Source organism: Microbispora bryophytorum (assembly GCF_006874465.1).
GTDB lineage: Bacteria > Actinomycetota > Actinomycetes > Streptosporangiales > Streptosporangiaceae > Microbispora > Microbispora bryophytorum.
In genome coordinates this window covers 1-57,143 of record NZ_VIRL01000006.1, presented here as the reverse complement: position 1 = coordinate 57,143, position 57,143 = coordinate 1, and the positions used below count along the sequence as shown (strand labels likewise).

Genomic DNA, 57,143 nt, shown 5'->3' with positions numbered 1-57,143 from the left:
TTGGTCTTGGGCACCGGCACGAGCAGGGTGCTCGTCGCCTGCTTCCAGATGGAGCGGGGGTAGAGCCGCTGCAGCCGCACCTGCTGGGAGTCTCTCAGCTCCACGGGCGCGAACCTGATCTGCTGGCCCTGCAGCGTCACGTCGGTCAGCCCCGCCTTGCGGGCCCTGATCCGGAAACGCGCCACCTCCAGCAGGTTGTCCACCTCCTGCGGCGGCCTGCCGTACCGGTCGGTGAGCTCGTCGCGGACGGCCGTGATGTCGTCCTCCGAGCCGATCGCCGCGATCCGCTTGTACGCCTCCAGGCGCAGCCGCTCCGAGGTGACGTAGTCGTGCGGCACGTGGGCGTTGATCGGCAGCTCGACCCTGACATCGGGCCGCTCCTCCACCTTCGTCTCACCCGCGAGCTTGGACTTCTGCTCCTGGACGGCCTCGGCCATCATGCGGACGTACAGGTCGAAGCCGACACCGGCGATGTGGCCCGACTGCTCGGCCCCGAGGATGTTGCCGGCGCCGCGGATCTCCAGGTCCTTCATGGCGACGTACATGCCGGCGCCCATCTCGGTGTGCTGGGCGATCGTGGCGAGCCGCTCGTGCGCGGTCTCGGTCAGCGGCGACTCGGGCGGGTAGAGGAAGTAGGCGTAGCCGCGCTCGCGGCCCCGGCCGACCCGGCCGCGCAGCTGGTGGAGCTGCGACAGTCCGTAGTTGTCCGCGCGGTCCACGATGAGCGTGTTGGCGTTGGGCACGTCCAGGCCGGACTCGACGATCGTGGTGGAGACGAGCACGTCGAAGTTGCGCTCCCAGAAGTCCACCATGATCTTTTCGAGCTGGCTCTCGTTCATCTGCCCGTGGGCGACGGCGATCCGCGCCTCCGGCACCAGCTCGTGCAGCCGCGCGGCCACCTTGTCGATCGTGCGGACCCGGTTGTGGACGAAGAACACCTGCCCGTCGCGCATCAGCTCGCGCCGCACCGCCGCCGCGATCTGCTTCTCGTCGTACGGCCCGACGAACGTGAGGATCGGGTGCCGTTCCTCCGGCGGCGTGAGGATCGTCGACATCTCGCGGATGCCGGTGAGGCCCATCTCCAGCGTCCGCGGGATCGGCGTCGCCGACATGGCGAGCACGTCCACCTGCGTGCGCATGTGCTTCATGGCCTCTTTGTGCTCGACGCCGAACCGCTGCTCCTCGTCCACGATGATCAGACCGAGGTCCTTGAACTTCACCTCGGGCGACAGCAGCCGGTGCGTGCCGATGACCAGGTCGACCGCGCCCGTGCGCAGGCCCTCCAGGGTCTCCCGCACCTCGGAGTCGGTCTGGAACCGGGAGACCGGCTTCACGGCGACGGGGAAGCTGGCGAAGCGCTCGCCGAACGTCGACAGGTGCTGCTGCACGAGCAGCGTCGTCGGCACCAGCACGGCGACCTGCTTGCCGTCCTGCACCGCCTTGAACGCCGCCCGCACCGCGATCTCGGTCTTGCCGTAGCCGACGTCGCCGCAGATCAGGCGGTCCATCGGGACGGCCCGCTCCATGTCGCGCTTGACCTCGTCGATCGCTTCGAGCTGGTCGCCCGTCTCGGCGTACGGGAAGGCGTCCTCCATCTCCCGCTGCCAGGGGCTGTCGGACGCGAACGCGTGGCCGGGCGAGGCCATCCGGGCCGAGTAGAGCCGGATCAGCTCGCCCGCGATCTCCCTGACCGCCTTCTTCGCCCTGGTCTTGGCCTTGGCCCAGTCGGCCCCGCCCATGCGGTTGAGCGTGGGCGCCTCGCCGCCGACATAACGCGTGACCTCGTCGAGCTGGTCGGTCGGCACGTAGAGCCGGTCGCCCCTGGCGTACTCGATCACGAGGTATTCGCGGGTCGCGCCCTGGATCGTGCGCTGCACCATCTCGACGTAGCGGCCCACGCCGTGCTGCTCGTGCACCACGTGGTCGCCGACCTTGAGCTGAAGGGGGTCGACCATGTTGCGGCGGCGCGACGGCAGCCGCCGCATGTCCTTGGTGGACGCCTTCTGGCCGACGAGGTCGAGGTGGGTCACCACGGCGACGTCCGGCGTGACGAAGCCGTGGTCGACGCGGCCCGTCGTGACCTGCACGACGTCCTTCGGCGGCAAACCGTCGAGGGACGGCACCAGCCGCGCCGCCACGTCCACGCCCTTGAGCAGCTCGACCATGCGCTCGGCCGGGCCGTGCCCCTCGCTCAGCAGCACGACGGCCTTGCCCGTGCCCATCCAGCCCTTGATGTCGGCGAGCGCCCGCTGCGTGTCGCCCCGGTAGGCCTCGACGTCCTGCGCGTCCAGCTCCACGCCCTCGCCGAAGGGGGCGATGCTCCACCACTGCTGGCCCAGCTCGCCGGCGTGCTCGCGCACCTCCTCCAGCGTGCGGAAGGCGGCCGCCTCCAGGTCGATCGGGGCCTCGCCGCCCGCCGCCGCGGCGATCCAGGACGCCTCCATGAACTCCTGGCTGGTGTGGACCAGCTCGACGGCCCGGCCGCGGATCCGCTCGGGGTCGCAGACGAACACGGCCGACCGGATCGGCAGGTGGTCGAGCAGCAGGTCCATCGCCCCGGCGAGCACGGGCGCGAACGCCTCCATGCCCTCCACCGGCACACCCTCGGCGAGCTGGTCGAGCACTTCCTTCAGCGCCGGGTGCTCCTCCCCCAGCTCGCGGGCGCGCCGCCGTACGTCGTCGGTGAGCAGCAACTCGCGGCAGGGCGCGGCGAAAAGCCCGTCCTGGGCGACCTCCAGCGAGCGCTGGTCGGCCACCTTGAACCAGCGGATCTCCTCGATCGTGTCGCCCCAGAACTCCAGCCGCAGCGGGTGCTCCTCGGTGGGCGGGAACACGTCGAGCAGGCCGCCGCGCACGGCCACCTCGCCGCGCTTCTCCACCATGTCCACCCGGTGGTAGCCGTTCTCCACCAGCCGGGCCACCACGTCGTCCAGGTCGGCGTCGTCGCCCGCGCGCAGCCGCACGGGCGACAGGTCGCCGAGCCCGGCCACGATGGGCTGGAGCAGCGAGCGGATCGGGGCCACCACGATGCGCAGCGGGCCCGCCGCGGGGTCGCCCTCGATCGGGTGCGCGAGCCGCCGCAGCACGGCCAGGCGCTGGCCGACCGTGTCGCTGCGCGGCGACAGGCGCTCGTGCGGCAGCGTCTCCCAGGCGGGGAAGACGGCCACCAGGTTCTCGTCCACCAGGCTCGTGAGCGCGGCGGCGAGATCCTCCGCCTCGCGCCCGGTCGCCGTGACGGCCAGCACCGGCCGTACGCGGGACAGCGCGGCCACGGCGAACGGCCGCAGCGCGGGCGGCGCCACCAACTCGGCGCCGGGGTGGGCGGTCTGCCCGGCCGCGTCGAGCGCGGCGGCCAGCCTGGGTTCGGCGGATACGAGGTCGAGCAGTCCGGAAAGAGACATTGATGCCTTCAAAGAGCCCCGTGACAAAGACAGCCGGCGTGCGGAAGCGACCCCGTTCATCCGGCCGATCCCCCCTGGTGAAGGAGATCCGCGAGACGCTCCCAACCGGGCCGCGGGTACCAAGGCTACGCCCTGTCCCCTCGCCTCGCTCCGCTCGCTCCTCGGCCGGGACATGATGGGTGACGGCAAATGCGCAACTGTGGGTCGTCAAGTGATTACCCTCAGTGGCATGACAGAGGTTCGTTTGTCGTCCGCGGATCAGGACGACGTGTTCAGCCAGCGGATCCGCGAGCAGTGGACCGACCAGCTCGGACGGCGGCTCGACATCCTGATCGCCGGATGCGGCCGGGGCGGCGCCCTCGACGTGGGGCGCTACGAGCCGAGGGTGACGGGGGTGGACGAGGATCTGCCGCCCCTGCGCGCCCACACCGCCAATCGCGGCGATCTGGAGGCGTCCTACCTGGGCGACCTTCGGCTCGTGCCGATCCCGCCGCGCTCCTTCGACGTCGTCTACGTGTCGTTCCTCCTCGAACGCATCCGCCACGCCGAGCTCGTGCTCGACCGGCTCGTGGCGGGGCTGCGCCCCGGCGGGCTGCTGCTGCTGAAGATGCGCGACCGCAAGTCGGCGTACGGCTTCTGCGACCGGGTGACGCCCCGCCGGCTGCGCCGGGCGCTGTGGCGCACGCTCGCCCCGGCCGGGTCCGTGGGGCCGCTTCCGGCGATGTACGAGCCGCTGGCCTCCCGCGAGGGCATCCAGGCGTACTGCCTGATGCGCGGGCTCATGATCGCCGAGGACTACTCGGCGGTGAGCGGCCCGGCCCGGCGGGGTCCGCACGGCGGCCTGGTCTCCGTGGTCTGCCGGGCCGTGGCCGCGCTCTCGCGAGGCAGGCTCAACGGGACCGAGGACGAGATCACCATGGTGATCCGCCGCCCGCAGAACCACTTCGCCCGCCTCATCTGAGCCGCTACCTGAGCGTCAGGACCGGCTGCCACGCCTCGGGCTTCAGGCTGTTCTTCCGGTAGACCGAGAGCTGGACCATGTCCTTGCCGTCGACGCCCACCAGGACCAGGCCGTTGTGGAACTCGCTTCCGCACGTGCCCGCGCAGCCCAGCGCGACCAGGCGGCGGTCGTCGGCCCAGGCGCGCAGCTGGAGCACCTGCTGACGGCCCACGACCGTGCCCGTCGACAGCTCGGTGACCTTGGTGGGCATGCCGTCCCGGCCCGCGAGCAGCGTGCCGTCGGGCGACACGCCCGCCTGCGACTCGGTCAGGACGTAGCCGTCGGGCGCGTCGTGCGGTCTGCCGCCGAGGTCGTAGAAGGCGTCCGGCCGCTTCCAGATGTTGCTGGCCTCGCGGACCAGCGTGCCGTCGTCGCTCCAGCGGAAGTCGCGCCGCACGTTGCTGTTCTCGGTCAGGCAGGGATCGACGGCGTGGAAGCCCCCCGCCGTCGCGGTGGCCACGTCGACGACGTAGAAGCCGGTGCGACTGGTGGAGATCATCTGGGGGGGCTGCCGGAGATTGCCGGGCGTCGCCGCGACCCGGGCCGGGCACCGCCGCTCGCCGACGGACGTCATGTCCAGGTCGGGGGACTCGTCGTAGGTGGTGGCCAGCAGGCGCGTGCCGTCGGGCGACCAGGCGACGCCGCCCACGGGGTGGTCCACCGACACCCACGCCCGCACCTGCCGCGTCTCCATGTCGAAGACGCCGATCCTCCGCACGGGCAGGTCCTTCTCCAGGACCGCCGCCCAGCGCAGGCCGGGGGCGACCTCGGCCCAGCCCCACTCCGTCTTCTCGTAGCTCCCCGTCACCTGGTCGAGCAGATACCACGTACGGTCCAGCACCTTGCGCCCGGCGACCGTACGCGACCGCCACGTGTAGTAGGCGGAGACGGCCACTCTGCCCGCCGCGATCATCGTCTTCGGCGGGGAGTTCTCCGTGTCGGCGAGCACGTCCTGCGCGGGGGTCGTCTGCCGGTACGGCTGGACGGGTACCACCACCGGCGCGCCGCCGGTGCCCACCGGCGGCGCGAAGCGGGGAGCCACGACCAGCGGCACGAGCAGGGCCACGGCCGCCACGACGGCCGCGCACGAGACCGCCCCTGCGAATCTCGTCAGGCGCAGCCGCGACCGGCGGCGCAGTGCGCGGTCGGCGAGGTCGGCGGGCACGTGAACCTCCCGCGACCACTCCTCCAGCGTCTGCTTCAGCATCCGGGGCGTCATGAGATCACCTCACTCAGGCGCAGATCGGCGAGTTCCGGCGCGGTCGTCCGCAGCCGGGCGAGGGACCGGTGCGCGGTGCTGCGCACGGTCCCGACGGAGCAGCCGAGGACCCGGGCCACCTCGTCCTCGGGCAGGTCTTCGAGATAGCGCAGCACGAGCACGGCGCGCTGACGGGGCGTCAGCCGGGCGAGCGCCTTGCGCAGGATCATCCGCAGCTCGGCCTCGTGGGTGCCCGTGCGGCCGGCCGGGTGCTCCGGCACGTCGGCCACGCTGGTCTCCCGCTGCCGCCACGCCAGCCGCCACCAGCTGATCTGCTGCCGGTACATGACCTGCCGCACGTACGCCTCGGGCTCGTCGAGCCGCCCCCACCGCGTGACGACCTTGGCCAGGGCGGTCTGCACCAGATCCTCGGCCGAGTGCTGGTCCCCTCCGGTCAGCAGATAGGCCAGCCGCATCAGCGCCGGCGCGCGAGCCGACACGAATTCGCGGAATCGTCGCTCTTCTGCGGCGTCCACGAGCACCTCCTCGGATTAGTGTCTGCCTGTAGACGCCCTGAGCACCGGCACGCTATGCGTGCGGTAGCCAGTAGGGTGCGTATCCGACCCACCGAGCGGCGAAGAATCGAGCGGAAACGGAAGCCATGACCGAGTGGACGCCCGACGCGCGTGAGCTGGCCGACCTGGAGCTGCTGCTGTCCGGCGCGTACGCGCCGCTGGCCGGCTTTCTCACCTCGGCCGAGGTGGAGAGCGTGGTCGAGCGTGGGCGGCTGCCCGGAGGGGCGTCCTGGCCCGACCCGATCACGATCGCGCTCCCGGACGAGTTCGGGCCCGGCGACCGGGTGACGCTCAGGGATCCCGAGGGCGCGGCGGTCGCGGTGCTGACCGTCGTGGAGCGGGACGGCCACCATGCCGCCGGGCCGGTCGAGGCGCTCGACGCCCCCGTGTACGGCCCGTTCTCCCGGCTGCGCCGCACCCCGGAGGAGGTCCGCAAGGACCTGCCGGACGGAGAGGTCCTCGCGGTGACGATGCGCGGGCCGCTCGACGGCGCCGCGCTCGACGACGTGGCGGCGACCGCCGAGGAACTGGACGCCACCGTGCTCCTCATGCCCCTCGTCTTCGGCGAGAGCGGCCCTGCCCTGGTGCGCGCCGCGCTCAAGGCGGCCGAGCGGCTCCGGGGGGCGACGGTGGTCGCGGTGCCGCTCGCGCCGCGCGAGGACACCGAGATCGACCTCGAACTCCGCGAGCACGTGGCCCGCAACTACGGCGCCACCGAGCACTACGCCGGTCCCGCGCCGATCACCATCCCCGGGCCGCCGCACAAGCGGGGGCTCGTGGTGTTCTTCACCGGCCTGTCCGGCTCGGGCAAGTCGACGATCGCCCGGGGCCTGCGCGACGCCCTGCTCGAACGTGGCGGCCGCACGGTCACCTACCTGGACGGCGACGTCGTGCGGCGGATGCTGTCGGCGGGGCTCACGTTCTCGCGCGAGGACCGCGACCGCAACATCCGCAGGATCGGCTTCGTGGCCGCCGAGGTCGCCCGCCACGGCGGCCTGGCGATCTGCGCGCCCATCGCGCCGTACGCCGAGACGCGGGACGAGGTGCGGGCGATGGTCGAGGAGGTCGGCGGCGACCTCCTGCTCGTCCACGTGGCCACGCCGCTGGAGGAGTGCGAGCGCCGCGACCGCAAGGGCCTGTACGCCAAGGCGCGCGCCGGGCTGATCCCGGAGTTCACCGGGATCTCCGACCCGTACGAGGAGCCGGATGACGCCGACCTCGTCCTCGACACCACGGACATGACGATCGACCGCGCGGTCGGCGCCGTGCTGAACCTCGTCACCGCGGGCGGCTGGGTCCGCTGAGGCGTCAGCCGCAGGCTCAGGAGGGCGGCACCGGCGTCGACGTGAAGCGCGGCAGCCGCGCGAGCTCCGAGAACGCCCGGGTGGCGCCCGGCGTGGTGTCGAACCTGGTGTCGCCCCGGGGCGCCAGCGGCGAATCGAAGTAGACCAGCGCCTTGATCTGGGGATAGTCCCCGATCTGGCGCCGGACCGACTCGAAGAAGTCGCGCTTGAACGTGGGCGCCGCGCGCCGCTCGAAGGCGCCCCACTCGGCGACCATGATCGGCTTGGCCGGGAACCTGGCCTGCATCCACCGGTAGAACCCGGGCCAGCCCGGCGCGTCGGGCCGGGTCTTGTCGACCAGCCCGGCGAAGTCGCTCACCCGGTCGTCCGCGTACGGGTCGAAGGCCACCCAGTCGACCACGTCGTCGCCGGGGTAGAGCCTGCCGAACCACGGCTTGGCCGCCCAGTTGGGCGCGCCCATGTAGGTCATCACGGTCACCGCGTTGCGCACCCCCTGTTGCCGCAGGCGGGCCACCACATGGCGGTACATCGCGACGTAGTCGGCGGGCGAGTAGCCCCCGGCCTCGCGCACGTCGTTTTCCGGCTCGTGGTGGATCGTGAGGAAGAACCGGCCGGGGAAGGTGCGCCGGATGTGCTCGGCGAGCCTGTCGACACGCTTGTCCACCACGCCCCGCGCGACCTCGGCCCAGGTGTGGTCGAGTGCCGGCTTCCAGTTCACCAGCAGCAGGCGGGGCCCCTTGGCGATCTCCCGCTCCTCGGCGGTCGGGAAGAGCTCTCCGCCCCGGTGGTAGACGTGCACGATGTCGGCCCGGCGGCCCATGCGCCGTTCGGCCATGTCCACGGCGCGGATCGGGCCGCGTCCGGAGAAGACGTCGGGCGCGATCCCCCACCACGCCCCGCACGTCGGGATGAGCTTGTCCGTGACCGCGCAGGCGACCGGCCTCGTCCCGGCGCCGCCGCCCGGCACCCGCCCGCTCGTGGCGGTGCCCGTGCAGGCCGTCGTGCACGCCCCCGCCACCAGTACGGCCAAGCCGGCGATGAGTCTCATCGCGCCCCCTTCCTCGGCAGACCACGCAATGAACGGATGGGCAAACACCATCCCATCAATCCCCGTGGCTTCGGGGGCCGTTTCCCCATATCACGAGTACGGATATTTCCGTTTTCATCGGCTAATTGAGCGGCCATCGCCTGACGCGAATTCGGCAATAGCCGGGGGTGAAACTCCGTGGCGGCTTATAGTTCGAGACCGGATCCCGCCGGACCGCCGCCGGGACCGCGAACGCGTCCGGCCGCTCCTCCTCATCCGGGGGGCGCCGGTGGCCCCACCGCCGGCCGCCGCCGCGTGACGAACCGAGGGCACGGGGAGTTCGATGAGCCTGCCGCCGCACAGCCGCGACCTTTCTGAATACGGCTCTGTGCTCAGGCGCAGGCGCCTGGTCGCCGCCGTCTGCCTGCTCGCCGGAGTGGGCGGCGGGGCCGCGGCGCTCGCGCTGACCCCCGAGCGCTACACCGCGATCGCCCAGGTGCAGGTAGTGCCGACCGGCGCCCAGGAACAGTTCAACGCGCCGAACTCCCGGCAACGGGAAACGCTCAACCTCGACACCGAATCCCAGATCGCCCGATCGGCGGTCGTCGCCACCCTGGCCGCCGCGATTCTGAAATATCCGGATCCGGAGGAATTGCGGGAGCATGTGACGATCGACGTTCCTCCCAATTCCGCCATTCTCTCCATTTCTTACTCGGCGTCGGATCCCCGGGCCGCGGCCGCGGGGGCCCAGGCGTACGCGGAGGCGTATCTGCGCAACCGCGCCCGCGCCGCCGAGGACGCGATCGACGGCCAGCTGAAGCTGATCTCCGCGCGGCTGCGCGAGGTCGAGAACGATCTCGACAAGGCCGCCGCGACCGGGGCGGCGACCACAGACCCCGCCCAGACCGCCCAGACGACCACTCAGACCACCCAGGCCACCCAGACCGCGACCGCCCGGACCGCGGCGGGGCCGGGAACGACCAGGCGGAAGACCGTGCTCGCCCGGCAGGTGTCGGACCTCACGCTGCGCTACGACGCGCTCAAGACCGTCGCGGTGACGCCGGGCACGGTGATCAGCCCCGCCACGCCGCCCGCGCGGCCGGCCTACCCGAGCCCGCCGCTCTTCCTCGGCAGCGGCCTGTTCCTCGGCGTACTCGCCGCGGCGGGGGCCGCGTTCGGCCGCGACCGGCTGGACACCCGCATCCGCGCCTGCGCGGACGTCGAACGGCTGTGCGGCCTGCCGCTGCTCGCCGAGCTTCCGGCCAGGCCGGATTCGGGGTTCCTCGACGAGATGGCCGCCGCCGTCGCCACCTCGCTGGGCGGCGGGCCCCACCGGCTGCTCCTCGAAGGCGTGGGGACAGGAGGCCGGGACGGCGGCGGGCGGGCGAGAAACCGGGACGGCGGGCGGGCGGGGAGCCTCGACGGCATCCGGATACAGGGCACGGCTCGGCAGCTCGCCAAGGGCCTGGGCTCCGCGCTGGCGCATCTGGTGCCGGTGACGGTCGTGACCGGCCGGTCCGCCCATCCCGACGCCGCCCTGCTGCTGGTCGCCCTGCGCCGGACGACCTCCCCAGAGGTCAACCGGGCCGTACGGCAACTGGGCCGGCAGGGCGCCCGCGTGCTCGGCGCCGTCGCCGTGCCGCCGGGGTTCGTCGCGCCCGTCCCCGAGACGGCGGAGTGGGGCGCGTGACCGTCCCCGCCCCCCGCACCGTCCCCCTCACCGCCCTGCCTCCGGCGGCCCGGCCCCGGCACCGGCGCCGTCCCGCGCGGACGGCGTGGCCGATCGCGGCGTTCCTGCTCGGTTATCCGCTCTGGTGGGCGCTCGGCCTGGGCGGGCTGTCGGTGGTGGTGCTGGCCGTGCCGATGGTGGTGGCGCTGTGGCGCAGGCGGCCGCTCCGCGCACCGAAGGGCTTCGGCCTGTGGGCGCTGCTGCTGGCGGGCTACCTGGTCAGCGCGCTCACGCTCGCCGAGACGCCGGACGGCACGTACGGCGAGCTCGCCGCCGGCCGGGTCGTCGGCTACCTGATGCGGCTGGCCGTCTACGTCTCCCTCCTGATCATGGTGCTCTACCTGGGCAACCTCACCCATGACGAGCTGCCGCAGCGCACCTTGGTCAGGTGGCTCGGCGTGCTGTTCCTGACGGCCGTCGCGGGCGGGCTGCTCGGCGTGTTCGCGCCCGGCTTCGCGTTCACCTCGCCGCTGGAGATGGCGCTGCCGTCCTCGATCGGCGGCAACCCGTTCGTCGCCAACCTGATCCACCCGACGGCCGCCCAGATGCAGCACGTGCTCGGGCACGCCGCGCCGCGTCCGGAGGCGCCGTTCGAGTGGGCCAACGCCTGGGGCAGCGACGTCTCGGTGCTCGTGATCTGGTTCGTGGTCGGCTGGTGGACCTACGGCGGGCCGTACCGCCGCGCGGCGGCCGTGCTCGCGCTCGCCGTCGCCGCCGTCCCGATCGTCTACTCGCTCAACCGCGGCCTGTGGATCGGGCTGGGGGTCTCGGCGGCGTACCTGGTGATCCGGGGCGCCCGGCCCCTCCTCGCCGGAGCGGTCGCGGCCGTCGCCGCGGCGGCGTTCCTGCTGTCGCCGCTGAGCACGATCGTCGCGCAACGGCTGGACAACCCGCACAGCAACGGCATCCGCGCGTTCACGGTCGCGGCCACCGTCCGGGTCGCGGCCACCTCGCCGATCATCGGATACGGCAACACGCGCAACGCGTACGGCAGCCATCGCACGGTCACGACGGGCCGCAGCTCGTGGTGCGTGGAGTGCGGCCATCCCCCGCTCGGCAGCGACGGGCAGCTGTGGCTGCTGATGATCAGCCAGGGCTTCGCGGGGGCCCTGCTGTATGTCGCCTTCTTCGCCGGCGCGGTGCGGCGCTACTGGGCCGACCGGACGCCGATCGGCAGGGCGGGGACGCTCGTGATGATCCTCGTGCTGCTCTACATGGTCGTCTACGACGGGCTGATCAGCGCCCTGACCCTGTACCTGATCTCCTTCGCCCTGCTGTGGCGCAACGCCGGCGGAGCATCCGACCTCGGGGAGGCGCGATGAGGGACGCGAGCGATCGTCTCCACTACCTGGACGAGGTGATGGACCTGCTGTTCCCCCCTTCGCCGCCCGATGCCCGGCCCGGCGCCCAACCCGATGCGCGGCCCGGTGCCCGGCCCCGTGCACGCAGCGTGCTGCCGCACCGCCTGGTCCCCCGGCGGGTCGTCCCGCGCGCGTGGTGGCACACCCCGCTGGGGCGCGGCCTGCCCGTCTCCGGCGGGGCCGACACGATCGAGACGCACCTGAGCGACGTCCTCGGCCGCCGGATGCGGGTCGTCGTCCACGTCAGGCCCGCCCGCCGCGCCAACCGCAAACCGATCCTGGAGGCGTACGACGGGTCGGGGCTCGCGGGGTTCGTGAAGATCGGCGACTCGCCGCGGGCCAGGCGGCTGGTGCGATACGAGAGCGAGGTGCTGCGCATGCTCGCCGGACAGCCGCTGAAGGTCGTCGTGCCGCCCGACGTGCTGTATCACGGCAGGTGGCGGGGCCTTGAGGTGCTGATGCTGTCGCCGTTGCCCGTGACCTCCCTCCGCGTGGGTTCCCGCCGCGTGCCCGCCCGGCTGCTCACCTCGGCCGCGCGGGAGATCGCCGCCATCCGCCCGTACGACGAGGAGGCGGGCTCCGAGGAGCAGACCGGGGAGACCGCGGCCTGGCACGGCGACTTCACCCCCTGGAACGTCGCCGCCGGTGTGGACGGGCGGCTGCTCGTGTGGGACTGGGAGCGGTTCGCCGTGGGCGTGCCGCCCGGCTTCGACGCCCTGCACCACTTCTTCCACCGGGCGCTGCGCCGGATGCCGCCCCCGGTCGCCGCCCGCTCCTGTCTCGCCCAGGCGGGCGGGCTCCTCGAACCGTTCGGCGTCGACGTGGCCCAGGCACGCCGTACGGCGGCCCACTACCTGGTCGCCCTGGCCGAGCGGCACCGCCGCGACGGCCAGGAGCCGCTCGGGCCGCCCGCCGTCTGGCTGAACCCTCTGGTCGATCACCTGGAGTTCCTGCTTTGAGCTCAACGCTGAAACACCCCGCGCTGAAACTCCCCGCGCTGAAACAGTCGGCGCTGAAGCAGTCGGCGCACGCCGTCTCGCTCGCCGCCGGGAGGGCGACCAGCGCGGGCCGGGTGCTGCCGTCGTTCCTGATCATCGGGGCGCAGCGGTGCGGCACCACCTCGCTGTACCGCTCCCTGTCCCGGCACCCTCTGGTCATGAAGCCGGTGCTGCGCAAGGGCGTCCACTACTTCGACATGGCCTACGAGCGGGGCCTGCCCTGGTATCGCGCCCACTTCCCGCTGACGTCCAGGGCGCAGGCGCTCCGCTTCCGGTGGGGGCACGCCCCTCAGGCGTTCGAGTCGGCCCCCTACTACCTGTTCCATCCCCTGGCGGGGGCCCGCATCGCCGCGGACCTTCCCGGCGTCAAGCTGATCGTCCTGGTCCGGGACCCGGTCGAGCGGGCCTGCTCCGCCCACGCCCACGAGCTGGCGCGGGGATTCGAGACCGAGCCGGCCTTCGAGCGCGCCCTCGCGCTGGAGCCGGAGCGCCTCGCCGGCGAGGCCGAACGGCTGCGGACCGTCCCCGGATACGCGAGCCACGCGCACCGGCACCACGCCTATCTGGCCCGGGGGCGGTACGCCGAGCAACTGGCCCGGCTGGAACCGCTCGTGGGGCGCGACCGGATCCTGGTCCTCGACAGCGGACTGCTGTTCCGCGACCCCCGCGCCGCGTACGACCGGGTGCTGGAATTCCTGGGACTGCCCCGGCTCGGCGGCGTGGAGTTCGAGCGGCACAACGCCCGGCCGCGGGAGGCCATGCCCGCATCGGTGCACCGGCGGCTCCGCGACCACTTCGAGCCGTGGGACGCGCTGCTCGTCCCGTGGCTCGGAGCGGTGCCCTCGTGGCGGCGCTGACCGGACCCCCCGCTCTTTTCCGGCATGGGCTCGCCGGCCTGGCCACGGCGGGCGCCACGGCGGGCGGGCAGTTCGCGCTCGTGCTGGTGGTGACGCGGTCGCTCACCCCGGCCGCCGCCGGGGCGTTCTTCACGGCCACCGCGCTGTGCCTGATGCTCGCGGGCGTCGTCCGCCTCGACACCGGCAACGGCCTCGTCCACGCCCTGGCCCGCAACCGGTCCGTCGACGGCGCCGGCCGGGATGGGGGGCGGCGGCTCGTCCGCGGGATCCTGGCGCCGGTGGCCGCGCTCGCGTCCGTGACGGGCGCCGGTGTGGTCGTGGCCGCCGGGCCGCTGGCCGGACTCACCGGCGTGCCCGGCGGCGTCTGGGTCGTGCTCGCCGTCGCCCTGCCGTTCGTCGCCCTGTCGGACGTGCTGATCTGCGCCACCCGCGGCCTCGGCACCATGCGGCCGACGCTGCTGCTCGCCGGGGCCGTCCAGCCGCTCGGGCAGCTCGCCCTCGTCACCGCGGCCGTGCTCGCCGGGGCCCCGCCGCCGATGCTGGCCGCCGCCTGGGCGCTTCCCTCCGTGGCCGGCGCGGCGCTGGCCGCCGTGCGGCTGCGCGGGCTCGGGCCGTACGACGTGGGGGAGGTGGGCGCCTTCTGGCGGCACACCACCCCGCGGTCGGCCGCGGCGGCCGTGCAGTCGGTGTTCCAGCGGCTCGACGTGGTAATCGTCGCACTGCTCGCGGGTCCCGCCGCCGCAGCCGTCTACACGGCGGCGACCCGGTTCAAGGTGCTGGGGCAGCTCGCCGGTCAGGGGCTCGCCCAGGCCGCGCAGGCGCGGCTGGTCAGGGCCCTGGCCGAGGGTGACCTGGATGGCGCCCGCGCGCTGTATCGGACCACCACCAGGTGGCTGGTCGTGCTCACCTGGCCGCTCTGGCTGGGATACGCGGCGCTCGCGCCGTGGCTGCTTCCGCTGTTCGGGCCCGCCTACGCCGGCGGCGGCGCGATAGCGCTCGTCCTTTCCGCCACGATGATGGTCGCGACCGCCTGCGGCATGGTCGACGTCGTGCTCGTCGCGGGCGGGCGCACGGCGGCCAGCCTGGCCAACGTGGCGACGGCCGTCGCCGTGACGATCACCCTGGATGTGCTGCTCGTCCCCGCGCACGGCGCGCTGGGGGCGGTGCTGGGCTGGTCGGGCGGCGTGCTCGTGAAGAACCTGCTGCCCGCCGTGCAGGTCCACCGCCGCTACGGCCTCCTCCCCTTCGGCGGAGGCCGCTCGGTTGATGTCGCGAAGGCAGCTGGCGGTGCGGGTACGGCCGGGGCGGCGACTGGGGCTGGGGCGGCGGCCGACGGTGCGGGTACGGCGGGCGGTGCCGGGGCGTCCGGGGCGGCGAGGGCGACCTCATGACCGCGGAGCCGCCCGTGCTGGTCACCGGCCTGCCGCGCAGCGGCACGAGTTGGGTGGGCCGGATGCTCACGGCGAGCGGGCGGCTGGTCTACGTCAACGAACCGCTGAACCCGCAGCGCCCGCCGGGCCGCTCCCCCGGTGTGCTCGACGCGTCGGTGACCCACCGCTTCCAGTACATCTGCCCCGGCAACGAGACGCCGTGGCTGGCGGCGTTCTCCCGCACGGTCGCGCTGCGCTACAACTGGCTGGCCGAGATCCGCCGCAACCACGGGCCGGGCGACCTCGCGCGGATGGCCAAGTACGGCACGGCGTTCACCACGGGCCGCCTGCTGGCCAGGCGGGCGCTGCTCGACGATCCGTTCGCGCTCCTGTCCGCCGAGTGGTTCGCCGGCCGCCTCGGGTGCCGGGTGGTCGTCGTGGTCCGCGATCCCGTGTCGTTCGCCGGAAGCTGGCGGCGGCTCGGCTGGAGGGTGGACGTGCGCGAACTGCTCGGCCAGCCCCTCCTGCTGCGCGACCACCCGTACGTGGCCGAGCTCGGAGCGCTCGCCGGGAACCGCGACGTGGTCACCGGAGCGGCCATGGTGTGGAAGGTGGCGCGGCGGGTCACCGACACGGTGGCCCGGCGCGCCGCCGGCATCAAGGTCGTGCGGTATGAGGATCTGTGCGCCGCGCCCCTCGACGGCTTCCGCGACCTGTACGACTGGTGCGGCCTGCCCTGGACCGGTCGCGCCGCCCGCCGGATCACCGCCGCCTGCACGTCCTCACGCTCTGGATCTCGCCCCGCCTTCGCCTGGACCGGCCTGTCCCGTACGGCCTACCGCCCGATGGACTCCCGGCGGGCGCTCACCGTGGTCTCCCTCCCCTATGAGGACGCCGCCCGCGTACGGGCCCTGACCACCGATTCCACCGCATTCGGCGCACCGCCTCGTCTCGCCGCCGTTCCGCCCGGTTCCTGAAATTCCGGGACTCACGGCCCGGTGGCCAGGTCGGCCAGGTTCTCCTGCTCGACGATCACGCGGCAGAGCTCGCCCAGGTCGTCCCCGTCCACAGTCCGATGAGCACCGGCCTCCTCAGCGGCGAGACTGAACGGACGGTTGCGGCCGGCCCACCATCGCCCGACATCGGAACGCCACACATGCCAAGGGGTCACCGCCCGCACGATGTGGCGAAGGTGTCACCGCTGGGGCCGAGCCGGCACGACCCGCCGGGGTGCAGACTTACGCGTATCCCAACGTGTGCTCGCCAATCGGCGCTCTGTCAGCGTGAGCAGGTCGAAGACCTCACTCGCCAGATACCCACGGGTGTTTCTCTCGACCTGTTTGGGGTTCAGGATGCCAGCGCCGGCGAGCTCCTCCAACGCCTGCCGAGCGGCGGGGTGCGTGACCGAAAGCAGGCGCTGCACGGTACGAGCGGTGACGACGGGAGCCGCAGGCAGAAGGTCGAGCAGGCGCGCGACCGCCGAGTCGGATCGAGCGACCGGCCGCAGCCCTCGCGACTCACGGAACCGGCGATGGCGTTCCAGCCAGTCCTCGTGCACCTGCGTCAACTCGTCGGCGAACTTCTCCGCCTGCTCCACCGCCGTCCTCGTCGCCGTGACGAACAGACTCAGCCAGGTCTCGACCGCCTCCTGAGCTTCGGACGAACCGGGCTCTCCGGAGTAGCGGTATGCCATGAGACCGGCGACGTACTCGTCCGAGCGGGTGAGCAGAACCAGGCTGATCGGAAGGATGGCGCTGGGCGTCAGGCCTCGCCGGGTGAGAACCGTGTGGATGAGCGCGCGTCCCACTCTTCCGTTGCCATCGGTGAAGGGATGAATGGTCTCGAACTGAGCATGGATCAAGGCCGCCTGGATAAGCGCCGCGTGTTCCGCGCCGTTGAGGTACGTCGCGAGATCGTCCATCAGCGAGGGAACGTGCTCTGGCGGCGGCGGAACGAACTCCGCGTCCAGCGGATGCCAGTCACCGCCCCCGACCCAGTTCTGCACCTGTCGCAACCCGTGGTGTCGCTCCTCCGGAAGGAGCACCTGATGAAGGGCGACGATGTCTGAAGTGGACACGGACTCGGCTGTCACCAGATCGGTGACCGCCTGCCGCAAGGCCGTCACGTTGTTGGCCACGAGCCGTGCCGTCGCGGTGAACCCTTTGGACACTCCGTCGTCGTACCCCGCGAGTTCGGCGAGAGCGACCTGCTGGGGAGATGCCTGGAGACCCTCGATCCGCGAGGAAGCGATCGCCTCGGACCGGAGAAGAAACCGGGCGAGACCGTCGATGCCGAAACCTGCCGGATGGGCGACAAGCCGCCGCACCATGCCCTCGACGACGGAGACCTCCCGGGCTATGTCGGGCGACACGATAAGGAGGCGACCTACCAGGCGATCCGGCAGATACGGGCGGTAGACACCGCCGCGCCTGTCACGCCTACTCGGGGCATCCCATGCGGTCGGCCACGACGCCTCCTGAAAACCGGCCATGCCGGTTATCCTTTCACGCCGCATCCCTCGATGAAAGGATAATCACTATCCTTTCACGCCCGAGGTCGCGGTGAAAGGATACGGACCGGGGCGTACTCACTAGCCGAGGGTGGTGTCGCCGAGGGAGGCGAGGAGGGAGCGCAGGGCGGCGGCGAGGTGGTCGCGCTCCCGGGGGTCCAGCGACGCCAGCAGGCGCGCCTCGTTCGCGACGTGCGGCTCCAGCACCTCGTCCACCAGCGCGAGACCGCGCTCGGTGAGCCGCACCAGGACCGACCGCCGGTCGCCGGAGTCCGGGATCCGCTCGACCAGTCCCCTGGCCGCCATGCGGTCGATGCGGTTGGTGATCGCACCGGAGGTCACCATCGCCGCCTTGTTCAGCGCTCCCGCCGTCAGCTCGTACGGAGGACCGGACCGCCGCAACGTGGCCAGGACGTCGAACTCCCAGCGCTCCAGGCCGTGCGGGGCGAAGAACTCCTTCAGCTCCCGGTCGAGCAGCCGCGACAGCCGGCTGATCCGGCCCATGATCCCCATCGGCCAGACGTCCAGGTCGGGCCGTTCGCGCGCCCACTGCGTCATCAGCAGATCGACGGCATCGTTCATCGCGACCCCTGAACACTAAGTATCTCAACGTTGAGTAGTTTGACGTCTACGCGAATCTCATGCTGTTATTTCAACGTTGAGATTATCAACGAGGAGCAATCTTCATGAGCCTGTCCGCCGCATCCCGGCCCGGTTCTGCCGGAACGCTGGCCCTCACCGCGCTCACGCCGCTCGCCTGGGGCTCGACGTACGCCGTGACCACGGAGTTCCTGCCGCCCGACCGCCCGATGTTCACCGCCGTGATGAGAGCGCTGCCCGCCGGGCTTGTGCTGCTGGGCATCGGCCGGGTCCTGCCCCACGGCATGTGGATCTGGCGGGCCGCGGTGCTCGGCGTGTTGAACATCGGGGCGTTCTTCCCGCTGCTGTTCCTGGCGGCGTACCGGCTGCCCGGCGGCGTCGCGGCCGTGCTCGGCGCGATCGGGCCGCTGTTCGCGCTCGTCTTCGCCGCCCTGTTGCTCGCCGAGCGTCCGACCGCACGCAAGGTGCTCGCCGGGCTCCTCGGACTGCTCGGGGTCGGGCTGGTCGTCCTGCGTGCCGAGGCACGGCTCGACATGGTCGGCGTGCTCGCCGGGCTGGCCGGGGCCGCGTCGATGTCCGCCGGGACCGTGCTGACCAAGCGCTGGGGCCGTCCCGAGGGGGTCGGCGCCCTCGCCCTCACCGGATGGCAGCTCACCGCGGGCGGGCTGCTGCTCGTCCCGGTCGCTCTGCTGATCGAGGGCGCGCCGCCGGCGCTCAGCGGCGAGAACCTGCTCGGCTACGCCTATCTGGGCATCGTCGGCACCGCCCTCGGCTACTGGATCTGGTTCCGCGGCATCTCCCGGCTCCCCGCGACGTCCGTCGCCTTCCTCGCCCTGCTCAGTCCGGTCTCCGCGGCCGTTATCGGCTGGGCCGCGCTCGGGCAGGCCCTCAGCCCGATCCAACTGCTCGGCATGGTCCTCGCCCTCGGCGGCACCCTCCTCGGTCAGGCCCCGGCCGGGCCCTCCCGGCGCGACTCCGCCCCGCCCGCGCCCGTACGGCCCGCGGCTCCGACGGCCAGCCCGTCTCGCTGACACGAACGAGCCCATACGCGGAGCGACCAGCGGGCCGTGGGAGGATTTTCCCGGCCGTGCCACGCGCGAAGACGTGCCCGTGCCCATTCGCGAAGCGTGCCCGTGCGCGAACGGTGCCCGTGCGCGAACCGTGGCTTATTCGCGAACCGTGCCGATGCGCGAGGCGTGGCTTATTCGCGAAGCGTGCCGACGCGCGAGGCGTGCCACGCGTAAACAGGACGACCGGAGGACGAGCGCGATGCGCGACGAGAAGATCAGCGATTTCCTGTCCCGCCTCGCCGATCGGGTGCCCGCGCCGGGCGGAGGCGCCACCGCGGCCCTGCACGCCGCGCAGGCCGCGGCCCTGCTGGGCATGGTCGCGCGTTACACCACCGGCGAGAATTACGCCGAGCACGCGGCCGTGATCGAACGGATCACCGGCGAGACCGACGAACTGCGATCGAGCGCCCTACGCCTGGCCGAGGACGACGCGGCGGCGTTCACTGCGGTCACCGAGGCGTACAAGCTGCCCAAGGACACCGACGAGGCGAAGGCCGCCCGCTCGGCCGCCATCGCCGAGGCGCTGGTGGGGGCAGGCAAGGTCCCTGCCGAGGTGGTCGCCGTCGCGAGGAGAGCCATCGGCGTCGCCGAAGAACTACTGCCCATCGGCAACCGCAACGTCGTCTCCGACATCGCCGCCGCCACCGAGGCCGCACGGGCGGCGGCGACCACCGCCCGGGTGAACATCGAGATCAACCTCGGGGGAATCAAGGACGAGCGGGTCCGCGCCGAACTGGCCGCCGAGGCGGCCGGCGTGGACGAGGTCGCCGCACGGGCCGAACGCGTCACCGCCGCCGTCCGCGAGGAGATCGCGAAGTGAGCGCCCGCGTCCTGTCCGGCAAGGAGCTCGCGGCGTCGATCCGGGCCGGGGCCGCCGAGCGGGCCGCCGCGCTCGCCGCGGCCGGCGCGCCGCCGAAGCTCGCCGTCGTCGTCGCCACGGCCGACGAGTCCAGCGCCTGGTATGTCCGCTCGATCGCCCGCGCCGCCGAGAAGGCCGGCATCACCTGTGACATCGTCGACCTCGGCGCGCAGGCCGCCCCCGGTTCGATCCGCGACAGGCTGGCGGCGCTGAGCGACGACGACACCGTGCACGGGATCATCCTCCAGACCCCGCTGCCGCAGGGGGCGAAGCTGGAGGATCTGGCCGGCGCGATCGCGTTCGAGAAGGACGTCGACGGCGCCAACCCCCTGTCGCTGGGCCGCCTGGCCGCGGGGCTGCCCGCCTTCGCCCCGGCGACCGCCGAGGCCGTCGTGGCGATCCTCGACCACCACGAGATCGACCTGGCCGGCAGCCGCGTCGCCGTGGTCGGCCGGTCCACCGTGGTCGGCAAACCCGCCGCCCATCTCCTGCTGGACAGGAACGCCACCGTCACGGTCTGCCACTCCCGTACGCGGGACCTGGCCGCCGTCACCTCCGCGGCCGACGTGGTCGTGGCCGCGGTCGGCCGCGCCGGGCTGATCACGGCCGAGCACGTGCGGGCCGGGGCGGTGGTCGTGGACGTCGGCACCAACCCCACCGAGGACGGCGGCCTGGTCGGCGACGTCGACGCGGTCGCGGTCGCGGGCAAGGCCGGGGCGCTCACGCCCGTGCCCGGCGGGGTCGGCCCGGTCACCACCGCGCTGCTGCTGCGGCACACCGTAGACGCCGCCGTGCAGGCCGCCGACCGCGGCTGAGCTCGCCTCTCTGGCCTCGTGTCGTCGCCGTGCTCGTCCGGCTGCGGAACACCGCCGGACCTCCCGTACGGGAGGCGTCGTGGCGCTACCGCACTTGGTCGCGGCGCCGGGTGAGGTGGGCGGTCTCCGCGGTGTTGCCGGCCAGTTCGATGGCTCTGTCGTAGGCCGCGCGTGACTCCCGGCTGCGGCCCAGCCGGCGTAGCAGGTCGGCGCGGGTGGCGTGGTAGGCGTGATAGCCGGCCAACGCCTCGGCGAGGCGGTCGACGATGGCCAGTGCCACCTCCGGGCCGTCGAGCTCGGCGACCGCGATGGCCCGGTTGAGGGTGACGATCGGCGAGGGGTCGAGGCGGACGAGCTGGTCGTAGAGGGCGAGGACCTGCGACCAGTCGGTGTCGCGGATGTCGCGGGCGGAGGTGTGCACGGCGTTGATCGCCGCGAGAATCTGGTAGCGACCCGGAGCCACCCCGGCGGCGGCAGCGGCGAGGCGCTCGCGCACCAGCCCGTGACCCTCGGCGATCAGTTCCGCGTCCCAGGCCCCTCGGTCCTGCTCGGTCAGAGGGACCAGTTCGCCGCCGGCCGAGACCCGGGCGGGGCGGCGAGCCTCGGTCAGGAGCATCAGCGCCAGCAGCCCCGCCACCTCACCGTCGTCCGGCAGGAGGACACGGATCAGGCGGGCGAGCCGGATCGCCTCGGCGGTCAGCTCGTGCCGTACGGGATCGGTGCCGGGGCCGGTGGCCAGGTAGCCCTCGTTGAAGACGAGGAACAGGACGGCGAGGACGCCGGAGACGCGCGCCGGGAGATCCTCGGCCGACGGCACCCGATAGGGGATGCGCGCCGCCTTGATCTTGGCCTTCGCGCGGGTGATCCGCTGCCCCATGGCGCTCTCGGCCACAAGGAAGGCGCGGGCGATCTCGGGCATGGTCAGGCCGGCGACCATGCGCAGCGTCAGCGCCACGCGGGTCTCCATCGCCAGTGCCGGGTGGCAGCAGGTGAAGATCAGCCGGAGCCGGTCGTCGTCGATGGCGCCGACAGGCTCGGGCGGGTCGTCGTCATAGACCATCTGAGCCTCCTTGTGCTTGTCGTCGCGCTTGATCTCGCGCCGGATCCGGTCGATGGCTCTGTGGTTGGCCGTGGTGGTCAGCCAGGCGCCCGGGTTGGGGGGCACGCCGTCGGCCGGCCACCGCTGGACGGCGGTCGCGAACGCCTCGGCGGCCGCCTCCTCGGCGATGTCGAGGTCCCCGAAGCGCCTGGTCAGGGAGGCGACCACTCGTGCCCATTCCTCATGGTGGGCCTTGGTGATCGCCTCGTGGGCGTCGATCCCGTTCACAGGAACGGCCGCACCTCGACTTTCCGGTTGCAGGCCTTCGACCCCTCGGCCGCCAGCTTGAGCGCCGCGTCGAGGTCGGCTGCCTCGATGATCCAGAAGCCGGCGAGATACTCCTTCGACTCCAGGAAGGGCCCGTCGGTGACCATCGCCTCCCCGCCCCGGTTGTCGATGACGGTGGCCGTGCTGGGCGAGGCGAGGCCACCGGCGAAGACCCAGTGGCCCTCGGCCCGGAGCCTGTCGTTGAACACGTCGATCGCCGCGTCCTCCTCCGGGGTGGCGAGGCCGGCCTGGTCGTGGATCACGGAAATCAGGTACCGCATCTGAAAATCATCTCCTGTGGCGTCGAGACGGGGTTGTCCAGACGGGCTGTCGAGGCAGGGGTGTCGAGCAGGGGGTGCAGGGGGGTACCGGTCGGGGACTTCACGCTGTCGCATACTGCGGGCGCCCGGCCGGCCGGTAGACCTGGATCGTCACGCCCTTGGAGTCGACGCGCGACTGGACCAGGTCGAGCGCAAGATCCGGGCCGGCGTCCGGGAACAGCCGCGCGCCCTGGCCGACAACGACGGGAACGACGATCAGGGTCATCTCGTCGACCAGGTCGTTCTCCAGCAGCCACCGGGTCAGGGTGCCGCTGCCGTGCACCTGCAGCTCACCGCCCGGCGTGGCCTTCAGGTCCGCGATGGCGGCCGCGACGTCTCCGGACAGGACGGTCGTATCCGACCACGCCGGATCTGTGAGCGTGGTCGACGCCACGTACTTGGGCCGTGTGTTCAACGCTTCCACAACGCCCTCCCAGCCAGGGGCATCCTGGACCGTCATGGTCCCCCACGAGCCGGCGAACAGCTCGTAGGTCCGCCGGCCGAGCAGGAACGCGTCGGCGCGCTGGTAGGTCTGGTTGATGAACGCGTGGGTCTCGTCGTCGCCCCTGCCCAGGGCCCATCCGCCGCGCTCGAATCCGTTCCTGCGGTCCTCGTCCGACGCGCCGCCGTTTCCCTGCACCACTCCATCGACGGTGACCTGAGTGATGGTAGTCAGCTTCATGATCGCGGTTCCTTCGCCTTGGCGCCGCCGCTCGTGGGCGGCCTCACCCCTGCTACGAACACCACCGCCCCGATCCGACACCGGCTCCCGGATTTCTTCGAAGAATATTTCGCCGACCACGTGCGACAGGCGTGACAGCGATCGCCCGCGACGGCCGCGGCTCGCCCATCCGCTACATTTCGCTCTGCTGCCGCAAGAACGGACTCTCCATGAACATCGTCCTGTGGGTCATCGCCGGCCTGCTCACCCTCGCGTTCCTCGTCGCCGGGGTGATGAAACTCGCCCAGCCGAAGGACCGGCTGGCGGTGTCCGGCATGACCTGGACCGAGGACTTCTCCGCAGGCACGATCAAGGGCCTCGGCGCTCTTGAGGTGTTGATCGCCTTCGGCCTCGTCCTGCCCGCCGTCACGGGCATCGCCCCGGTGCTGACGCCACTCGCCGCGCTCGGCATCGCCCTGATCATGGCCGGAGCGGCCGTCGTTCACGCCCGTCGCGCGGAATCCCAGGTCATCGTCGTCAACCTGGTGCTCCTGGTGCTGGCCGCCGTCGTCGCCTGGGGCCGCTTCGGCCCGTACGCCTTCTGAGCCCTGCTTTCGAGCCCCTGCTTGCGAGCCCCTGCTTCCTGACGTCCGCTTCCTAATGTCTGCTTCGCGACCCGAAGGCCCTGCGCAGCAGGGCGCCCGACAGGAGGCGGAGGGCGAAGGGGAGGTCGTCGACCAGATAGCGGCGGGCGAGCCGCTGGGGCTCGCTGATCAGGCGGAACAGCCATTCGAGCCCGTGGTCGCCCATCCAGCCCGGGGCCCGGCGCACCGAACCGGCGGCGAACGCGATGGCCGCGCCGCATCCCACGAACCAGGCGCCCGGCAGATCGGCCCGCAGTTGCGCGACGAGCCGGTCCTGCCGGGGAAACCCCAGACCCACGAAGACCAGGGACGGCCGCGCGGCGACGAGCCGTCCCCGCACCTCCGCCAGCGCCGCCGGGCTGGTCTCGAACCCGTACGGCGGAGCGTGGACGCCCTCCACGTTCAGACCCGGATGCCGCCCGCACAGCGCGTCCCGCGCCGCCTCGGCGACGCCGGGCGGTCCCCCGACCAGGTAGACGGGCACTCCGCGGGCCGCCGCGGCCGCGCTCAGCGACCAGATCAGGTCGGCTCCCGTCACCCGTTCCGGCAGCGGACGCCCGAGCAGGCGCGACGCCCAGACCAGCGGCATGCCGTCGGCCACGGCGAGTTCGGCCGCGTCGATCAGCGCGCGCAGAGAGGGGTCGCGGGCGGCGGCCCGGCAGATGTCCACGTTCGGCGTGACCAGGTGCCCGCCCGTGCCGCGCTCCAGCGCGGCCATCACCCGAGCGACCACCTGCGCGTGGGTGAGCGGGTCGAGCAGCACTCCGCCCACGCGAACCGTGTCCGCGCCAACCCTGCCCACGCCGACCCTGCCCACGCCGACCCTGTCCACCTGAACCCTTTTTGCCGGTGGGCGGGCTCCCCGTGCCGCGGCCATCTGGGCATGGGCCGCCTCGGACCACGGCCACACCGGCGTCGCCGGGTTCACGGCCGCCGTGGGCATGGGCGCGGGCTCGGCCATCAGATGCCGTGGCCGTGACGGTGGAGGGCGTGCAGCACAGCGCGCGGGCTGACCAGCCCTCCGGCGACGGCCAGCGCCACCGCCGCCCTCGGCTCACCCGGCCGGGCGGAGAAGGCGCGCAGCGACCAGCGGGCGGCCTCCCGCCGCCGGCCGAGGGCCGCGTGGCAGAAGGCGAGCTGCCCGTAGACGCGGGCCGCGCCACGCGGTTCCGCCGCCAGCCCGGGATGCCGGGCGAGCATCCACTCCAGCCCGGCGATCCGGTCGGCCCAGCGCCCCACGTAGTGCGAAGAACCCCAGCGCACGCGCACGAGCGGCCGGTCGACGTGGACGATCGGATGCCGCCAGGCGGCCCGCAGCGCGAGGTCCCAGTCTTCGTTCTGACCGGACGGCGCGCTCTCGTCCACCCACGTCCAGCCCCGGCGGAACAGGAACGTCGAGGAGTGCACCATCATCATGCGCGAGCGGGTGAGGTGCCGGTGGGTCACCCGGCCGGTGCCGGCCAGCCGCGGCACCCTGCGGTCGCCGTACTCGACCTCGACGGCGCAACTCACGAAGCCGGCGTCGGGCTCCTCGGCCAGCGCGGCGACCTGGGCGGCCAGCTTGCCGGGCAGCCAGAGGTCGTCGTCGTCGCAGAAGGCGACGAGATCCGTGCCGAGCACCGAGATTCCGGTGTTGCGCGCGCCCGGCAGGCCGGCGGCCCGCCGGTTGCCCAGCACCCGGACGCTCCGGACCGCTTCCTGGGCCCCCGAAACCGCCCCCGAAACCGCCCCCGATCCCGCCCCCGATCCCGCCTCTGATCCGGCCTCCGCATCGGCGACGCCGGACACCTGGGAGGCCACGAGGGAGGCGGGCACACCGTCGGCCACGACCACCACCTCGACGGGGCCGGCGTACTCCTGGGCGAGCACCCCGGTCAGCGCGGCTCGCAGCGGGCCGGGCCGGTCGCCCCGGGTGGGGACGACCACGCCGACGGACGGCATCATCGCCGGGCTCCCGGGCGGTAGGCGAGGCGATAGCCGTAGAAGAGAAGAAGGGGGAGGGTGATCGCGGTGACCAGCCACCGCTGCGACCAGGGCAGCGGCGCCGGCCGGTGGCGTATCTCGATCGGTCCCACCGAGAAGCGCATCGGGTTGCCGGAGACGGTGTGCGCGACGCCGAGCAGCGCTTCGCGGTCGTCCAGGAAGGCGAGATCGCCGGCGGGAAGCCCGAGCCGCGTGGCCAGGCGCCCCAGCGTCGCGCGCGGGTCGCGCACCAGGTCCTCGTGACGCACCCGGACGACCTGCACGCCCTTGCGGCGCAGCACCTCGAAGGCCAGGTTCTGGGCCAGCCAGTGGACGGCGGTGCGCACGGGCGTCCAGCGGGTCATCGGCCGCCCGTCCTCGGGCCTGCGCACCTTGCGCCGCCACGACGCGGCCACCGCCCGCGGATCGCGCACCACCTGGACGACCCGCATGTCCATGATCGATGCAAGGCAGTACGCCAGGGAGGCGTGCTTGCTGGAGTCGACGACGACCCGGGCGTCGGCCACCTCCGCCGCCGCCGCGTAGATGCGGGCGTACGACCGGACGTATTCGGCCAGTTCGGCCTCACGGGTCGCGAGTCCGAGCGCGAGGACGGGCACGCGGCGGGTCCGGTCGACGCGGGCGCGCAGGCCGGGCAACCACCCCGCCTGGCTCTGCCGCCACTGTCCGAACGCGCGGGCGCCCACCTTCGCCCAGAACGGGCACTGCGAGAACCGCTGCCCGCAGCCGCAGGGCTCGTCCGCGCGTACGCCGCGGTCCCACAGGTGGACGACCTCGCCGAGCGGCGCCACGCCGGGCACCTCACCGAGGAGGCGTTCGAGCAGAGTGCTACCGCTGCGTCCCAGGCCGCCCACGAAGATCACCGGCTGAGCGTCGGCCACGTGTCCTCCATGGATGGATGCGAAACGCGACGACAGTAGCGCGGAGAGTAATCGGGCGACTCTCAATCGCCAAAGGATCTACGAGCCCTCCACCTGCGGCAGAACGGGACGACCGGAGGCAGATGAAGCCTCAGGAGGAGCGCAGTTCGACGCAGCACTCCCCCGGCCGCGGCACCAGGACGGCCTGCACCCTGGTGGCCTCCAGGCCGGTGAGCATGCCGTCGAGGAAGGCGTGGTTGACCCCGCAGACCAGCTCGGGGGCTCGCGCCGCCAGCGGGTGGAACGGGCAGTTGTGCAGCCGCACGCAGGTGGGAGACTCGCGGCCGGGCTCGAAGCCATGCCGCGCGAGCAGACTTTCGAGCAGGGTGAGGGCGCGCTCCGCGCCGAGCCGGCCGGGCTTGGCCCGGGCGCGCTCCGCGGCGCCGATCTCTTCTCCGTGCCGACCGGCCACCCGCGCCGCCGCCTGGCGGGCACTTTCGCCCTCGCCCTCCGCGAGGACGGCGTCCACGAGGATGTCGGCCAGCACCTCGTGCCGGCGTTCGGGGATCGTGACGCGGATGTCGGTCTCGGTGGGTTCGTAGACCTTCGGGGTGCGGCCGACCCTGCGGATGCCGCCGACCGCCTCATAGCGGGCACGCAGCAGGCCGGCGTCGACCAGCTTGTCCAGGTGGAAGGCGGCCAGCTTGCGGGAGATTCCGACCGAGGCGGCGGCCTCGTCCCGGGTCACCGGGCGGCGCGCCCTGCGGATGTAGGCGTACATCCCCTGCCGCAGCGCGTCGTCCAGCGCGGCCACCGCACTGATCCCGGGATCCGTCGTCATCCTGACACGATAACGCCTGCCAGCGCGGTCGAAAACAGTGACCCCTCGATGTACGCCTACTCCTTGACCGCACAGTCGAATAAGACCAACATTGTTTGGCGTAATACGTCGAACGCGGAGGTCCGGATGACCGGTGAGCTACACGACGCGAAACGACCGGTGAGCGCGGCGCTGGCCGGGCCGTACGGCCATCCGTTCCACCCCATGCTGGTCGCGGTGCCCATCGGAGCGTGGGTGGCGAGCATGGTCTTCGACGTGGCGTCCCGATTCGCTCCCGGTCCGGGATTCCTCGCCGAGGGCTCGAAGTGGCTGATCGCCCTCGGGGTGCTCGGTGCGCTGGCCGCCGCGATGGCCGGGTTCCTGGACCTGTTCGCCATCCCTGCGGGCACCCTGGCGTTCCGCACGGGTCTGCTCCACATGGGGTTGAACCTCGTGATCACCACCGCGTACGCCGCCGGCTTCCTGTGGCGCCAGGCGGGCACGGCGTCCGACACAGGGACCGGCACAGGGACCGGCACAGGGGCGGACACGGCGGCCGGCGCAATGGCCAACGCGGCGGTCGGCGCGGCGGCGGGCCCGGTCGCGCTCGGCCCGCTGCTGCTGTCGGCGGGCAGCCTGGCGCTGCTCGTGGTCTCCGGCTACCTGGGCGGCAAGCTCGCCTACCGCTACGGCGTGCGGGTGGCCGACGAGACCACCCAAGCCGACGGTTTCCGGCGCTGACCTCACCCCACCATCGCAGAAGGAGAATTCATCATGGGTATCGCGGCACTGGTCACATGGCTGCTCACCGCGGTGGGCGGTTTCGTGATGCTGGGCATCTGGATCGCCAGAGGCGGCCCGCGTGCCGGCCGTCTCTCACCAGGGCTCGTCTTCGGTCACTTCGCGCTGGCCGTCGCCGGGCTGATCGTGTGGATCGTCTATCTGTTCGCCGGCAGCGCGGCCCTGGCGTGGGTGGCGCTGGTCCTGCTGGTCCCGGTCGCGCTGCTGGGCTTCGCGATGTTCGCGCGGTGGATCCCCGCCTACCGCGCCCGTACGGCGGTGGCGGGCGGCCCCGGCGCCACCGGCACGGCGGGAGCGCCCGAGCGGCACTTCCCGGTCGCGATCGTGGCCGGGCACGGTCTGCTCGCAGTGGCGACCGTGGTGCTGGTGCTGCTGACCGCGCTCGGCGTGAGCGGTGGCTGAGGTGCGCTCCCTGCGGGTGATCGCCGAGCCACGCGACGGTGTGGACCTGGCCGCCGCCGAGCGCGCGGCCGGCCAGTTCCTGGAGGCCCTGGGCATCTCGACCGATTCCGAGAGCCTGCGGGAGACTCCGGCGCGGATGGCAAAGGCGTACGCCGAGCTGTTCACCCCACGCCCGTTCGACCTGACCACCTTCCCCAACGAGGAGGGCTACGACGAGCTCGTGCTGGCCCGCGCGATCCCGGTCCGCTCGGTCTGCGAGCACCACCTGCTGCCCTTCGCCGGAGTCGCCCATGTCGGCTACCTTCCCGGCGACCGCATTCTCGGGCTGTCGAAGCTGGCCCGCGTCGTCGAGCACTTCGCCCGCCGGCCGCAGGTGCAGGAACGGCTCACCAAACAGGTGGCCGACTGGCTCGCCGACCGGTTGCGACCCGCGGGGGTCGGCGTCGTGATCGAGGCCGAGCACACCTGCATGACCCTGCGGGGAGTGCGGGCCGTCGGCTCGACCACCGTGACCTCGACACTGCTGGGCATATTGCGGAAAGACGCCCGATCCCGTCAGGAGTTCTTCGCCCTCACCGGCACCCGCACCTGAGCAAGGAGACCATCGTCGTGACACAGCAGAGGTTCGTGATCGTCGGAGCCGGTCTGGCCGGCGCCAAGGCCGCCGAGGCCCTGCGCGAGCAGGGATTCGACGGGCGGGTCACGCTCATCGGCGCCGAGCCGCACCACCCCTATGAGCGGCCCCCGCTGTCCAAGGGCTATCTGACGGGCAAGACCGACCGCGCCGGAGTCTTCGTCCACGAGGAAGGCTGGTACGCCGACCACGACGTCGAGCTGCGGCTCGGCGTCGCCGCCTCCGGCCTCGACCGCGGCGCCCACCGCGTCGAACTGGCCGACGGCGGCGCGATCGAATACGACAGGTTGCTGCTGGCCACCGGTGCCCGCCCGCGAAGGCCGCCGATCCCCGGCGCGGCGGCGCCCCACGTGCGCTACCTGCGCCGGATCGAGGACTGCGAGTCGCTCAAGGACGTCCTCGGGAGCGTGTCCCGGCTGGCGGTGATCGGGGCCGGCTGGATCGGGCTGGAGGTCACCGCCGCCGCCCGGCAGGCCGGCGTCGCGGTCACGGTGCTGGAGACGGCGCGGCTGCCGCTGCTACGCGCGCTCGGGCCCGAGGCGGCCCAGATCTTCGCCGACCTGCACCGCGACCAGGGCGTCGATCTCCGGCTCGGGGTCACCGTCAGCGAGATCACGCCCTCGGGCGTACGTCTGGGCGACGGCGCCGAGATCGATGCCGACGCCGTCCTCGTCGGTGTCGGCGCCGAACCCGACGTAGACCTCGCCGTGCGCGCCGGGCTGCCCGTGGACAACGGCATCGTGGTGGACGCGGCCCTGCGGACCGGCGACCCGGACATCGTCGCCGCCGGGGACGTCGCCAACGCCTACCACCCGCTGCTGGGCACGCGCGTACGGGTCGAACACTGGGCCAACGCGCTCAAACAGCCCAAGGTCGCCGCCGCCACCATGCTGGGCCGGGAGGCGGTCTACGAGGAGCTTCCCTACTTCTACACCGACCAGTACGACCTCGGCATGGAGTACGTCGGCCACGTCGAGCCCGGCGGCTACGACCAGGTCGTCTTCCGGGGCGACGTCGCGGCCGGGGAGTTCATCGCCTTCTGGCTCAGCGGCGATCGCGTCCTGGCCGGCATGAACGTCAACGTCTGGGACGTCGTCGAGCCGATCAAGAGGTTGATCCGCTCCGGAACACCCGTCACGCCCCAGGCGCTGGCCGACACCGGCCGGCCGCTGGAGACCCTCGCCACCCCGTAGAGCGGCATGGCCCGCATGCGCCCAGTAGACAGGGGCCTGCGAGGCGGGCGCGGAAAACACGGAGGCGAACACAGCGGAAAACACAGGGCAGCGCTCCGGCTCATGGGCGCGCTGCCCGTTGTGTCTTCCTCTGTCTTCCTCAGTGCGCGTCGACGATCATCCCGGCGGCGACAGTGCCGTTGGTGGCCTCGTCGATCAGGATGAAGCCGCCGGTGAGGCGGTTGCGGGCGTAGTCGTCCACGAACAACGGCTGGGTCGTCCGCAGCGACACCCGGCCGATCTCGTTGAGGCCCAGAGCGGTGGCCGACTCGTCCCGGTGCAGGGTGTTGACGTCGAGCCGGTAGTGCAGGTCCCGCACGAGAGCCCGGGCCGTACGGGTGGTGTGCTTGATGATCAGCTTGGAGCGCTGCTGGAGCTTCAGGCCGTCGGCCATCCAGCAGATCATCGCGTCGATCTCCTGGGCGGCCTGCGGCTGGTTGTTCGGCCGGCAGATCATGTCGCCCCGGGAGATGTCGATGTCGTCGCCCAGGCGCAGCGTGACCGACATCGGCGCGAACGCCTCCTCCACCGGGCCCTCGAAGGTGTCGATCCCGGTGATCGTCGTGGTCAGGCCGGACGGCAGGTGCAGCACCTCGTCGCCCGGCTTGAGCACGCCGCCCGCGACCTGCCCGGCGTATCCCCGGTAGTCGTGCAGCTCCGGGCTGGTCGCGCTGTGCGGACGGATGACGTACTGCACGGGGAAGCGCACGTCGACCAGGTTGCGGTCGGAGGCGATGTGCACGTTCTCCAGGTGGTGCAGCAGCGAGGAGCCGTCGTACCACGGCATGTTCTCCGAGCGGGAGACCACGTTGTCGCCGTGCAGCGCTGAGATCGGGATGAACGTGAGGTCGGACGCGTTCAGCTTGCTGGCGAACGCGGTGAACTCCTCGCGGATCTCCTCGAACCGGGCCTCGGAGTAGTCGACGAGGTCCATCTTGTTGACCGCCAGCACCAGGTGCGGCACCCGCAGCAGCGTGGTCAGGAACGCGTGCCGCCGCGACTGCTCCAGCACTCCCTTGCGCGCGTCGATCAGGATGATCGCCAGGTCGGCGGTGGAGGCGCCAGTGACCATGTTCCGGGTGTACTGGATGTGCCCGGGAGTGTCGGCGATGATGAACTTCCGCTTGGGCGTGGCGAAGTAGCGGTAGGCCACGTCGATCGTGATGCCCTGCTCGCGCTCGGCCCGCAGGCCGTCGGTGAGCAGCGACAGGTCGGTGTACTCCGTGCCCCGGTCGCGGGAGGTGCGCTCGACCGCTTCGAGCTGGTCCTCGAAGATCGCCTTGGAGTCGAACAGCAGGCGTCCGATCAGCGTCGACTTGCCGTCGTCGACGCTGCCCGCCGTCGCGAAACGAAGGATGTCCATCAGAAGTAGCCTTCCTTCTTGCGATCTTCCATGGCGGCCTCGGAAGCCCGGTCGTCGGCGCGGGTGGCGCCGCGCTCGGTGATCCGGGTGACGGCGATCTCGTCGATGATCTCGTCGATCGTGGTCGCGGTCGAGGCGACCGCACCGGTGCAGGTCATGTCGCCGACCGTGCGGTAGCGGACGACGGCGTCGAACGTGGGCTCGTCGTCGCCCCGCTGGACCACCTCGGAGTCGGACAGCAGCATGCCGTCGCGCTCGAAGACCCTGCGCGTGTGGGAGAAGTAGATGGACGGGATCTCGATGCCCTCGCGCCGGATGTAGTGCCACACGTCCAGCTCGGTCCAGTTCGACAGCGGGAACACGCGGATGTGCTCACCCCTGCTGATCTTGGTGTTGTAGAGGTTCCACAGCTCGGGACGCTGGTTCTTCGGGTCCCACTGGCCGAACTCGTCGCGGAAGGAGAACACCCGCTCCTTGGCCCGGGCCTTCTCCTCGTCGCGCCTGGCCCCGCCGAAGACCGCGTCGAACTCGTGCTCCTCGATGGCGTCCAGCAGCGTCGTGGTCTGCAGCCGGTTGCGGGAGGCCCGCCGCCCGGTCTGCTCGACCACCCGCCCGGCGTCGATCGACTCCTGAACCGACGCGACCACCAGCCGCGCACCCAGCTCGGCGACCCGCCGGTCGCGGAACTCGATGACCTCGGAGAAGTTGTGCCCGGTGTCCACGTGCATCAGGGGGAAGGGGATCGGCGCCGGCCAGAAGGCCTTCTCGGCGACCCGCAGCATGACGATGGAGTCCTTGCCGCCGGAGAAGAGCAGACACGGGCGCTCGAACTCTGCCGCGACCTCACGCATGATGTGGATCGCCTCGGCCTCGAGTATGTCGAGTTGTGACGTGGTGTAGTCACGCTGAAGCATGGGGACTTCCTTCACGGAGTCTGGCGATGCAGGTCACGGATTCCGGCGAGCAACGTTGGCGCCAGATCCGGTAGGGAGACCAGGATATCCGGCAGCCAGGGGTCCCCCTGGTTATACGTCAGGGGTGAGCCGTCGATCCTGCTCGCGTGAGCCCCCGCCGCGACCGCCACCGCGACCGGCGCGGCAGAGTCCCACTCGTACTGGCCCCCGGCGTGCACGTATGCCTCGACCTCTCCGGTGAGGACCGCGGCGATCTTGGCGCCGGCCGAGCCGATGGGCACGAGTTCCCCGCCGTGGCGGGCGGCCAGCTCACGGACGAACTCGGGCGGACGGGTGCGGCTGACCGCGATGCGGAACGGCTCGCGCACCTTCTCCGGCAGCTCAGGCGGCGCCGCCGTCGTGAGCGTGCGGCCCTGTGCTGGTTTTTGGGCCGATCCCGGCCAGGCGGGCAGAGCGACCGCACCGGCCCTGAGGGCGCCGCGTTCCCACAGCGCCACGTGGACGGCCCAGTCGGCGCGGCCCTCCTCGGAGAACTCACGGGTGCCGTCGAGAGGGTCGACGATCCAGACGCGCTCGGCCGACAGCCGCCGGGGGTCCATCCGCTCCTCGCGGGTCGCCTCCTCCGACAGCACGGCGTCGTCCGGCCGCAGCCGCCTCAGGGCGTCCATGAGGAACTCGTGGGACGCGCGGTCCCCGGCATCCTTCAGCGCCCGGCCGTCCTCGAACCCGAGACGGGCGCGCAGCTCAAGGAGCCGCTCCCCCGCCTCCGTCGCCAGCTCACCGGCGAGGGAATGGTCGTCCCGCATCGTCATTATCAGTACGCTCCCGCCCCGCCTGCGACCGCAGACCACGTCTTCCATAAGATCTGCAGATCCAGCATGAGAGACCAGTTCTCGACATAACGTAGGTCCAACCGTACCGATTCCTCCCAGGAGAGGTCGGACCGGCCGTTGACCTGCCAGAGCCCGGTCATCCCGGGCCGCACCACGAGCCTGCGGCGCACGTCGTCGCCGTACCGCGCGACCTCCTCGGGCAGCGGCGGGCGCGGTCCGACGAGCGACATGTCGCCCCGAAGCACGTTGAAGAGCTGCGGCAGCTCGTCGAGCGAGTAACGCCGCAGCGCGGCGCCGAGCGGGGTCACCCGCGGATCCCTGCGCACCTTGAACAGCACGCCGTCGGCGTCGCTGACCAGCTCGACCTTGCGGGCCTCCGCGTCCCTGCGCATCGTGCGGAACTTCAGGATCGTGAACTCCACGCCGTCCCTGCCCACCCGCCGCTGGCGGAACAGGACGGGCCCCGGGCCGCTCGCCCGTACGGCCACGGCGACGGCGGCCAGCAGCGGGGCGAGCACGACCAGCGCGGCGGCGGCGACCAGCCGGTCGAACACGCCCTTGACCAGCCGGCGTCCTCCCGTCAGCTCGGGATGCTCCACGTGCAGCAGTGGGAGCCCGGCGATGGGGCGGATCGCGATCCGCGGACCGGCCACCTCCATCAGCGCGGGCGCCACCACGAGGTCGGTGCGCGTCCGCTCCAGCCGCCAGGCCAGCCTGCGCAGCGCCGTGCCGTCCAGCTCGGGGCAGGCGAGCACCGCCACCGTGTCCGCCCGGACCTGCTCGACCACCAGCGGCACGTCGGTGAAGTCGCCCAGCACCGGCACGTCCGCGATCCATCCGGCGGCGCCGGTGGGCACGCAGGCGGCCACCACCTCCATCCCGTGGTAGCGCTCCCTGCGGAAGGTGGCGACCAGCTCGGCGACCGCCGTCCGATGGCCCACCGCCACGACCCTGCGCATGCAGCCCCCGCCCCTGGCCCGTCTGCGGTGCAGCCGCTGCCGCAGGCCGTATCTCGCCGCGAGGGTGAGCACGGTGGCGAGCGGCAGCGCGATCAGCACGTAGCCGCGGGCGATCCCGGTCTTCGACGCGTACGCCGCGATCGTGACACCGGCGATCAACGTGAAGCCGCCGCGCGCGACCCGGCGGAACTCCTCGGCCCCCACGCCGATCAGGCGCGGCTCGTACGCCCGGCTCAGGACCAGGATCACCGCCCAGACGGCGGGCAGCGCGGCGCTCGCAATCACGTAGGGCATCACGTACGGAGTAACCTCGCCGAACCGGATCACCACCGCGGTGACCCCCGCGAGAAGGGCGCCCACGATGTCGCAGACGGCCGCGGTGAGCCGATACCGGACCGCCCACTCGGGAGGCCGCGGCATCGGATGGGCCGGCGAGTCCCGGAACGTGCCGACGGCAACCGAGGACGTGTCACCGTCCAGCACCATCGCCCCCCGTGATCCTGCCAATACCGACAGTGATGGAATGCTAGCGGCCTCACCCCGGCGTCTCAGGGAGATTCGTTGAAAGCCGAAACGTACATATCGGTTGATGTCGAGGCTGATGGCCCGATTCCGGGGCCGTACTCGATGGTCAGCTTCGGCATGACCGTGGCCGGCCGGATGACCGGGCGGCGGTTCGAGCGGACCGATCCGGAGTCCCAGACGTTCTACGCGGAGTTACGGCCGATCAGCGACGACTGGGTGGCGGAGGCGCTGGCGGTGAGCGGCCTCGACCGGGCGACGCTGCAGCGTGAGGGACGCGACCCGGCCGAGGCGATGACGGAGGCGGCGGCCTGGGTGCGTGAGGTGTGCGGCGACGACCTGCCGGTGCTCGCGGCCTTCCCGCTGTCGTACGACTGGATGTGGATGTACTGGTACTTCCTCCGATTCACCGGGCAGTCGCCCTTCGGCCACTCCCGATGCATCGACATCAAGACGCTGTACGCCGCCAAGGCCGTGGTGCCGGTGGCCTGGGCGACCAAGCGCCAGATGCCGCGCGAGGTGCGGGCGCGGCGCCCGCACACCCACAACGCGCTCGACGACGCCATCGAGCAGGCCGAGTTGCTGCAGAACCTCATGCTCTGGCCGGGCGCGGCGCGGCGCGGGCGCGACGCGAGCGACGTCGGCGGGACGGCCGCGCCGGACCTCGGCGGGACGGCCTCGTCCGATCTCGGCGGGACGGATTCACCCGACCTCGGCGGGACGGCGTCGCCGGACCTCAGCGGGGCGGCTTCGCCGGATTGAGGTCGGCGGTGTGGAAGCGGTTCTGCGTCGCCTCCAGACCGGCGGTCATCAGCGACTCCACCATGTCGGCCGCCCGGTCCACGAGGAACGGCAGGTCCTTGCGCTCGGCCGTGGCGAAGTCGCGCAGCACGAACGTCGCCGGGTCCATGCGGCCCGGCGGGCGGCCGATGCCGAACCTGATGCGCGGGTACTCGCGGGTGCCCAGCGACTTCGTGATCGACTTCAGGCCGTTGTGGCCGTTGTCCCCGCCGCCGGTCTTCGCGCGCAGCGCGCCGTACGGGATGTCCAGCTCGTCGTGGATCACGACGACCCGGTCGGGGGTGGCCTTGTAGAAGTCGGCCAGCGCCTTCACCGGGCCGCCCGACAGGTTCATGAACGACAGCGGCTTGGCCAGCACGACCGGGAGCGCGGCCAGGCGGCCCTCGACGATCTCGGCCCGCGACCTGTGCGCCTTGAACCGCCCGCCCATCCGGGCAGCCAGCTCGTCGAGCACCATGAAGCCCGCGTTGTGCCGGTTTCCGGCGTACTCCGGCCCGGGGTTGCCCAGGCCCACCACCAGCCACCGCTGCGCGGACGTGTCGGACACCGCTGTCTCCTCCGCTGTCTTTCCCCACAAGGAAGAGTCCTCCACAGGACACCTGTGGAGGACTCTCTCACGAACGGGGGTCCTACTCGGCGGCGCTGTCGCCCTCGGCGCCCTCGGCGCCCTCGGGCAGCTCGGCGGTCGGGGCGCCGATCACCTGCAGCACCAGAGCCTCGGGGTCGCCCGCCAGCGTGGTGCCGCTCGGCAGGTTCAGGTCGCTCGCGTGCACCACGAAGCCGGCGTCCTTGCCGTCCACGTCGACCTCGACGCCGGTCGGGATGTGGGTCGCCTCGGTCTCGACCGAGATCGTGACCAGCTGCTGCTCGACGATGGCGCTGCCGATCGTGTCGCCGGTGACGGTGACCGGGATCTCGACGGTGACCTTCTCGCCGCGCTTGACCAGCAGCAGGTCGACGTGCTCCAGGAAGCCCTTGATCGGGTCGCGCTGGACGCCCTTGGGCAGCGCGATCTCGTCCACGCCCTCGCCCTCCAGGCGGATGAGCACGTTCGGCGTGCGCAGCGCGAGCAGCAGCTCGTGGCCGGGGAGGGTCAGGTGCTTGGTCTCGGTGCCGTGGCCGTAGAGAACGGCGGGGACCTTGTTCCCCCGGCGGATCTTGCGGGCGGCGCCCTTGCCGAACTCGTTACGAAGCTCGGCGGCGATACGTACCTCGGACACGGCGCATCTCCTAGGGATGAGTCGATCGGCGGATTGGCGCGCTCCCCCTCACCCGCCCTAGCGGAAGGCGTTACGAGCGCAACCCCCACAGCCTACCGTTCGCCGCGCCGGAGGCACGCCATCAGTCGTGCCGGAGGCGCGCCGTACGCCCTGCCGGAGGCGCGCCATACGCCCAGCCGGAGGCACGCCAGCAGTCCGGCCGGAGGCGTCATGAGCGCTTCCCGCGTCGCTCGCCGGGGCGCTGACATCCGCGACATCCGCCGGGTCGCGCCGTTACACTGGCCGCGTGATTCGTACGTTGTGTCAGGGCTGGTGGCGCTCCACGTAGGAGCGGCCATCTCACACGCGTACGACCGGGCCGTTCGGATGGACGGCCCTTTTTCGTGCTCCCTGGACGAGGGGCCGCCGTCGGAACGGCGGACCACTTGCCAGGGGAGAACACATGACCACGATCCTCGACACCACTCCGGACGACGACGAGCTCGGCCTACCGGCCGCCCGGCGCCGCAGCGCCGCGCTGGAAAGACAGATCCATGAGCGGCCCGGACGCTTCCGCGCACTGACCGGGGACCGCCCGACCGGCCGGCTGCACCTGGGGCACTATTTCGGCACCCTGCACAACCGCGTCCGCCTTCAGAACCTGGGCGTGGACATGATGGTGCTGATCGCGGACTACCAGGTCCTGACCGACCGCGACGTCGCCGACCGGCTCGCGGAGCATGTGGAGGACCTGACGCTCGACTACCTGGCCGTGGGCATCGACCCGGACCGGGCCACCGTTTTCACTCACAGCGCGGTCCCCGCGCTGAACCAGTTGCTGCTGCCGTTCCTCAGCCTGGTCTCCGTCTCGGAGCTGGGGCGCAACCCCACGGTCAAGGACGAGATCGCCCACTCGCGTCAGTCGGCGGTCAGCGGGCTGATGTTCACCTATCCGGTCCACCAGGCCGCCGACATCCTGTTCTGCAAGGCAGGCCTCGTGCCCGTCGGTCAGGACCAGTTGCCTCATCTGGAGGTCGCCCGCACCGTCGCGCGCCGCTTCAACAGCCGCTACGGCCCGGTCTTCCCCGAGCCGGAGGCTCTGCTGTCCGCGGCCCCGCTGCTGCTCGGCACCGACGGAGGCAAGATGAGCAAGAGCCGGGGCAACGCCATCACCCTGGCGGCGACCGCCGACGAGACCGCCCGGATGATCCGCGGCGCCAAGACCGACGCGGACCGCGATATCACCTATGACCCGGCGGCCCGGCCCGAGGTCTCCAGCCTGGTCCTTCTGGCCGCGCTGTGCCTAAACCGCGACCCGCACGAGGTGGCCGGGGAGATCGGCGGCCGGGGAGCGGCAGGGTTGAAGGGCCTCGTCACCGACGCGGTCAACGACCGCTTCGCGCCCATCCGGGCGCGGCGCGCCGAGCTGGCCCAGGACCGCGCCCACATCCGGCGGGTGCTTCGCGACGGCAACGAGTGGGCCAACGCCATCGCCGACGACACCCTCAAAGAGGTGCGGGAGGCCATGAAGGCCTTCTACTGAAGGACGCGCGCGGGCCCCCGGGCGGCCGTCCGGCCGGACCGGGGGCCCGCACCGCTCAGCTGTCGCCCTCGAAGAGGCTGGTGACCGAGCCGTCGGTGAAGACCTCGGTGATCGCCCGGGCGATCAGCGGGGCGATCGACAGGACCGTGAGGCTGTCGAACCTCTTCTCCTCCGGGATGGGCAGCGTGTTGGTCACGACCACCTCGGAGATGCGGGAGTTCTTCAGACGATCCACGGCCGGGTCGGAGAAGATGGCGTGCGTGGCGGCCACGATGACGTCGGTCGCGCCGTGCTCGTACAGCGCGTCGGCCGCCTTGCAGATCGAGCCGCCCGTGTCGATCATGTCGTCGATCAGCACACAGGTCCTGCCGCGCACCTTGCCGACCACCTCGTGCACCTTCACCTGGTTGGCCACGTCGAGGTCGCGCCGCTTGTGGATGAACGCCACGGGCGTGCCCAGGCTGTCGGACCAGCGCTCGGCCAGCCGTACGCGGCCGGTGTCGGGAGAGACGATCGTGGTGGTGGCGGGGTCGAGCTTGCCGCGCAGGTAGTTGATCAGGACCGGCAGCGCGAACAGGTGGTCCACCGGGCCGTCGAAGAAGCCCTGGATCTGCGAGGTGTGCAGGTCGATGGACATCATCCGGTCGGCACCCGCCTGCTTGAACAGGTCGGCCATCAGCCTGGCGGTGATCGGCTCGCGGCCGCGGCCCTTCTTGTCCTGCCGGCTGTAGCCGTAGAACGGCATGATCACGGTCACCCGTTTGGCGGAGGCCCGCTTGAGAGCGTCCACCATGATCAGCTGTTCCATGATCCACTGGTTGATCGGCGCGGTGTGACTCTGCATGACGAAGGCGTCGCAGCCGCGTACGGACTCCAGGTAGCGCACGTAGATCTCACCGTTGGCGAAGTCGCGCAGCGCCGTCGGCGTGATCTCGACGCCGAGGGCGTTCGCGACCTCGTCGGCCAGTTCGGGGTGGGACCGGCCGGAGAAGAACATGAGGTTCCGCTCACCGGTCGTCTTCTTGCCGCTCATGCCGCGCTCCTCGCGTGTCGAGCCTGTTCGCCGTACCGGACCTGGTTTTTCTGAGGCCGGGCCGGCCATAACGCCGCTCCCTCGCCTCGCCCGGGGCCCGCAAACCCCTTCGCCCGGTCGATGTGGTCGGTCACGGTGTCCTCCTGGCCTGGCCCTTCGGCGCTACGCGGTCAGACCGCGCCTCGTACTCTTACCTGTCCCCGTACGGCCCCCGAGGGAGGCGGCCGCAGGTGGTCCTGATCGCCGGCCCTGGTCACCGGCCCCGATCACCAGCGCCGATCATCGGCCCTGGTCCCCGGCGGCGTCTCCGCCGTTCGCCGCGGCCGTGTCGCGCGCTTCGATCGCCCGCACGGCCGCCTCCGCCGACTTGGTGCCGGCGCGGCGGCGCGTCACCCAGCCCTCGACGTTGCGCTGTTTGCCGCGGGCGACCGCCATCGCCCCGGGTGGCACGTCGGACGTGATCACGGATCCGGCGGCCGTGTACGCTCCGTCCCCGATCGTGACCGGGGCGACGAGCATGTTGTCGCTGCCCACGCGCACGTGGTCGCCCACGACCGTGTGGTGCTTGGAGACGCCGTCGTAATTGACGAAGACGCAGGCGGCGCCGATGTTCGAGCCGACCCCGATGGTCGCGTCGCCGACGTAGGTCAGGTGCGGCACCTTGGAGCCCTCGCCGATCCGGGCGTTCTTGGTCTCGACGAACGCGCCGATCTTGCCCTTGCCGCCGAGCACGGTGCCGGGGCGCAGGTAGGAGAAGGGGCCCACGACGGCGCCGGGGCCGATCTCCGCGCCGTCGGAGACGGTGTTGCGCACGACGGCCTCCTCGCCGACGACCGTGTCGGTCAGCGTGCTGCCCGGCCCGACCTCGGCTCCCGCCCCGATCCTGGTGGCGCCCTTGAGCTGGGTGCCGGGGTGGATCACGGCGTCGGGCTCCATCTCGACCCCGGCGTCGACCCAGGTGCTGGCCGGGTCGACGACGGTCACGCCGGCGCGCATGTGCGCCTGGAGGATGCGGTCGTTGAGCACGCGCCGGACGAAGGCGAGCTGGACGCGGTCGTTGACGCCCTCGACCTCGGCGTGGTCGGCGGCCACGTGCGCGCCCACCCGGTGGCCGTGCTCGCGGAGGATGGCCAGCACGTCGGTCAGGTACTCCTCGCCCTGGGCGTTGGCCGCGCCGATCCGCTTCAGGCCGTCGGCCAGGAGCGCGCCGTCGAAGGCGTACACACCCGAGTTCATCTCGGCGATCGCGCGCTGCTCGGGGGTCGCGTCCTTCTCCTCGACGATCTCCAGCACCGCGCCGTCCTCGGCACGCACGATCCGGCCGTAGCCGGTCGGGTCGGGGACGACGGCGGTCAGCACCGTGACGGCGTTGCCGTCGGCGGCGTGCCGTTCGAGCAGGGCCGCCAGGGTCTCGGTGCGCAGCAGAGGCGTGTCGCCGTACGTCACCAGGACGGTGCCGTCGATCGGGCCCTCGGCTTCGAGCGCGGTGCGCACGGCGTGGCCGGTGCCGTTCTGCTTGTCCTGGACGACCGTGCGGGCGTCCGCGGAGCTCGTCGCGAGATGGGCGCCGACCTGCTCGCGCGCATGCCCGATGACCACGATCAGCCGCTCGGGCGACAGGCCCCGCGCGGCGGTGAGCATGTGGTCGACGAGCGCGCGGCCGCAGACCTCGTGAAGGACCTTGGGGGTTTTCGATTTCATCCGGGTGCCCTCGCCGGCGGCGAGGACGATCACGGCTGCCGGGCGCGGCACACTCACGGACTGAGGCTCCCTCGGCGTCGCGGCTTACTACACGGATCAAGACTGTACAAATCGGGCGCGGCTTCCACGCGTCCACTACCCAGGAACCGCATGGTCACCCGCTCGACAAGGTGAGCTTACCTGCCGTGCCCCGGAAGGGAACCAGCCCCCCTGGGGCTCGAACGGCCGAACGAACAGGCTCCCGGGGGAGGATTCGAACCTCCGTTGACAGAACCAAAATCTGTAGTCTTGCCCCTAGACGACCCGGGATGGGCGTAAAGTGCCGATTTTGCCGGATTCCGACCGCCGCCGGAGTCCGCACTCAGGATACAGAGCCGTCCCCCTGGCGCGCGCCCCAAAAGTTCAGCGCATCGTCGGCCCATCCTGTTATGACCGCCCCGTACGACCAGCCCGTACGACCGCCCTGCACGACCGGCCCGTACGAGCGCCCGTCGCCGGGCACGTTCGCGGGTCGATGCGGCCGTCACCACCCGCCCGCCTGACACGCCCGCACATGGCTCCGCGGCACGGCGAAGCCGGATGTTACCGGGTGGGCATTCAGGGCAGAGCGCCGTCGACGCCGCGGCATCGGCGACGCGGCCGGAAGCGAGCATGAGGCACTACCAGATGGCCGACCGTTGGTGCAAGGCGTGGATTCGCCACCAGATGCGGCCCGGAGCGTCACCTTCCACACATTCGCTCTTAGGGATTCCTAACTTACGATGGCGTAGGTTACGGTTGCGTAGCCAAGAAGTTCTTCCTATCTCGTGAGGTAGCCCATGACCATCCTGACCGAACGTCCCTCACCACAGCCGAAGCCGGACTTCGAACCGCAGGGCAAGAGCAAAGCCGACCTGGTCGTCTTCGCACTCGTCGTCGGTCTTCCGGTCGTCGCGGTCATCGCCGTCGTGCCGTTCACCTGGGGATGGGGCCTGGGCTGGACGGACATCGCAATCGCGGCCGTGTTCTACGTCATCTCCGGCTTGGGGGTCACGGTCGGGTTCCACCGCTATTTCACCCACGGCTCCTTCAAGGCCAACCGGCCCCTGAAGATCGCCCTCGGGATCGCCGGCAGCCTCTCGCTGGAGATGTCGGTGCTGGACTGGGTCGCCGCCCACCGCAAGCACCACAAGTTCTCCGACAAGGAGGGCGACCCGCACTCGCCGTGGCGGTTCGGGCCCGGCTTCAAGTCGATGTGCAAGGGCCTGCTGTACGCGCACGTGGGCTGGCTCTTCGAGGTTGAGCGCGTCAACCGCGCAAAGTACGCCCCGGACCTGCTGAAGGACCCGGACATCATGAAGCTGCACCGGTGGTTCCCGACGATCGCGATCACGTCCCTGCTTCTCCCGGCTGTCCTGGGCGGCCTCATCACCTGGTCGTGGCAGGGCGCGCTGACCGCCTTCTTCTGGGGCACGCTGATGCGGATCGGGCTGCTGCACCACGTGACCTGGTCGATCAACTCCATCTGCCACGTGTTCGGCGAGGAAGTGTTCGAGTCGCGCGACAAGTCCCGCAACGTCTGGTGGCTGGCCATTCCCTCGTTCGGCGAGTCGTGGCACAACCTGCACCACTCCGACCCCACCTGCGCCCGGCACGGCGCGCTCAAGGGCCAGATCGACCTCAGCGCGGGTCTCATCCGCTGGTTCGAGAAGGCCGGCTGGGCCCACGACGTGCGCTGGCCGACCCCCGAGCGGCTGGCGGCGAAGCGACTTGGCTGACGACTCAGTCAGCGCTGTCGGCAGGGCCGCTCTACGGAACGCGGCGGCCCTGTCCCTGGCACCGGCCTCCCCCGGATCGGCGCCCTCTTCTGCGGCGGCGCCCGTCACCTCCGCTCTTCCGGCACCCGCCCGGACCGGCACTCGTACGGCCCCCGCCTCCGCGGTGGCCGTACCGGCGCGTCGGGCGGCTTCTCCCCGGAAAACGGCAACCGGTCCGAGCCGGGTTCGGGCCGCCGGACCCACCATGATGGAACCCGTGAGCGAGTCCTCTCGATCCCGCAGACGCATGACCGGCGCGGAACGGCGCGAACAGCTGATCCAGGTCGGCCGGACCCTGTTCGCGGACAAGGGCTTCGACGGCACCTCGGTCGAGGAGATCGCGGCCAGCGCCATGGTGTCCAAGCCCGTGGTGTACGAGCACTTCGGCGGCAAGGAGGGCATCTACGCCGTCGTCATCGACAGGGAGATGCAGCGCCTGCTCAGCCTGGTCACCCAGGCGCTGTCGGCCTCGCACGCCCGCATCAAGCTGGAGCGGGCCGCGCTCGCCCTCCTTCAGTACATCGAGGAGAGCAGCGAGGGCTTCCGGATCCTGGTCCGCGACTCCCACGCCGCCTCGGGCACGGGCACCTTCGCCAGCCTGATCAGCGACATCGCCAGCCAGGTGGAGGACGTGCTGGCGGACGAGTTCAAGGAGCGGGGCTACGACCCCAAGCTCGCGCCGATGTACGCCCAGATGCTCGTGGGGATGACCGCGCTCACCGGCCAGTGGTGGCTCGAGGTGCGCAAGCCGCGCCGCGAGGAGGTCGCCGCCCACCTGGTGAACCTGTCCTGGAACGGCCTGACCGGTCTGGATTTCAATCCCGCGCTCACGGCCGCGACACGCGGCCTGGTCCTGTCCCCTCCCACGGAGACCCGTACGGCGAGACCCGGTGAGCGCGAGTCGAAGGACCAGGAGAAGCTCCGCCGCGAGCAGGAGAAGGTACGCGAGCGAGAGCAGCGCGAACGCGCCAAGCAGCTCGAACGCCAGCAGCGTGAGCTGGAGAAGGCCCAGGAGCGCGAGCAGCGCGAGCGCGCCAAGGAGCTCGAACGGCAGATGAAGGAGCAGGACAAGCTCCGCCGCGAGCAGGAGAAGGCGCAGGAGCGCGAGCAGCGCGAGCGGGCCAAGGAACTGGAACGCCTGCAGCGCGAGCGGGCGAAGGGACTCGACCGGCACTAGCGCGGGGAGATCCGACCGTCCCGGCGGCGGCTCGTGGAGCTTGCCGTAACACCGCGGAAAGCCGCTCGCGGCGGCGGTCGTGACGCTCGAAGGCGGTCGGCGACGCGCGGGGGGCATCAGGGAGAACGCGGCCTGACGGAACCGGCCCGACAGAACCGGCCCGACAGAACCGGCCCGACAGAACCGGCCCGACAGAACCGGCCTGACAGAACGGGCCTGACGCTTTCGTTGCGGTGAAGTTAACATTCCGTTCAACGACTTAGGGCATATTTCGTTATATGTCCGCCCAAAGCTCCCCCGCCCATGAGCCGGAAGAGGCCGACCTCCCCGCGCGCACCCCGCTGCCCAACGAGCGATTCCTCAACCGCGAGGAGAGCTGGCTCCATTTCAACGAGCGCGTCCTGGAGCTGGCGGAGGACTCCTCGGTGCCGCTGCTCGAACGCGTCCGGTTCCTCGCCATCTTCGCGAGCAACCTGGACGAGTTCTTCCGCGTACGGGTGGCCGGGCTCAAACGGCGGATGGCGACCGGCCTGCTGCTCCGGACGACGGGCGGGCTGAAGCCGAGCGAGGCGCTGTCGCGGATCGCGACGGTCGCCGACGAGCTCGCACGCAGGCACGCGGCGGTCTTCCACGATCTCATCTGCCCTGAGCTCGCCCAGGAGGGCATCGCGATCGTCCGCTGGGACGACCTCGCCGGGGACGAGCGGACGGCGCTGCGCAAGCTCTTCCGTGAACGGATCCGGCCGGTCCTGACACCGCTGGCCGTCGATCCCGCACACCCGTTCCCGTACATCTCGGGTCTTTCGCTGAACCTGGCCGTGACCGTGCGCAACCCGGAGGACGGCCACACGGTTTTCGCGCGGGTGAAGGTCCCCTCGAAGCTCCCGCGGTTCGTGACGGCCTCGCCGAACCGGTTCGTCCCGCTGGAGGACGTGATCGCGGCCCACCTGGGCGAGCTGTTCAAGGGCATGCAGATCGTGCAGCACCACGTCTTCCGGGTGACCAGGAACGAGGACCTGGAGGTCGACGAGGACGTCACCGAGAACCTCATGAAGGCGCTGGAGCGTGAGCTGCTGCGCCGCCGGTTCGGACCGCCCGTGCGGCTGGAGGTCGAGGACACCATCACCCCCCAGGTGCTGGAACTGCTCGTGGACGAGCTCGGCGTGTCCGACGACGAGATCTACCGCCTGCCCGGGCCGCTCGACCTGACCGGGCTGCACGCCATCGCCGACCTCGACCGTCCCGAGCTGCACTACCGGCCGTTCGTCCCGGCGGAGGCGATCAGCGCCGAGGACGATCTGTTCGCCGTCCTGCGCGAGCGCGACATCCTCCTCCACCACCCGTACGACTCGTTCGCGACGAGCGTGCAGCGGTTCGTGGAGGAGGCGGCGGCCGACCCGGACGTGCTGGCGATCAAGCAGACCCTCTATCGCACCAGCGGCGACTCGCCGATCGTGGACGCGCTGATCGACGCGGCCGAGGCGGGCAAGCAGGTCGTGGTCGTGGTGGAGATCAAGGCGAGGTTCGACGAGCACGCGAACATCTCCTGGGCGCGGAAGCTGGAGACGGCCGGGTGCCACGTGGTCTACGGCGTGCTCGGTCTGAAGACGCACTGCAAGCTGTCGATGGTGGTCCGCCAGGAGGCGAGCGGCGAACTGCGGCGCTACTGCCACATCGGCACCGGCAACTACAACCCGAAGACGGCCCGGCAGTATGAGGACTTCGGCCTGCTCACCGCCGACCCGCAGGTGGGCGAGGACGTCACCGACCTGTTCATCCACCTGACCGGCTACTCCCATCAGTCCGAGTATCGCCGGCTGCTGGTCGCGCCCGACTCGCTGCGCCAGGGCCTGCTCGCCCGGATCGAGCAGGAGATCGCGCACCGCGGGGCGGGCCGCGCCGCCCGGATCCGGATCAAGACCAACTCGATCGTGGACGAGCCGATCATCGACGCGCTGTATCGCGCCTCGCAGGCGGGGGTGCCGGTGGACCTGTGGGTTCGCGGCATCTGCTCGCTCCGCCCGGGTGTGCCCGGCCTGTCGGAGAACATCCGCGTACGCAGCGTGCTCGGCCGCTTCCTCGAACACTCCCGGGTGTACGAGTTCGGCGGAGGGCTGCGGCCGGAGATCTGGATCGGCAGCGCCGACCTGATGCGCCGCAACCTGGACCGGCGGGTCGAGGCGCTGGTCAAGGTCACCAGCCCGCAGCAGCGCAGGTATCTGTCCGATCTGCTCGACCTGGCGTTCCTGGACACCACCACCGCCTGGACGCTGCACTCCGGCGGCAGGTGGCTGCTTCACCGGGGCGAGGTCGATCTCCAGCACCACCTGATCGCCGGGAGGCGCTGGCGGACGGTGAACGACGTGACGGAGTGACGGCCGAGGGCATGGTCAGGGGTATGGCCAAAGGCATGATCAGGGCGGCCGGGGCGGTCGTCTGGCGGGGGAACGAGGCCGACCCGGAGGTCGTCCTCGTGCACCGGCCGGCGTACGACGACTGGAGCCTGCCCAAGGGGAAGCTCAGACGCGGCGAGCACGTGATCGCGGGGGCCCTGCGCGAGGTGCGGGAGGAGACCGGCCTGCGGGTCGTGCTCGGCCGCGCGCTCCCGCCCGTGCACTACATGCACGACGGCCGGCTCAAGCGGGTGGACTACTGGCTCGCCCACGCTCTCGACGAGCCGACTGCGGCCGACGGCGACCAGATGGCGGCCGATGGCGACGAGGTCGACGAGGTGGTGTGGCTGCCGGTCGAGGAGGCCCGGAGACGCCTCACCTACGCCTGGGATCGCAGCCTGCTGCGCGCCACCGGCGCCGCTCCCCTCCTCACCACGCCGCTGATCCTGGTGCGGCACGCGCTGGCGGGCTCCCGGCGGGAATGGAGGGGCGACGACGACCGGCGCCCGCTGGACGAGCGCGGCCGCGCCCAGGCCGAGGTCCTGGCCACGGTGCTGGGGGCCTACCGCCCGTCCGTCCTGGTCAGCTCGCACAGCAGGCGCTGCACCCAGACGCTCAGGCCGTACGCCGATCGGCACGGGCTGGAGATTCGCGAGGAGAGGGCGCTGTCGGAGAGCGGCTACGACCCGCGCGAAGCGGAACGAACCGTGCGCGGTCTGCTGGCCGCGCACGAGCCCGCGGTGTTGTGCAGCCACGGCAAGGTCCTGCCCGAACTGCTGGGCATGGCCGGCGAGGCGCTGCGCGGGGTGCGGACCGCCGACCGCACCCTCGCCAAGGGCGGCTTCGCCGTACTCCACCGGGCGGTGGACCGCGCGGGCGCCGTCGTCGACGACGACGACGCAGCCGAGCACGTGCTAAGCCTCGAGCGCTACACCACCTACCCCCCCCCCCCCGCGTGATCTTGTAGTTTGTCGCACGGACCGCCACTGACCTGGCGAAGAACACTCCGTGATCTTGCAGTTGTCGGCACCGGACATGGGCCGACCAGGGACTACAGAGTTCCCGATCTTGCACTTTGTCGGCGGCTGCAAGATCACGAAGAGAGATTGAGCAGGTCAAGTCATGACGGCTTGATCGTTTGCAAGATCACCCGGGAAGACCGTGCAGGTCACCGGCCATGCGTGCGACAAACTACAAGATCACGCGGTTAGGTGGGGTGGTCAGGGGAGGCGGGACCAGACGGCGGGGAACTCGTCCAGAGCCCGGGCCGCCTCGGCGCTCTCGATGCCCGCCAGCGCGCCGTAGGTGAGGGTGTCCTCCCCCGCCTGCCGGGCCCTTTCGGCCTCCTCCAGCAGCACGCTCTGGGCGACTATGCCGTCCCGGTGCCGTCCGAGCACCTCCTGCACCTGCTTGGCGCGCTCGGCCGCGCCGGACATGCCGACGGCCTCCGCCGTGTATCGGGCGCGCTTGGCGGCCTTGCGCACGTCGTGCATGGCCGTCTCCCGTTCCGCTCCCTCCTCCATGCCCTGCGCCGCCTCGCAGGCGTCGATCACCCGCCGCCAGTTCCTGTCCACGATCTTCGGCAGGGCCTTGTCCGCCTTCTTGGCCGCCGCGGCCGTCAGCGGCGGGTCGGCGGCCAGCGCGTCGAGGGCGTCGAGCAGCGCGAAGTAACGGTCCTCGCTGAGCGCACGCCGGATGCGCTCGTACGCGTCGTGCTCCCTGGCCCGCAGGTCGTCGCCCAGCCTGCGGCGCGCGCCGGCGGTGACGAAGCGGGGGTCGAGACCGTCGAGACGAGTGGCGAAGCGGGCCCCGATGACCTCCAGGTCACGGGCTTCGCCCAGCACCTCACCGAGCCACCTGAGCTCCTCCTGAAGGTTCTCGGTGCCGGCGACGATCCGCTTGAACGCCTTGAGCGCGCTGCGCAGGCGGCGGCAGGCGACCCGGGCCTTGTGGACCGCGTCCTCCTCGGCCAGCCGTACGTGCGGGTCTCCTGCGGTCAGCGCGTCGGCGTTGGCGCGGAGGTAGGCGACGACGGCCTCTCCTGCCGAGCCGGGCTCGGGCCGGGTCCTCGGCGACGGCGCGGGTATGCGGTCTCCCAGCACCCGCGCGAGTTTGCTCGCGCTGTCCGCGGGAGCGGCGCCCGCCTTGCGCAGCCGCTTGGCCACCTTCGTGAGCAGGTCGCGCTCGCCCTCCTTGAGCTCGGCCTCGACCTCGCGCCAGCGCCGCACCACCGGCTCGTCCCCGAGCACCGTGCCCTTCACCCGATCGTCGGCGATCTCCACGAGCACCGTGCCGCCAGGACCGAGCAGCCGGGTGATTCCCCGGCGGGTCTCCAGCTGGGCCACCGGCGCGAGCGGGGCACCCCGCGTGTACGCGAGGACGAGGCTCGCCATCTCGGCGGGCACCACCGTGGCGCTGCGGGTGAGCGGCCGGGTGATCTCCTGGCGGGCGCCCTTGGCCTTGGGCAGCTTGAGATGCCAGCCCTCGTCGTCTCCGCCGCGCCGCCGGCGCAGGGTGACGCCCCGGGCCGCCAGCCGCAGGTCGGGGGTGTCGAAGTAGACCGCGGTCAGCCGGTGGGACAGCGGCTCGGACACCCCCTCACACCCCGGCACTCCGCCGAGGTCGGGCAGGGCGAAGCCCTCCGGAACGTCGAACTTGTCCTCGATCTCCAGCGCCACTGTTCCCCCCGAGTGTCGCGCTTCGCGGTCATACTGCCACGCGAAGGTGAACGGATCTCACAGGTGCGCGGCCACGAAGATCCGCCGGAACGGGAACGGCGTGCCGTACGGCCTGGGCGGGTAGGCGGCGCGCAGGACCCGCGCGCAGTCGGCGAGGAAGTCGGCGTGGCGCTCGGTCGGCAGCCGGTCGAGCATGGGCCGCAGGGCCGTGCCCTTGATCCAGCCGAGCACCGCGTCCTCGCCCGGCAGCACATGCACGTAGGTCGTCTCCCACGCGTCCACCGTGAAGCCGAGGCCGGCGAGCAGGTCCACGTAGTCGGCGGGTTCCCCGACCGGCGCGCCCCGCGGCACGTCGCCCAGCTCCTCCCGCCAGGTCGTACGGCACAGCTCGCGCACGACGGCGTGACTGGGCGCGTCGAAGTTGCCGGGCACCTGGAAGGCGAGCCAGCCGCCCTCGGTCAGGTGACTTCTCCACCGGCGCAGCAGGTCGGGGTGTTCCGGGATCCACTGCAGGAGCGCGTTCGAGAGGATCACGTCGACCGGGCGCGGCGGGCGCCAGTCGCGGACGTCGGCCACCTCGAACGCCGGCCCGGGCGGCGCCTTGGCGATCATCGCGGGCGAGGAGTCGACGCCGTGCACACGGGCACCGGGCCATCGATCGCACAGGGTCGCCGTGAGCTCCCCGGTGCCGCAGCCGAGATCGACGACGTACTCGGGCGATCTGGCGCCGACCCGAGCCACGAGCTCGTGGAAGGGACGTCCGCGCTCGGCCGCGTACCGCTCGTAGACCTCCGGGTCCCAGATGTCCGCACCCATGCCGATCCCTCCTTTATCTTGACGTCGAGATAAATCGATATCGCGGGAGATATCTCGATGTCAAGAGAAGCTAGACTCGGCCCATGACCTTCCAGAGGCCCGTCGAGGACGAGGTGGACCGGCTGGTCGCGGCCTGGAAGCAGGAGCGCCCGGACCTGGATGTGACACCTCTCGAGGTGCTGAGCCGGGTCTCCCGATTGAGCCGGCACCTGGAGCGCGCGCGCCGCGCGGCCTTCGCGTCGCATGACATGGAGTCGTGGGAGTTCGACGTGCTGACGGCCCTGCGCCGGGCGGGCGAGCCGTACGAGCTGAGCCCGGGGGCGCTGCTGCGCGCCACCCTGGTGACCTCGGGCACGATGACGAACCGCATCGACAGGCTGGCCGCCGCCGGGCTGGTAATCCGGCGCCCCGACCCGGAAGACCGGCGCGGCGTGCTGGTAAGGCTGACCCCCGCCGGGGTGCACCGCGTGGACGCCGCCTTCGCCGACCTGCTGCGACGTGAGCGCGAACTGCTCGCGGGTCTCGAACAACACGAACAGCAGGCTCTCGCCGCCCTGCTGCGCACCCTTCTGGTCCCCTTCGACGCCCCCGACGCGGCCACCCACTGATCCTGCGGAGCCGCGGTCACCCCGTTCTACCGGCAAAAGAGGCCACGCTCGACGGCCGTCGCCACCGAGGCGCGAACGGGCCGCCGGGCCTTGGCGGGATTTAAGACCGGCGGATGCCCATCAGAGCCAAGACCTGCCCATGTTTGCCCTTTGGCGCTTATGCCGCTTTCGACAGCGCATTGGACGTTGCGTCAGCGCGCTATTGACTCATTCCCTCTCGGCATAGATATGGCCATATCGGTGTGAGTTTGGTCACAACAATTTCTTGGACCGATCCAGTCCCAATCACGGCCGGAGGCGGGCGAACGGTCTGTGATCAGCAGAGACGGGACCCATGCCGTCAGGGCGACGCCGCCACCCCGCGGAGGCCACGACCCTTCGGACATGGAGCGGAAACTCAGAAATGTCTGTCATCAGGGTCTTTATCGTTATAGCTTCCCATCGTTCCTTCACTGACGCATGGGGCGCAAGTGACGCCTCACGACAGACCAGGGAGATCCACTTGAAACGCACTCTCGCTCTCGGCGGCGTCGCGGCCGGCCTGCTGGCCTCCGCTGCGATCGCGGCCCCGGCTCACGCCGACTCGGTTCCGTCCGTCAACCTGGCCAAGACCAACCTCGCCGCGAAGGAAGTCGCCGCGTTCTGGTTCGGTCAGGCGCGGGCCAACCTGATCAACGCCACGCCGTACACCGCGGAGACCAAGGTCGCCGCCAAGCACGTGTCGACCGGCGGCGCCTCCGCGGACAGCAAGGCCGGCGTTGTCGGGTCCAGCGGCGACCAGAAGGCCGCCACCGGCACCACGAAGAACGTGAACCTGCCCAAGACCACGGGCAAGGTGTTCTTCATCGGCGCCGACAACAGGCCGCACTGGTGCTCGGCGACCGCCGTGCAGTCGCAGTACAAGAACCTGGTGGCGACCGCGGGTCACTGCGTGTACGACACCAAGTCCAACGCGACCACCCTCGACCGGTGGGTCTTCATCCCCGGTTACTACGAGGGCAAGACCCCGTGGGGCATCTACGTCGGCAAGACCGCTTACACGCACTACGACTACAGCGTGTACGAGGACGGCGACCGCGACTACGCGTTCGTCACGGTCTACAACGGCGTCCAGGTCACGGACGTGAGCTACGACCACGGCCGCGACGACCACCACGGCCGTAACGACCACCACGGGCGCGACGACCACGGCAACCACCGTGGCGGACGAGGCCACGACGAGCACAGCTCGCACGTGGGGCCCGTCTCCGTCCGGCAGTTCCAGGCCCTGAACCGGGGCAGGAGCCTCACCGGCAACGGCCCCTGGGCCAAGGGCACCGGCGTCCAGACTCACGAGATCAGCGAGTACGCCTACCACAGCCACTCGGACTCGTACGTCAGCCGTGACGGCAAGACCCTCTACTTCCGCACGAAGGTCTGGGACCGCGACGACCACGGTCACGGCGGTCACGGTCACGGCATGCCCGCTTCTGCTGGCGCGGCCCTCTTCAAGGCACCCCCCGGTGGAGCTGGCGGACCTGCCGGCCCCGGTGGACCTGGCGGACCTGGCGGCAACGGTGGACCTGGTGGAGCTGGTGGACCGGGCGGCCCCGGTGGACCTGGCTCCCACCCCAGCCCGAGCCCGTCGCCGAGCCCCTCGCCGAGCCCCTCGCCGTCGGCCTCCCCGTCCCCGTCTCCTTCGCCGAGGCCGACCCACACGGGCAAGCCGAAGCCGAAGTACAAGTACTACGCCCGGACGTTCTGGGCGCAGAGCCGCGACGACCACAGGGCGCACGGCACGCTGAAGATCACCCTGAAGGACGTCGGCGCCCTCGGGTCCAACGTCGGTGGTCAGGGTCTGGCCTACAACCAGAAGATCGGCACCGCCGTCTTCGAGTTCGGTTACCCGAGCGGGTCGCACCCGGACGGCAACTACGCCTTCACCGGCAAGACCCTCAAGTGGGCCTACGGCAAGACCTTCAAGGCGAGCGCCGCGGCCGTCAAGGGCGAGGAGCTCGTGGGTCTCAAGTCCTCCTTCACGGGCGAGGGCGCCATCGGCTCGTCCTGGCTGTACCGCTACAGCAGCGCCAAGCGGCTCGGCTACCTCAACGGTGTGACCATCGGTGTCTCCGACACCGACGGGAACGGCCGCATCGACACCAGCATCTCGCCGTACTTCGACGGTGAGACGCTGGCCGTCTACAAGACCGCCGCGGCCAACTGGTCCGGCAAGATCGTCTGAGTCTTCGGCTCCTGACGTTCAGGAGGGCCCGGCTGTCCGCAGCCGGGCCCTTTCCTTTTGCCCGATCACGCCAGCCCCGTGCCGATCCGCGCGACGAGAGCGGGCAGCACCGGACTCGCCTCGACGCACCGGCCGCGGTCCGGTCCCGGTGGGCCGGTCGGACGTCGCCGGCCGTCCGCCCGGCGACCCTGATGCCGCTGTGGGACCGCTGGTCCCTGCCGCCCTCGGGCCGCGGGTACGGGAACGCGCCGGCCTGACCCCGCGCGTACGGCCGTCACGATCGACGTCATGATTCAGGCCCCTGGCGTCCACCTTCAACCAACCGCCGTGACCACCGGCACCAAGGCCCGGGGGACCACTCAACGGAACACTCCCAGCCGGCCACAGCGGCCTGGATGGGCCCGTCTCCGGGCAGGGGCCGCCCATCCAGGCCGCCGTGGAGTGAGCGGACGGCGTGCAGGCGTCAACGGCTTCCCACGCCGTGCTGTCCATGCCGTGCTGTCCACGCCGACCTGCCCGCGCGATGGCCCCCGCGCCACCGCGATCCGGGCAGCCGATCGTCAAACCGAGTTCGCGGGATACGGCGTGCGGACTTACCTCGCACACGGGCATTACGGAACGCACGTCTGCGGGGGTCGGGGCCGCCCTTGCCGACGCCGCCGATACGGCCCAGCGGAAACCACCCGCATAAAGCGCGGCCGGGTCTCGGTAAGTTCAATCGATCAGAACCATTACCACTTACTGCACAGCAAAGCCGAATGTGGAGAGCATTCAACGAAACGAGGGGAGAAACCGTCGAGAAAACAGGCGACAAGTCAGGACCGCCGAGTTTACGGAGCTTCCCCACCGACCCTCTGAGTCGCACCGCATTATGGAAAGAAAGACATCCGGGCGGCTCTCGCCTTTCTTCTCCGCACGAAGACTCGCAGGTGCGGGAAGTCATCGAGGGCGGCCGGCCCAGGAAAGCCGGACATCAACGACAGAGCATTTAACCTGCGCAAACACCGCCGACCTTCGGGCGAAGCGCCTCCGTCGAGCTCACACGGCGCCCGTGTCTCACCTTCTCGGCGGCTGGCGCACAATCGCCGCCGTCATACTGGGCAAAATCCCCGTGATCGTGATTTGCGCCACCCCGAAACGCCTGTCCAGCTATACAGAGAATGCGCATCGAAAGCGGTACGGCGATTCCAGACGGGGCACTGCCGACATTCCGCGCACCCCTCTTCGGCCGCCCCGGAGGGCCAGGCGGATATCAGATATCCGATCAGCTGGCTTACCGCATGGTAACCGCCCGTTCCGGGAGGACCCAGGAACCCTTCAGCAAGGCTCTCACCGCACCGCGGTCGCCGCGTCGCGACAACGCTCGGGGTCTCGCGGAACCGGAGCCGGCCGAGGCGAGGCCCGGTGGCCCCGAGGCGGTCGCGCCATGGTCAATGGCGGATCGACGTGCCCATTCATACTTCCTCCTGATCGTGCACTCGCGTTCCCTGGAGGGGTTACACGGACCACGGTCCAGGCGAACGAGCACATTCCGACGCGATCCTCCGGGCATCCGGTTTCGCGCAAACCTGTGAGTTGCATCACACTTTCCGGTGGTCGATCCGGTGCGGAGCGTCACATGCATCGCCTCATACGGTTCATGATCAGCCCCTTTTCAGGTTTCGTTCAGGAAGCGGCCTAAGGCATCGGGGTTGGCGGCAATGAACGAACCGACCAATTCCACTTACGTCACTCCAATTGGTCGTATAGCTTTCTCCCCGTTCCTCACTGACGGATGGGGCGCAAGTGACGCCTCACGACAGACCAGGAGAATCTAATGAAGCGCACTCTCGCTCTGGGTGGTGTCGCGGCCGGCCTGCTGGCCTCCGCTGCGATCGCCGCCCCGGCTCACGCCGACTCGGTTCCGGCCGTGAACCTGGCCAAGACCAACCTCGCGGCCCAGCAGGTCGCGGCGTTCTGGTACGGCCAGGCCAAGGCCAACCTGATCAACGCGACCCCGTACGCGGTGGAGACCACGGTTTCCGCCAAGCACGTGTCGACCGGCGGTGTGTCGGCCAGCGACAAGGCCGGCGTCGTGGGCTCCAGCGGCGACCAGAAGGCCGCCACCGGCACCCTGAAGAACGTCAACCTGCCGAAGACCACCGGCAAGGTGTTCTTCATCGGCGCCGACAACGAGCCGCACTGGTGCTCGGCCACCTCGGTCCAGGGCCAGTACAAGAACCTGGTGGCGACCGCGGGTCACTGCGTCTACGACACCAAGTCCAACGCCGCGACCCTCGACAAGTGGGTCTTCATCCCCGGCTACTACGAGGGCAAGACCCCCTGGGGCATCTACGTCGGCAAGACCGCTTACACGCACTACGACTACAGCGTGTACGAGGACGGCGACCGCGACTACGCGTTCGTCACGGTCTACAACGGCGTGCTGCCGACCGAGGTTCGGGGCACCGGCCACGGCTTCTACGGCGTCTACGAGGACTACTTCAAGGCCTCCAAGGTCAAGAAGGCCATCGAGGCAAAGAAGGAGACCGGCTGGTCGGACCTGAAGATCGAGCCCCTCGTCGACCTCAAGAGCCCGACCGGCAAGGGCAAGCTGGGCGACCGGCGGAACTTCGGTTCGCAGTGGGTCCAGGTCGACCAGGCCACGATCGACAAGTCGGTCGCGGACGGCGAGCTCGGCGACAAGGCCCCCGAGACCTTCCCCGCCGGCACCGGTGTCAAGGTCGACCCCAGCAACAAGGGTGAGTTCGACGCTGCCTTCGCCGCTGCTCCGCAGGGCAAGAAGGGCGAAACCAGCCAGGACCACAAGAACGCCTATGCCTGGAGCGCGGACGGCAAGACCCTCTTCCTCAAGCGCAACGGCATGACCTACACCAAGCGCACGTTCTTCGTCAACTACGACGTTGACTACAAGCTCGGTGGCAAGAAGCTGTCGATCGCTCTCAAGGACGTCGGCACGCTGGGCTCGAACGTCGGTGGTCAGGGTCTGGCCTACAACCAGAAGATCGGCACGGGCGTCTTCGAGTTCGGTTACCCGAGCGGGTCGCACCCGGACGGCAACTACGCCTTCTCCGGCAAGACCCAGAAGTGGGCCTACGGCAAGACCTTCAAGGCGGCCGCTTCGTCGATCAAGGCCCAGGAGCTGGTGGGCATCAAGTCCTCCTTCACCGGCGAGGGCTCCATCGGTTCCGCGTGGCTCTACCGCTACAGCAACGCCAAGCGGCTCGGCTACCTCAACGGTGTGACCATCGCGGTCTCCGACACCGACGGTAACAACCGCATCGACACCAACGTCTCCCCGTACTTCGACGGTGAGACGCTGGCCGTCTACAAGACCGCTGCCGCCAACTGGTCCGGCAAGATCGTCTGATCTTCCCCCCGGTAAAGCAGAGTCAAGGAAAGGGCCCGGCCTCCAGCCGGGCCCTTTTCCGTTGCTCCACCCCCGGCACATCGCGCCTTTGCGCAGCGTGTGATCGAGCGGCGGTCCGGCAGGTGGATCACTGTCAACGGGTGACGATCAATCGACACGCGGGGTGCCGATTGCCGTCGCGTCGGGGAACTTTCTCGGGACCGGCCGCCCCGCAGCGCCCACCCCGTGACCGCGTGACGGGGCTACCCCTATCTCCGGTTTCCCTTTAGAACCGTGATTTACATCACAGCAGTGCCCGACTCGGCGCAGCGCGGAGAGCGGCGGACGCCCGTGCGTCACCTTTTGCGATCAGCCAAAACGGCTCCGCCCTGCTCTGATCCGCCCCTTCCCAGTAGGGCACTCGCCTCCAGGACCACGGTCACGAGTCCACTTACGGCACCCCATTTCCTCCTATAGCTTTCTCCCCGTTCCTCACTGACGGATGGGGCGCAAGCGACGCCTCACGACAGACCAGGAGAAATCTAATGAAGCGCACTCTCGCTCTGGGTGGTGTCGCGGCCGGCCTGCTGGCCTCCGCGGCGATCGCCGCCCCGGCTCACGCCGACTCGATTCCGGCCGTGAACCTGGCCAACACCAACCTCGCGGCCCAGCAGGTCGCGTCGTTCTGGTTCGGTCAGGCCAAGGCCAACCTGATCAACGCCACGCCGTACACCGCGGAGACCACGGTTTCCGCCAAGCACGTGTCGACCGGCGGCGCCTCCGCCGACGACAAGGCCGGCGTGGTGGGTTCCAGCGGTGACCAGAAGGCCGCCACCGGCAC

General features: G+C 71.0%; 48 protein-coding genes, 1 tRNA gene and 2 pseudogenes (1 of these 51 running past the window's edge). 26 read left to right on the top strand and 25 right to left on the bottom strand.

Annotated features, from left to right (window positions below; all coding sequences use genetic code 11):
* Nucleotides 1–3,401: the 5' portion of a transcription-repair coupling factor gene (mfd, locus tag FLX07_RS13990; RefSeq protein WP_142571205.1), read on the bottom strand. The gene continues 97 nt to the left of window position 1, outside the view; the window shows 3,401 of its 3,498 coding nt (coding positions 1–3,401); the start codon lies at nt 3,399–3,401; its stop codon lies beyond the left edge, outside the window.
* A 229-nt stretch (nt 3,402–3,630) separates the two neighbouring features.
* Here mfd and FLX07_RS13985 point away from each other — a divergent pair, with 229 nt between their 5' ends.
* Nucleotides 3,631–4,362, top strand: a complete 732-nt coding sequence (locus FLX07_RS13985) for a methyltransferase domain-containing protein (RefSeq protein ID WP_167748238.1) — start codon at nt 3,631–3,633, stop codon at nt 4,360–4,362.
* Nucleotides 4,363–4,366: 4 nt separating this feature from the next.
* Here the strand turns inward: FLX07_RS13985 and FLX07_RS13980 are convergent, their stop codons facing one another.
* Together FLX07_RS13980 and FLX07_RS13975 are read right to left on the bottom strand one after the other, a co-directional pair.
* Nucleotides 4,367–5,620, bottom strand: a complete 1,254-nt coding sequence (locus tag FLX07_RS13980) for a WD40 repeat domain-containing protein (protein ID WP_142571204.1) — start codon at nt 5,618–5,620, stop codon at nt 4,367–4,369.
* Nucleotides 5,617–6,135, bottom strand: a complete 519-nt coding sequence (locus FLX07_RS13975) for a SigE family RNA polymerase sigma factor (RefSeq protein ID WP_142571203.1) — start codon at nt 6,133–6,135, stop codon at nt 5,617–5,619. Before FLX07_RS13975 ends, FLX07_RS13980 begins: the two co-directional genes overlap by 4 nt.
* Before the next feature lie 104 nt (nt 6,136–6,239).
* On the opposite strand from FLX07_RS13975, the pseudogene cysC reads away from it, so the two are divergent.
* Nucleotides 6,240–7,478, top strand: a pseudogene (cysC, locus tag FLX07_RS13970) (adenylyl-sulfate kinase); the annotation flags it as partial.
* A gap of 16 nt (nt 7,479–7,494) precedes the next feature.
* Here cysC and FLX07_RS13965 read toward each other — a convergent pair.
* Nucleotides 7,495–8,526, bottom strand: coding sequence for a glycoside hydrolase family 26 protein (locus FLX07_RS13965; protein ID WP_142571201.1), 1,032 nt, complete (start codon nt 8,524–8,526; stop codon nt 7,495–7,497).
* A 322-nt stretch (nt 8,527–8,848) separates the two neighbouring features.
* Here FLX07_RS13965 and FLX07_RS13960 point away from each other — a divergent pair, with 322 nt between their 5' ends.
* The 6 genes from FLX07_RS13960 to FLX07_RS13935 are packed head-to-tail and all read left to right on the top strand — an operon-like array spanning nt 8,849 to nt 15,797.
* A complete protein-coding gene (locus FLX07_RS13960; RefSeq protein WP_142571200.1) occupies nt 8,849–10,195 on the top strand; it encodes a Wzz/FepE/Etk N-terminal domain-containing protein in 1,347 nt (448 codons plus the stop codon).
* Nucleotides 10,192–11,556: a hypothetical protein gene (locus FLX07_RS13955; RefSeq protein ID WP_229689758.1), complete on the top strand. Its 1,365-nt coding sequence runs from the start codon at nt 10,192–10,194 to the stop codon at nt 11,554–11,556. The genes FLX07_RS13960 and FLX07_RS13955 overlap by 4 nt, the downstream gene beginning before the upstream one ends.
* Nucleotides 11,553–12,554, top strand: a complete 1,002-nt coding sequence (locus FLX07_RS13950) for a hypothetical protein (RefSeq protein WP_142571199.1) — start codon at nt 11,553–11,555, stop codon at nt 12,552–12,554. Before FLX07_RS13955 ends, FLX07_RS13950 begins: the two co-directional genes overlap by 4 nt.
* Nucleotides 12,551–13,450, top strand: coding sequence for a sulfotransferase domain-containing protein (locus FLX07_RS13945; RefSeq protein WP_223853167.1), 900 nt, complete (start codon nt 12,551–12,553; stop codon nt 13,448–13,450). Before FLX07_RS13950 ends, FLX07_RS13945 begins: the two co-directional genes overlap by 4 nt.
* Complete coding sequence (locus FLX07_RS13940; protein ID WP_142571198.1) at nt 13,417–14,841, top strand: lipopolysaccharide biosynthesis protein; 1,425 nt, start codon at nt 13,417–13,419, stop codon at nt 14,839–14,841. Before FLX07_RS13945 ends, FLX07_RS13940 begins: the two co-directional genes overlap by 34 nt.
* Nucleotides 14,838–15,797, top strand: a complete 960-nt coding sequence (locus tag FLX07_RS13935) for a sulfotransferase (protein WP_142571197.1) — start codon at nt 14,838–14,840, stop codon at nt 15,795–15,797. Before FLX07_RS13940 ends, FLX07_RS13935 begins: the two co-directional genes overlap by 4 nt.
* Before the next feature lie 11 nt (nt 15,798–15,808).
* Here FLX07_RS13935 and FLX07_RS13930 read toward each other — a convergent pair whose 3' ends face one another.
* From FLX07_RS13930 to FLX07_RS13920, 3 genes are all read right to left on the bottom strand, one after another.
* A complete protein-coding gene (locus tag FLX07_RS13930; protein ID WP_223853166.1) occupies nt 15,809–15,991 on the bottom strand; it encodes a hypothetical protein in 183 nt (60 codons plus the stop codon).
* Nucleotides 15,992–16,015: 24 nt separating this feature from the next.
* Nucleotides 16,016–17,311 carry a Fic family protein gene (locus tag FLX07_RS13925; RefSeq protein WP_142571195.1) on the bottom strand — a complete coding sequence of 432 codons (1,296 nt, stop codon included), beginning with the start codon at nt 17,309–17,311 and terminating at the stop codon, nt 16,016–16,018.
* 99 nt (nt 17,312–17,410) lie between these two features.
* Nucleotides 17,411–17,911, bottom strand: coding sequence for a MarR family winged helix-turn-helix transcriptional regulator (locus FLX07_RS13920; protein ID WP_142571194.1), 501 nt, complete (start codon nt 17,909–17,911; stop codon nt 17,411–17,413).
* 104 nt (nt 17,912–18,015) lie between these two features.
* Here FLX07_RS13920 and FLX07_RS13915 point away from each other — a divergent pair, with 104 nt between their 5' ends.
* The 3 genes from FLX07_RS13915 (at nt 18,016) to FLX07_RS13905 (ending at nt 20,673) form a co-directional block, all read left to right on the top strand.
* Nucleotides 18,016–18,960 carry an EamA family transporter gene (locus FLX07_RS13915; protein WP_142571193.1) on the top strand — a complete coding sequence of 315 codons (945 nt, stop codon included), beginning with the start codon at nt 18,016–18,018 and terminating at the stop codon, nt 18,958–18,960.
* A 238-nt stretch (nt 18,961–19,198) separates the two neighbouring features.
* Entirely contained in the window at nt 19,199–19,819 is a 621-nt protein-coding gene (locus tag FLX07_RS13910; protein ID WP_142571192.1) for a cyclodeaminase/cyclohydrolase family protein, read from the top strand.
* Nucleotides 19,816–20,673: a bifunctional 5,10-methylenetetrahydrofolate dehydrogenase/5,10-methenyltetrahydrofolate cyclohydrolase gene (locus tag FLX07_RS13905; RefSeq protein WP_142571191.1), complete on the top strand. Its 858-nt coding sequence runs from the start codon at nt 19,816–19,818 to the stop codon at nt 20,671–20,673. The genes FLX07_RS13910 and FLX07_RS13905 overlap by 4 nt, the downstream gene beginning before the upstream one ends.
* Nucleotides 20,674–20,758: 85 nt before the next feature.
* Here the strand turns inward: FLX07_RS13905 and FLX07_RS13900 are convergent, their stop codons facing one another.
* The 3 genes from FLX07_RS13900 to FLX07_RS13890 all read right to left on the bottom strand — a co-directional run bounded on the left by FLX07_RS13900 (nt 20,759) and on the right by FLX07_RS13890 (nt 23,041).
* Nucleotides 20,759–22,000: an RNA polymerase sigma factor gene (locus FLX07_RS13900; protein WP_142571190.1), complete on the bottom strand. Its 1,242-nt coding sequence runs from the start codon at nt 21,998–22,000 to the stop codon at nt 20,759–20,761.
* The gene (locus FLX07_RS13895; protein WP_142571189.1) at nt 21,997–22,320 is read right to left on the bottom strand and encodes a YciI family protein; all 324 of its coding nucleotides are present in this window, start codon (nt 22,318–22,320) and stop codon (nt 21,997–21,999) included. Before FLX07_RS13895 ends, FLX07_RS13900 begins: the two co-directional genes overlap by 4 nt.
* Nucleotides 22,321–22,420: 100 nt before the next feature.
* The gene (locus tag FLX07_RS13890) at nt 22,421–23,041 is read right to left on the bottom strand and encodes a dihydrofolate reductase family protein (RefSeq protein ID WP_142571188.1); all 621 of its coding nucleotides are present in this window, start codon (nt 23,039–23,041) and stop codon (nt 22,421–22,423) included.
* A 209-nt stretch (nt 23,042–23,250) separates the two neighbouring features.
* Between FLX07_RS13890 and FLX07_RS13885 the strand changes: the two genes are divergently transcribed.
* Nucleotides 23,251–23,625: a DoxX family protein gene (locus FLX07_RS13885; protein ID WP_142571187.1), complete on the top strand. Its 375-nt coding sequence runs from the start codon at nt 23,251–23,253 to the stop codon at nt 23,623–23,625.
* A 52-nt stretch (nt 23,626–23,677) separates the two neighbouring features.
* On the opposite strand, the gene FLX07_RS13880 is transcribed toward FLX07_RS13885, so the two are convergent.
* The 4 genes from FLX07_RS13880 to FLX07_RS13865 all read right to left on the bottom strand — a co-directional run bounded on the left by FLX07_RS13880 (nt 23,678) and on the right by FLX07_RS13865 (nt 27,348).
* A complete protein-coding gene (locus FLX07_RS13880) occupies nt 23,678–24,496 on the bottom strand; it encodes a WecB/TagA/CpsF family glycosyltransferase (RefSeq protein ID WP_229689759.1) in 819 nt (272 codons plus the stop codon).
* A gap of 128 nt (nt 24,497–24,624) precedes the next feature.
* A complete protein-coding gene (locus tag FLX07_RS13875) occupies nt 24,625–25,608 on the bottom strand; it encodes a glycosyltransferase family 2 protein (RefSeq protein WP_142571186.1) in 984 nt (327 codons plus the stop codon).
* On the bottom strand, nt 25,605–26,528 hold the full coding sequence (locus tag FLX07_RS13870; protein ID WP_229689760.1) for a sulfotransferase family protein: 924 nt from the start codon (nt 26,526–26,528) through the stop codon (nt 25,605–25,607). The genes FLX07_RS13875 and FLX07_RS13870 overlap by 4 nt, the downstream gene beginning before the upstream one ends.
* A gap of 130 nt (nt 26,529–26,658) precedes the next feature.
* On the bottom strand, nt 26,659–27,348 hold the full coding sequence (locus tag FLX07_RS13865) for a helix-turn-helix transcriptional regulator (protein ID WP_142571185.1): 690 nt from the start codon (nt 27,346–27,348) through the stop codon (nt 26,659–26,661).
* A gap of 126 nt (nt 27,349–27,474) precedes the next feature.
* Between FLX07_RS13865 and FLX07_RS13860 the strand changes: the two genes are divergently transcribed.
* The 4 genes from FLX07_RS13860 to FLX07_RS13845 are packed head-to-tail and all read left to right on the top strand — an operon-like array spanning nt 27,475 to nt 30,357.
* The gene (locus FLX07_RS13860) at nt 27,475–28,068 is read left to right on the top strand and encodes a DUF2231 domain-containing protein (RefSeq protein ID WP_142571184.1); all 594 of its coding nucleotides are present in this window, start codon (nt 27,475–27,477) and stop codon (nt 28,066–28,068) included.
* Nucleotides 28,069–28,101: 33 nt separating this feature from the next.
* Nucleotides 28,102–28,530, top strand: a complete 429-nt coding sequence (locus tag FLX07_RS13855) for a hypothetical protein (protein WP_142571183.1) — start codon at nt 28,102–28,104, stop codon at nt 28,528–28,530.
* Nucleotides 28,523–29,122 carry a GTP cyclohydrolase I FolE gene (folE, locus tag FLX07_RS13850; RefSeq protein WP_229689761.1) on the top strand — a complete coding sequence of 200 codons (600 nt, stop codon included), beginning with the start codon at nt 28,523–28,525 and terminating at the stop codon, nt 29,120–29,122. The genes FLX07_RS13855 and folE overlap by 8 nt, the downstream gene beginning before the upstream one ends.
* 17 nt (nt 29,123–29,139) lie before the next feature.
* Nucleotides 29,140–30,357, top strand: a complete 1,218-nt coding sequence (locus FLX07_RS13845; protein WP_229689762.1) for an NAD(P)/FAD-dependent oxidoreductase — start codon at nt 29,140–29,142, stop codon at nt 30,355–30,357.
* A gap of 139 nt (nt 30,358–30,496) precedes the next feature.
* On the opposite strand, the gene cysN is transcribed toward FLX07_RS13845, so the two are convergent.
* From cysN to FLX07_RS13825, 4 genes are read right to left on the bottom strand one after another with little or no spacing between them, the layout of a single operon-like run.
* Entirely contained in the window at nt 30,497–31,759 is a 1,263-nt protein-coding gene (cysN, locus tag FLX07_RS13840; RefSeq protein WP_142571181.1) for a sulfate adenylyltransferase subunit CysN, read from the bottom strand.
* Nucleotides 31,759–32,673, bottom strand: coding sequence for a sulfate adenylyltransferase subunit CysD (gene cysD / locus FLX07_RS13835; RefSeq protein WP_142571180.1), 915 nt, complete (start codon nt 32,671–32,673; stop codon nt 31,759–31,761). Before cysD ends, cysN begins: the two co-directional genes overlap by 1 nt.
* 11 nt (nt 32,674–32,684) lie before the next feature.
* A complete protein-coding gene (locus FLX07_RS13830; protein ID WP_280116554.1) occupies nt 32,685–33,485 on the bottom strand; it encodes a 3'(2'),5'-bisphosphate nucleotidase CysQ in 801 nt (266 codons plus the stop codon).
* Nucleotides 33,486–33,487: 2 nt separating this feature from the next.
* On the bottom strand, nt 33,488–34,951 hold the full coding sequence (locus tag FLX07_RS13825; RefSeq protein ID WP_373292560.1) for a sugar transferase: 1,464 nt from the start codon (nt 34,949–34,951) through the stop codon (nt 33,488–33,490).
* A 75-nt stretch (nt 34,952–35,026) separates the two neighbouring features.
* On the opposite strand from FLX07_RS13825, the gene FLX07_RS13820 reads away from it, so the two are divergent.
* Entirely contained in the window at nt 35,027–35,749 is a 723-nt protein-coding gene (locus FLX07_RS13820; RefSeq protein WP_208762215.1) for a 3'-5' exonuclease, read from the top strand.
* Here the strand turns inward: FLX07_RS13820 and pth are convergent.
* Nucleotides 35,724–36,335 carry an aminoacyl-tRNA hydrolase gene (gene pth, locus FLX07_RS13815; protein ID WP_142571179.1) on the bottom strand — a complete coding sequence of 204 codons (612 nt, stop codon included), beginning with the start codon at nt 36,333–36,335 and terminating at the stop codon, nt 35,724–35,726. The genes FLX07_RS13820 and pth overlap by 26 nt on opposite strands.
* Before the next feature lie 82 nt (nt 36,336–36,417).
* Complete coding sequence (locus FLX07_RS13810; RefSeq protein WP_142571178.1) at nt 36,418–37,008, bottom strand: 50S ribosomal protein L25/general stress protein Ctc; 591 nt, start codon at nt 37,006–37,008, stop codon at nt 36,418–36,420.
* 442 nt (nt 37,009–37,450) lie between these two features.
* On the opposite strand from FLX07_RS13810, the gene trpS reads away from it, so the two are divergent.
* Nucleotides 37,451–38,530, top strand: coding sequence for a tryptophan--tRNA ligase (gene trpS / locus FLX07_RS13805; protein WP_142571177.1), 1,080 nt, complete (start codon nt 37,451–37,453; stop codon nt 38,528–38,530).
* Nucleotides 38,531–38,585: 55 nt separating this feature from the next.
* Here the strand turns inward: trpS and FLX07_RS13800 are convergent, their stop codons facing one another.
* From FLX07_RS13800 to FLX07_RS13790, 3 genes are all read right to left on the bottom strand, one after another.
* A complete protein-coding gene (locus FLX07_RS13800) occupies nt 38,586–39,563 on the bottom strand; it encodes a ribose-phosphate diphosphokinase (RefSeq protein ID WP_142571176.1) in 978 nt (325 codons plus the stop codon).
* Nucleotides 39,564–39,842: 279 nt separating this feature from the next.
* Complete coding sequence (gene glmU, locus FLX07_RS13795; RefSeq protein WP_142571175.1) at nt 39,843–41,321, bottom strand: bifunctional UDP-N-acetylglucosamine diphosphorylase/glucosamine-1-phosphate N-acetyltransferase GlmU; 1,479 nt, start codon at nt 41,319–41,321, stop codon at nt 39,843–39,845.
* Between the two features lie 181 nt (nt 41,322–41,502).
* Nucleotides 41,503–41,573: transfer RNA gene (locus FLX07_RS13790), tRNA-Gln, on the bottom strand.
* A gap of 509 nt (nt 41,574–42,082) precedes the next feature.
* On the opposite strand from FLX07_RS13790, the gene FLX07_RS13785 reads away from it, so the two are divergent.
* From FLX07_RS13785 to FLX07_RS13770, 4 genes are all read left to right on the top strand, one after another.
* The gene (locus FLX07_RS13785; RefSeq protein WP_142571174.1) at nt 42,083–43,021 is read left to right on the top strand and encodes an acyl-CoA desaturase; all 939 of its coding nucleotides are present in this window, start codon (nt 42,083–42,085) and stop codon (nt 43,019–43,021) included.
* A gap of 247 nt (nt 43,022–43,268) precedes the next feature.
* Nucleotides 43,269–44,237, top strand: coding sequence for a TetR/AcrR family transcriptional regulator (locus FLX07_RS13780; protein WP_142571418.1), 969 nt, complete (start codon nt 43,269–43,271; stop codon nt 44,235–44,237).
* Between the two features lie 278 nt (nt 44,238–44,515).
* Nucleotides 44,516–46,612, top strand: coding sequence for an RNA degradosome polyphosphate kinase (locus FLX07_RS13775; protein WP_142571173.1), 2,097 nt, complete (start codon nt 44,516–44,518; stop codon nt 46,610–46,612).
* 23 nt (nt 46,613–46,635) lie between these two features.
* A complete protein-coding gene (locus FLX07_RS13770; protein ID WP_244311154.1) occupies nt 46,636–47,589 on the top strand; it encodes an NUDIX hydrolase in 954 nt (317 codons plus the stop codon).
* A 261-nt stretch (nt 47,590–47,850) separates the two neighbouring features.
* Here FLX07_RS13770 and FLX07_RS13765 read toward each other — a convergent pair whose 3' ends face one another.
* Both FLX07_RS13765 and FLX07_RS13760 read right to left on the bottom strand, forming a co-directional pair.
* On the bottom strand, nt 47,851–49,308 hold the full coding sequence (locus FLX07_RS13765) for a CYTH and CHAD domain-containing protein (protein WP_142571172.1): 1,458 nt from the start codon (nt 49,306–49,308) through the stop codon (nt 47,851–47,853).
* Nucleotides 49,309–49,365: 57 nt separating this feature from the next.
* Nucleotides 49,366–50,124 (bottom strand): trans-aconitate 2-methyltransferase, encoded by a 759-nt coding sequence (locus FLX07_RS13760; protein WP_208762214.1) that lies wholly within the window; start codon nt 50,122–50,124, stop codon nt 49,366–49,368.
* Nucleotides 50,125–50,207: 83 nt separating this feature from the next.
* Here FLX07_RS13760 and FLX07_RS13755 point away from each other — a divergent pair, with 83 nt between their 5' ends.
* The 4 genes and pseudogenes from FLX07_RS13755 to FLX07_RS13730 form a co-directional block, all read left to right on the top strand.
* The gene (locus FLX07_RS13755) at nt 50,208–50,732 is read left to right on the top strand and encodes a MarR family winged helix-turn-helix transcriptional regulator (protein WP_142571171.1); all 525 of its coding nucleotides are present in this window, start codon (nt 50,208–50,210) and stop codon (nt 50,730–50,732) included.
* Between the two features lie 502 nt (nt 50,733–51,234).
* Nucleotides 51,235–52,953 carry a trypsin-like serine peptidase gene (locus FLX07_RS37710; RefSeq protein WP_223853255.1) on the top strand — a complete coding sequence of 573 codons (1,719 nt, stop codon included), beginning with the start codon at nt 51,235–51,237 and terminating at the stop codon, nt 52,951–52,953.
* Between the two features lie 1,816 nt (nt 52,954–54,769).
* Nucleotides 54,770–56,323, top strand: coding sequence for a trypsin-like serine peptidase (locus FLX07_RS37015; RefSeq protein ID WP_189104991.1), 1,554 nt, complete (start codon nt 54,770–54,772; stop codon nt 56,321–56,323).
* Nucleotides 56,324–56,847: 524 nt separating this feature from the next.
* Nucleotides 56,848–57,143 (top strand): annotated as a pseudogene (locus FLX07_RS13730) (trypsin-like serine peptidase); the annotation flags it as partial.

Bases quoted from the DNA above. Each gene is read 5' to 3' on its own strand.
- FLX07_RS13985 (WP_167748238.1), top strand. From the start codon at position 3,631: ATGACAGAGGTTCGTTTGTCGTCCGCGGATCAGGACGACGTGTTCAGC.
- FLX07_RS13980 (WP_142571204.1), bottom strand. From the start codon at position 5,620: ATGACGCCCCGGATGCTGAAGCAGACGCTGGAGGAGTGGTCGCGGGAG.
- FLX07_RS13965 (WP_142571201.1), bottom strand. From the start codon at position 8,526: ATGAGACTCATCGCCGGCTTGGCCGTACTGGTGGCGGGGGCGTGCACG.
- FLX07_RS13960 (WP_142571200.1), top strand. From the start codon at position 8,849: ATGAGCCTGCCGCCGCACAGCCGCGACCTTTCTGAATACGGCTCTGTG.
- FLX07_RS13950 (WP_142571199.1), top strand. From the start codon at position 11,553: ATGAGGGACGCGAGCGATCGTCTCCACTACCTGGACGAGGTGATGGAC.
- FLX07_RS13935 (WP_142571197.1), top strand. From the start codon at position 14,838: ATGACCGCGGAGCCGCCCGTGCTGGTCACCGGCCTGCCGCGCAGCGGC.
- FLX07_RS13925 (WP_142571195.1), bottom strand. From the start codon at position 17,311: ATGGCCGGTTTTCAGGAGGCGTCGTGGCCGACCGCATGGGATGCCCCG.
- FLX07_RS13920 (WP_142571194.1), bottom strand. From the start codon at position 17,911: ATGAACGATGCCGTCGATCTGCTGATGACGCAGTGGGCGCGCGAACGG.
- FLX07_RS13915 (WP_142571193.1), top strand. From the start codon at position 18,016: ATGAGCCTGTCCGCCGCATCCCGGCCCGGTTCTGCCGGAACGCTGGCC.
- FLX07_RS13910 (WP_142571192.1), top strand. From the start codon at position 19,199: ATGCGCGACGAGAAGATCAGCGATTTCCTGTCCCGCCTCGCCGATCGG.
- FLX07_RS13895 (WP_142571189.1), bottom strand. From the start codon at position 22,320: ATGCGGTACCTGATTTCCGTGATCCACGACCAGGCCGGCCTCGCCACC.
- FLX07_RS13890 (WP_142571188.1), bottom strand. From the start codon at position 23,041: ATGAAGCTGACTACCATCACTCAGGTCACCGTCGATGGAGTGGTGCAG.
- FLX07_RS13885 (WP_142571187.1), top strand. From the start codon at position 23,251: ATGAACATCGTCCTGTGGGTCATCGCCGGCCTGCTCACCCTCGCGTTC.
- FLX07_RS13875 (WP_142571186.1), bottom strand. From the start codon at position 25,608: ATGATGCCGTCCGTCGGCGTGGTCGTCCCCACCCGGGGCGACCGGCCC.
- FLX07_RS13865 (WP_142571185.1), bottom strand. From the start codon at position 27,348: ATGACGACGGATCCCGGGATCAGTGCGGTGGCCGCGCTGGACGACGCG.
- FLX07_RS13860 (WP_142571184.1), top strand. From the start codon at position 27,475: ATGACCGGTGAGCTACACGACGCGAAACGACCGGTGAGCGCGGCGCTG.
- FLX07_RS13855 (WP_142571183.1), top strand. From the start codon at position 28,102: ATGGGTATCGCGGCACTGGTCACATGGCTGCTCACCGCGGTGGGCGGT.
- cysN (WP_142571181.1), bottom strand. From the start codon at position 31,759: ATGGACATCCTTCGTTTCGCGACGGCGGGCAGCGTCGACGACGGCAAG.
- cysD (WP_142571180.1), bottom strand. From the start codon at position 32,673: ATGCTTCAGCGTGACTACACCACGTCACAACTCGACATACTCGAGGCC.
- FLX07_RS13830 (WP_280116554.1), bottom strand. From the start codon at position 33,485: ATGACGATGCGGGACGACCATTCCCTCGCCGGTGAGCTGGCGACGGAG.
- FLX07_RS13825 (WP_373292560.1), bottom strand. From the start codon at position 34,951: ATGGTGCTGGACGGTGACACGTCCTCGGTTGCCGTCGGCACGTTCCGG.
- trpS (WP_142571177.1), top strand. From the start codon at position 37,451: ATGACCACGATCCTCGACACCACTCCGGACGACGACGAGCTCGGCCTA.
- FLX07_RS13800 (WP_142571176.1), bottom strand. From the start codon at position 39,563: ATGAGCGGCAAGAAGACGACCGGTGAGCGGAACCTCATGTTCTTCTCC.
- FLX07_RS13785 (WP_142571174.1), top strand. From the start codon at position 42,083: ATGACCATCCTGACCGAACGTCCCTCACCACAGCCGAAGCCGGACTTC.
- FLX07_RS13780 (WP_142571418.1), top strand. From the start codon at position 43,269: ATGGAACCCGTGAGCGAGTCCTCTCGATCCCGCAGACGCATGACCGGC.
- FLX07_RS13775 (WP_142571173.1), top strand. From the start codon at position 44,516: ATGTCCGCCCAAAGCTCCCCCGCCCATGAGCCGGAAGAGGCCGACCTC.
- FLX07_RS13770 (WP_244311154.1), top strand. From the start codon at position 46,636: ATGGCCAAAGGCATGATCAGGGCGGCCGGGGCGGTCGTCTGGCGGGGG.
- FLX07_RS13760 (WP_208762214.1), bottom strand. From the start codon at position 50,124: ATGGGTGCGGACATCTGGGACCCGGAGGTCTACGAGCGGTACGCGGCC.
- FLX07_RS13755 (WP_142571171.1), top strand. From the start codon at position 50,208: ATGACCTTCCAGAGGCCCGTCGAGGACGAGGTGGACCGGCTGGTCGCG.
- FLX07_RS37015 (WP_189104991.1), top strand. From the start codon at position 54,770: ATGAAGCGCACTCTCGCTCTGGGTGGTGTCGCGGCCGGCCTGCTGGCC.